Origin of the sequence: Sphingobium cupriresistens (genome assembly GCF_004152865.1) — a bacterium.
GTDB lineage: Bacteria > Pseudomonadota > Alphaproteobacteria > Sphingomonadales > Sphingomonadaceae > Sphingobium > Sphingobium cupriresistens.
This window is the reverse complement of record NZ_SEOO01000021.1, coordinates 1-54,789: the sequence shown is the minus strand read 5'-3', so window position 1 is coordinate 54,789 and position 54,789 is coordinate 1. Positions and strand designations below refer to the sequence as shown.

Annotated in this window: 62 protein-coding genes and 1 tRNA gene (1 of these 63 only partly in view); 20 read left to right on the top strand and 43 right to left on the bottom strand. The window is 65.1% G+C overall.

The genetic code is table 11. The annotated features are described in order from the left end of the window. Window positions 1–733, top strand: the 3' portion of a protein-coding gene (locus EWH12_RS13510; protein ID WP_129926913.1) for a class II 3-deoxy-7-phosphoheptulonate synthase. Its footprint begins 638 nt before the window's first position; only the last 733 of its 1,371 coding nucleotides appear in the window; the start codon falls outside the window, past its left edge; the stop codon is at window positions 731–733. A gap of 116 nt (window positions 734–849) precedes the next feature. On the opposite strand, the gene EWH12_RS13505 is transcribed toward EWH12_RS13510, so the two are convergent. Further along, window positions 850–1,191, bottom strand: a complete 342-nt coding sequence (locus EWH12_RS13505; RefSeq protein WP_066604899.1) for a DUF2322 family protein — start codon at window positions 1,189–1,191, stop codon at window positions 850–852. Window positions 1,192–1,439: 248 nt separating this feature from the next. Continuing rightward, complete coding sequence (locus tag EWH12_RS13500) at window positions 1,440–2,225, bottom strand: TerC family protein (RefSeq protein WP_129926912.1); 786 nt, start codon at window positions 2,223–2,225, stop codon at window positions 1,440–1,442. Window positions 2,226–2,432: 207 nt separating this feature from the next. Here EWH12_RS13500 and EWH12_RS13495 point away from each other — a divergent pair, with 207 nt between their 5' ends. Continuing rightward, window positions 2,433–3,449 carry a class 1 fructose-bisphosphatase gene (locus EWH12_RS13495; RefSeq protein ID WP_066600176.1) on the top strand — a complete coding sequence of 339 codons (1,017 nt, stop codon included), beginning with the start codon at window positions 2,433–2,435 and terminating at the stop codon, window positions 3,447–3,449. A 394-nt stretch (window positions 3,450–3,843) separates the two neighbouring features. Then, on the top strand, window positions 3,844–5,751 hold the full coding sequence (locus tag EWH12_RS13490; RefSeq protein WP_129926911.1) for an acyltransferase family protein: 1,908 nt from the start codon (window positions 3,844–3,846) through the stop codon (window positions 5,749–5,751). Between the two features lies 1 nt (window position 5,752). On the opposite strand, the gene EWH12_RS13485 is transcribed toward EWH12_RS13490, so the two are convergent. Then, a complete protein-coding gene (locus EWH12_RS13485; RefSeq protein ID WP_129926910.1) occupies window positions 5,753–6,646 on the bottom strand; it encodes an N-formylglutamate amidohydrolase in 894 nt (297 codons plus the stop codon). A 142-nt stretch (window positions 6,647–6,788) separates the two neighbouring features. Here EWH12_RS13485 and cpdR point away from each other — a divergent pair, with 142 nt between their 5' ends. Then, complete coding sequence (gene cpdR, locus EWH12_RS13480) at window positions 6,789–7,175, top strand: cell cycle two-component system response regulator CpdR (protein ID WP_066600174.1); 387 nt, start codon at window positions 6,789–6,791, stop codon at window positions 7,173–7,175. Between the two features lie 24 nt (window positions 7,176–7,199). On the opposite strand, the gene EWH12_RS13475 is transcribed toward cpdR, so the two are convergent. Then, the gene (locus tag EWH12_RS13475) at window positions 7,200–8,531 is read right to left on the bottom strand and encodes a dicarboxylate/amino acid:cation symporter (RefSeq protein ID WP_129926930.1); all 1,332 of its coding nucleotides are present in this window, start codon (window positions 8,529–8,531) and stop codon (window positions 7,200–7,202) included. A 128-nt stretch (window positions 8,532–8,659) separates the two neighbouring features. Here EWH12_RS13475 and EWH12_RS13470 point away from each other — a divergent pair. Next, window positions 8,660–8,734, top strand: a tRNA-Val gene (locus tag EWH12_RS13470). A gap of 66 nt (window positions 8,735–8,800) precedes the next feature. On the opposite strand, the gene EWH12_RS22240 is transcribed toward EWH12_RS13470, so the two are convergent. After that, window positions 8,801–8,953: a hypothetical protein gene (locus EWH12_RS22240; protein WP_165363627.1), complete on the bottom strand. Its 153-nt coding sequence runs from the start codon at window positions 8,951–8,953 to the stop codon at window positions 8,801–8,803. 104 nt (window positions 8,954–9,057) lie between these two features. Here EWH12_RS22240 and EWH12_RS13465 point away from each other — a divergent pair, with 104 nt between their 5' ends. After that, entirely contained in the window at window positions 9,058–9,684 is a 627-nt protein-coding gene (locus tag EWH12_RS13465) for a 5'-methylthioadenosine/S-adenosylhomocysteine nucleosidase (RefSeq protein WP_066600106.1), read from the top strand. A 6-nt stretch (window positions 9,685–9,690) separates the two neighbouring features. Here EWH12_RS13465 and EWH12_RS13460 read toward each other — a convergent pair whose 3' ends face one another. From EWH12_RS13460 to petA, 4 genes are all read right to left on the bottom strand, one after another. After that, on the bottom strand, window positions 9,691–10,227 hold the full coding sequence (locus tag EWH12_RS13460; protein WP_129926909.1) for an adenine phosphoribosyltransferase: 537 nt from the start codon (window positions 10,225–10,227) through the stop codon (window positions 9,691–9,693). Between the two features lie 80 nt (window positions 10,228–10,307). After that, window positions 10,308–11,156 carry a cytochrome c1 gene (locus tag EWH12_RS13455; RefSeq protein ID WP_129926908.1) on the bottom strand — a complete coding sequence of 283 codons (849 nt, stop codon included), beginning with the start codon at window positions 11,154–11,156 and terminating at the stop codon, window positions 10,308–10,310. Between the two features lie 15 nt (window positions 11,157–11,171). Beyond that, window positions 11,172–12,464 carry a cytochrome b gene (locus EWH12_RS13450; RefSeq protein WP_129926907.1) on the bottom strand — a complete coding sequence of 431 codons (1,293 nt, stop codon included), beginning with the start codon at window positions 12,462–12,464 and terminating at the stop codon, window positions 11,172–11,174. A gap of 11 nt (window positions 12,465–12,475) precedes the next feature. Further along, on the bottom strand, window positions 12,476–13,042 hold the full coding sequence (gene petA / locus EWH12_RS13445) for a ubiquinol-cytochrome c reductase iron-sulfur subunit (RefSeq protein ID WP_066600092.1): 567 nt from the start codon (window positions 13,040–13,042) through the stop codon (window positions 12,476–12,478). A gap of 196 nt (window positions 13,043–13,238) precedes the next feature. Between petA and EWH12_RS13440 the strand changes: the two genes are divergently transcribed. Genes EWH12_RS13440 through EWH12_RS13430 form a run of 3 tightly spaced genes read left to right on the top strand, consistent with a single transcriptional unit; the run spans window position 13,239 to window position 15,191 of the window. Beyond that, window positions 13,239–13,709 carry a tRNA (cytidine(34)-2'-O)-methyltransferase gene (locus tag EWH12_RS13440; protein WP_082678953.1) on the top strand — a complete coding sequence of 157 codons (471 nt, stop codon included), beginning with the start codon at window positions 13,239–13,241 and terminating at the stop codon, window positions 13,707–13,709. Further along, a complete protein-coding gene (gene hemF, locus EWH12_RS13435) occupies window positions 13,706–14,596 on the top strand; it encodes an oxygen-dependent coproporphyrinogen oxidase (protein ID WP_129926906.1) in 891 nt (296 codons plus the stop codon). The genes EWH12_RS13440 and hemF overlap by 4 nt, the downstream gene beginning before the upstream one ends. 4 nt (window positions 14,597–14,600) lie before the next feature. Further along, window positions 14,601–15,191 carry a GNAT family N-acetyltransferase gene (locus EWH12_RS13430; protein ID WP_129926905.1) on the top strand — a complete coding sequence of 197 codons (591 nt, stop codon included), beginning with the start codon at window positions 14,601–14,603 and terminating at the stop codon, window positions 15,189–15,191. 7 nt (window positions 15,192–15,198) lie between these two features. On the opposite strand, the gene EWH12_RS13425 is transcribed toward EWH12_RS13430, so the two are convergent. After that, window positions 15,199–16,014, bottom strand: coding sequence for a DUF7847 domain-containing protein (locus EWH12_RS13425; protein WP_129926904.1), 816 nt, complete (start codon window positions 16,012–16,014; stop codon window positions 15,199–15,201). Between the two features lie 96 nt (window positions 16,015–16,110). Between EWH12_RS13425 and lipB the strand changes: the two genes are divergently transcribed. From lipB to EWH12_RS13410, 3 genes are all read left to right on the top strand, one after another. Continuing rightward, a complete protein-coding gene (lipB, locus tag EWH12_RS13420) occupies window positions 16,111–16,827 on the top strand; it encodes a lipoyl(octanoyl) transferase LipB (RefSeq protein WP_129926903.1) in 717 nt (238 codons plus the stop codon). A 60-nt stretch (window positions 16,828–16,887) separates the two neighbouring features. Then, entirely contained in the window at window positions 16,888–17,175 is a 288-nt protein-coding gene (locus EWH12_RS13415) for a hypothetical protein (protein ID WP_129926902.1), read from the top strand. A gap of 85 nt (window positions 17,176–17,260) precedes the next feature. Continuing rightward, window positions 17,261–17,953, top strand: a complete 693-nt coding sequence (locus tag EWH12_RS13410) for a hypothetical protein (protein ID WP_129926901.1) — start codon at window positions 17,261–17,263, stop codon at window positions 17,951–17,953. Between the two features lie 11 nt (window positions 17,954–17,964). Here EWH12_RS13410 and queE read toward each other — a convergent pair whose 3' ends face one another. From queE to EWH12_RS13285, 25 genes are all read right to left on the bottom strand, one after another. Next, window positions 17,965–18,612: a 7-carboxy-7-deazaguanine synthase gene (gene queE, locus EWH12_RS13405; protein WP_129926900.1), complete on the bottom strand. Its 648-nt coding sequence runs from the start codon at window positions 18,610–18,612 to the stop codon at window positions 17,965–17,967. 3 nt (window positions 18,613–18,615) lie between these two features. Next, on the bottom strand, window positions 18,616–19,308 hold the full coding sequence (gene queC / locus EWH12_RS13400) for a 7-cyano-7-deazaguanine synthase QueC (RefSeq protein ID WP_066600067.1): 693 nt from the start codon (window positions 19,306–19,308) through the stop codon (window positions 18,616–18,618). Window positions 19,309–19,367: 59 nt separating this feature from the next. Continuing rightward, entirely contained in the window at window positions 19,368–19,805 is a 438-nt protein-coding gene (locus EWH12_RS13395; protein WP_066600065.1) for a DUF3617 domain-containing protein, read from the bottom strand. 148 nt (window positions 19,806–19,953) lie between these two features. Then, window positions 19,954–20,859 carry an Hsp33 family molecular chaperone HslO gene (gene hslO / locus EWH12_RS13390; RefSeq protein WP_066600063.1) on the bottom strand — a complete coding sequence of 302 codons (906 nt, stop codon included), beginning with the start codon at window positions 20,857–20,859 and terminating at the stop codon, window positions 19,954–19,956. 124 nt (window positions 20,860–20,983) lie between these two features. Then, window positions 20,984–21,910 (bottom strand): ornithine carbamoyltransferase, encoded by a 927-nt coding sequence (gene argF, locus EWH12_RS13385; protein WP_129926899.1) that lies wholly within the window; start codon window positions 21,908–21,910, stop codon window positions 20,984–20,986. Between the two features lie 180 nt (window positions 21,911–22,090). Beyond that, window positions 22,091–23,287, bottom strand: coding sequence for an aspartate aminotransferase family protein (locus EWH12_RS13380; RefSeq protein WP_129926898.1), 1,197 nt, complete (start codon window positions 23,285–23,287; stop codon window positions 22,091–22,093). Between the two features lie 156 nt (window positions 23,288–23,443). Continuing rightward, on the bottom strand, window positions 23,444–23,842 hold the full coding sequence (locus EWH12_RS13375) for a flagellar export chaperone FliS (protein ID WP_066600056.1): 399 nt from the start codon (window positions 23,840–23,842) through the stop codon (window positions 23,444–23,446). 15 nt (window positions 23,843–23,857) lie between these two features. Next, the gene (gene fliD / locus EWH12_RS13370; RefSeq protein WP_066600055.1) at window positions 23,858–25,249 is read right to left on the bottom strand and encodes a flagellar filament capping protein FliD; all 1,392 of its coding nucleotides are present in this window, start codon (window positions 25,247–25,249) and stop codon (window positions 23,858–23,860) included. Window positions 25,250–25,330: 81 nt separating this feature from the next. Next, window positions 25,331–25,786: a hypothetical protein gene (locus EWH12_RS13365; protein ID WP_129926897.1), complete on the bottom strand. Its 456-nt coding sequence runs from the start codon at window positions 25,784–25,786 to the stop codon at window positions 25,331–25,333. Between the two features lie 146 nt (window positions 25,787–25,932). Beyond that, complete coding sequence (gene flhB / locus EWH12_RS13360; protein WP_066600052.1) at window positions 25,933–27,069, bottom strand: flagellar type III secretion system protein FlhB; 1,137 nt, start codon at window positions 27,067–27,069, stop codon at window positions 25,933–25,935. 3 nt (window positions 27,070–27,072) lie between these two features. Next, window positions 27,073–27,855, bottom strand: a complete 783-nt coding sequence (fliR, locus tag EWH12_RS13355; protein WP_066600050.1) for a flagellar biosynthetic protein FliR — start codon at window positions 27,853–27,855, stop codon at window positions 27,073–27,075. A gap of 10 nt (window positions 27,856–27,865) precedes the next feature. Beyond that, window positions 27,866–28,138, bottom strand: a complete 273-nt coding sequence (fliQ, locus tag EWH12_RS13350; RefSeq protein WP_066600048.1) for a flagellar biosynthesis protein FliQ — start codon at window positions 28,136–28,138, stop codon at window positions 27,866–27,868. A 38-nt stretch (window positions 28,139–28,176) separates the two neighbouring features. Further along, the gene (gene fliP / locus EWH12_RS13345; RefSeq protein WP_066600045.1) at window positions 28,177–28,935 is read right to left on the bottom strand and encodes a flagellar type III secretion system pore protein FliP; all 759 of its coding nucleotides are present in this window, start codon (window positions 28,933–28,935) and stop codon (window positions 28,177–28,179) included. Between the two features lie 40 nt (window positions 28,936–28,975). Then, entirely contained in the window at window positions 28,976–29,239 is a 264-nt protein-coding gene (locus EWH12_RS13340; protein WP_066600044.1) for a FliO/MopB family protein, read from the bottom strand. Between the two features lie 87 nt (window positions 29,240–29,326). After that, window positions 29,327–29,662, bottom strand: coding sequence for a flagellar motor switch protein FliN (gene fliN / locus EWH12_RS13335; protein WP_066600042.1), 336 nt, complete (start codon window positions 29,660–29,662; stop codon window positions 29,327–29,329). Next, window positions 29,659–30,543 (bottom strand): flagellar motor switch protein FliM, encoded by an 885-nt coding sequence (locus tag EWH12_RS13330; protein WP_129926896.1) that lies wholly within the window; start codon window positions 30,541–30,543, stop codon window positions 29,659–29,661. The genes fliN and EWH12_RS13330 overlap by 4 nt, the downstream gene beginning before the upstream one ends. Window positions 30,544–30,678: 135 nt before the next feature. Beyond that, complete coding sequence (locus EWH12_RS13325) at window positions 30,679–31,347, bottom strand: flagellar basal body-associated FliL family protein (RefSeq protein ID WP_129926895.1); 669 nt, start codon at window positions 31,345–31,347, stop codon at window positions 30,679–30,681. Between the two features lie 28 nt (window positions 31,348–31,375). Next, window positions 31,376–34,072, bottom strand: a complete 2,697-nt coding sequence (locus tag EWH12_RS22670) for a flagellar hook-length control protein FliK (RefSeq protein ID WP_242496054.1) — start codon at window positions 34,070–34,072, stop codon at window positions 31,376–31,378. 2 nt (window positions 34,073–34,074) lie between these two features. Then, window positions 34,075–34,500 (bottom strand): hypothetical protein, encoded by a 426-nt coding sequence (locus EWH12_RS13315; RefSeq protein WP_066600034.1) that lies wholly within the window; start codon window positions 34,498–34,500, stop codon window positions 34,075–34,077. Then, entirely contained in the window at window positions 34,497–35,825 is a 1,329-nt protein-coding gene (locus EWH12_RS13310) for a FliI/YscN family ATPase (protein ID WP_066600031.1), read from the bottom strand. The genes EWH12_RS13315 and EWH12_RS13310 overlap by 4 nt, the downstream gene beginning before the upstream one ends. Next, the gene (locus EWH12_RS13305; protein WP_422917734.1) at window positions 35,822–36,460 is read right to left on the bottom strand and encodes a FliH/SctL family protein; all 639 of its coding nucleotides are present in this window, start codon (window positions 36,458–36,460) and stop codon (window positions 35,822–35,824) included. Before EWH12_RS13305 ends, EWH12_RS13310 begins: the two co-directional genes overlap by 4 nt. After that, complete coding sequence (gene fliG / locus EWH12_RS13300; RefSeq protein WP_066600030.1) at window positions 36,453–37,469, bottom strand: flagellar motor switch protein FliG; 1,017 nt, start codon at window positions 37,467–37,469, stop codon at window positions 36,453–36,455. The genes EWH12_RS13305 and fliG overlap by 8 nt, the downstream gene beginning before the upstream one ends. Then, on the bottom strand, window positions 37,462–39,213 hold the full coding sequence (gene fliF / locus EWH12_RS13295) for a flagellar basal-body MS-ring/collar protein FliF (RefSeq protein WP_129926894.1): 1,752 nt from the start codon (window positions 39,211–39,213) through the stop codon (window positions 37,462–37,464). The genes fliG and fliF overlap by 8 nt, the downstream gene beginning before the upstream one ends. Before the next feature lie 3 nt (window positions 39,214–39,216). After that, a complete protein-coding gene (fliE, locus tag EWH12_RS13290) occupies window positions 39,217–39,579 on the bottom strand; it encodes a flagellar hook-basal body complex protein FliE (protein WP_129926893.1) in 363 nt (120 codons plus the stop codon). 14 nt (window positions 39,580–39,593) lie between these two features. Next, window positions 39,594–40,865, bottom strand: a complete 1,272-nt coding sequence (locus tag EWH12_RS13285) for a sigma-54 interaction domain-containing protein (protein ID WP_066600024.1) — start codon at window positions 40,863–40,865, stop codon at window positions 39,594–39,596. Between the two features lie 344 nt (window positions 40,866–41,209). On the opposite strand from EWH12_RS13285, the gene EWH12_RS13280 reads away from it, so the two are divergent. The 3 genes from EWH12_RS13280 to mdoH all read left to right on the top strand — a co-directional run bounded on the left by EWH12_RS13280 (window position 41,210) and on the right by mdoH (window position 45,657). Beyond that, a complete protein-coding gene (locus tag EWH12_RS13280; RefSeq protein ID WP_066600021.1) occupies window positions 41,210–42,010 on the top strand; it encodes a flagellin N-terminal helical domain-containing protein in 801 nt (266 codons plus the stop codon). A 210-nt stretch (window positions 42,011–42,220) separates the two neighbouring features. Further along, window positions 42,221–43,705, top strand: a complete 1,485-nt coding sequence (locus EWH12_RS13275; RefSeq protein ID WP_129926892.1) for an OpgD/OpgG family glucan biosynthesis protein — start codon at window positions 42,221–42,223, stop codon at window positions 43,703–43,705. Between the two features lie 62 nt (window positions 43,706–43,767). Further along, window positions 43,768–45,657: a glucans biosynthesis glucosyltransferase MdoH gene (mdoH, locus tag EWH12_RS13270; RefSeq protein WP_082678952.1), complete on the top strand. Its 1,890-nt coding sequence runs from the start codon at window positions 43,768–43,770 to the stop codon at window positions 45,655–45,657. A gap of 75 nt (window positions 45,658–45,732) precedes the next feature. Here mdoH and EWH12_RS13265 read toward each other — a convergent pair whose 3' ends face one another. From EWH12_RS13265 to EWH12_RS13230, 8 genes are all read right to left on the bottom strand, one after another. After that, entirely contained in the window at window positions 45,733–46,464 is a 732-nt protein-coding gene (locus EWH12_RS13265) for a sigma-70 family RNA polymerase sigma factor (protein ID WP_066600016.1), read from the bottom strand. A 14-nt stretch (window positions 46,465–46,478) separates the two neighbouring features. Continuing rightward, window positions 46,479–48,611 (bottom strand): flagellar biosynthesis protein FlhA, encoded by a 2,133-nt coding sequence (flhA, locus tag EWH12_RS13260; RefSeq protein WP_129926891.1) that lies wholly within the window; start codon window positions 48,609–48,611, stop codon window positions 46,479–46,481. A 9-nt stretch (window positions 48,612–48,620) separates the two neighbouring features. After that, window positions 48,621–49,436 (bottom strand): lysozyme family protein, encoded by an 816-nt coding sequence (locus tag EWH12_RS13255; protein ID WP_129926890.1) that lies wholly within the window; start codon window positions 49,434–49,436, stop codon window positions 48,621–48,623. 153 nt (window positions 49,437–49,589) lie between these two features. Then, on the bottom strand, window positions 49,590–49,898 hold the full coding sequence (locus tag EWH12_RS13250) for a hypothetical protein (RefSeq protein ID WP_066600009.1): 309 nt from the start codon (window positions 49,896–49,898) through the stop codon (window positions 49,590–49,592). Window positions 49,899–49,913: 15 nt separating this feature from the next. Then, window positions 49,914–50,189, bottom strand: coding sequence for a flagellar biosynthesis anti-sigma factor FlgM (gene flgM / locus EWH12_RS13245; protein WP_066600005.1), 276 nt, complete (start codon window positions 50,187–50,189; stop codon window positions 49,914–49,916). A gap of 45 nt (window positions 50,190–50,234) precedes the next feature. Then, window positions 50,235–50,825 carry a flagella basal body P-ring formation protein FlgA gene (locus EWH12_RS13240; protein WP_066600002.1) on the bottom strand — a complete coding sequence of 197 codons (591 nt, stop codon included), beginning with the start codon at window positions 50,823–50,825 and terminating at the stop codon, window positions 50,235–50,237. Window positions 50,826–50,889: 64 nt separating this feature from the next. After that, window positions 50,890–51,399, bottom strand: coding sequence for a flagellar motor protein MotB (locus tag EWH12_RS13235; protein WP_129926889.1), 510 nt, complete (start codon window positions 51,397–51,399; stop codon window positions 50,890–50,892). Continuing rightward, entirely contained in the window at window positions 51,396–52,064 is a 669-nt protein-coding gene (locus EWH12_RS13230; protein WP_066599998.1) for a MotA/TolQ/ExbB proton channel family protein, read from the bottom strand. Before EWH12_RS13230 ends, EWH12_RS13235 begins: the two co-directional genes overlap by 4 nt. Between EWH12_RS13230 and EWH12_RS13225 the strand changes: the two genes are divergently transcribed. Genes EWH12_RS13225 through EWH12_RS13205 form a run of 5 tightly spaced genes read left to right on the top strand, consistent with a single transcriptional unit; the run spans window position 52,044 to window position 54,630 of the window. Further along, complete coding sequence (locus EWH12_RS13225; protein WP_129926888.1) at window positions 52,044–52,304, top strand: hypothetical protein; 261 nt, start codon at window positions 52,044–52,046, stop codon at window positions 52,302–52,304. The two genes, EWH12_RS13230 and EWH12_RS13225, sit on opposite strands and share 21 nt — an antisense overlap. 2 nt (window positions 52,305–52,306) lie before the next feature. Then, on the top strand, window positions 52,307–52,675 hold the full coding sequence (gene flgB / locus EWH12_RS13220) for a flagellar basal body rod protein FlgB (protein WP_066599997.1): 369 nt from the start codon (window positions 52,307–52,309) through the stop codon (window positions 52,673–52,675). 2 nt (window positions 52,676–52,677) lie between these two features. Next, the gene (flgC, locus tag EWH12_RS13215) at window positions 52,678–53,088 is read left to right on the top strand and encodes a flagellar basal body rod protein FlgC (RefSeq protein WP_129926887.1); all 411 of its coding nucleotides are present in this window, start codon (window positions 52,678–52,680) and stop codon (window positions 53,086–53,088) included. Next, window positions 53,085–53,744, top strand: coding sequence for a flagellar hook assembly protein FlgD (locus tag EWH12_RS13210; RefSeq protein WP_129926886.1), 660 nt, complete (start codon window positions 53,085–53,087; stop codon window positions 53,742–53,744). Before flgC ends, EWH12_RS13210 begins: the two co-directional genes overlap by 4 nt. A 43-nt stretch (window positions 53,745–53,787) precedes the next feature. Continuing rightward, window positions 53,788–54,630 carry a flagellar hook-basal body complex protein gene (locus tag EWH12_RS13205; protein WP_129926885.1) on the top strand — a complete coding sequence of 281 codons (843 nt, stop codon included), beginning with the start codon at window positions 53,788–53,790 and terminating at the stop codon, window positions 54,628–54,630. Window positions 54,631–54,789 lie beyond the last annotated feature (159 nt).

Here is a 54,789-nt window from a genome sequence, read left to right as displayed (position 1 = left end):
GCGCGCCTGCGGCCTGTCGGCGGAAACCGTGCCGCAGCTTGGCGGGACCAGCTTCTACACCAGCCATGAAGCGCTGCTGCTGCCGTTCGAACAGGCGATGACGCGGCAGGACAGCCTGACCGGCGACTGGTACGACACATCCGCCCACATGCTGTGGATCGGCGATCGCACCCGGTTCGAAGGGTCCGCCCATGTCGAATATCTGCGCGGCATCGGCAATCCGATCGGCCTGAAATGCGGTCCCACCCTGGAGCCGGACGCGCTGCTGCGCCTGCTCGATGTTTTGAACCCGCAACGAGAAGCCGGGCGCATCACGCTCATCACCCGCTATGGTCATGACAAGATCGAGGCCGGCCTGCCCAAGCTGGTGCGCGCGGTCCTGCGCGAAGGTCATCCAGTCATCTGGTCCTGCGACCCGATGCACGGCAATGTCATCAAGGCGGCGAACGGCTACAAGACGCGCCCGTTCGAGCGTATCCTGGCCGAAGTGCGCGGCTTCTTCGCCGTCCACCGCGCCGAGGGCAGCTTTGGCGGCGGCATCCATGCCGAAATGACCGGGCAGAATGTGACGGAATGCACTGGCGGCGCCATCGCCATCACCGACGAAGGCCTGGCCGACCGTTACCACACCCATTGCGACCCGCGTTTGAACGCGGCGCAGAGTCTGGAGCTGGCTTTCCTGCTGGCCGAAATGCTCAACGAGGAATTGAAGGAGCGGCGCGCCGCGGCGTGACGCAAGAAGGGCGGGATCGCATGATCCCGCCCTTTTTCCATCCGGGCATCACCCTCTCAACCCGTTCGGGCTGAGCCTGTCCAAGCCCCGGTCTTCTGAAATAATCGACGGCCCGATCAGCCCTCAGCCACCACCACGATGGTCAGCGCTTCGCCGCCCTCCGCGATTCCGATCAACCGATCGACATTGGGATGCGCGCCCGGCCGGTTGCGGGCGTCGGCAGTATGTTCGGCGAACACCGCCAGGCCATGGTCGGCCGCCGCCGTATCCAGCCCGCCGAAACATTGTTTCAGATAATGATAGACCGCCAGCGACCCCTGCTTGCCCGGCTGGTTTTCAATTGTCGCGATCACCACGCCGTTGGCGTCGACCAGATCTATCCGTTGCACGCCGTCGATCGGCGGCAATAACGGCAGATTATCCTTGAAGATTGCGCCCGGTTCGATCGTCGCCAGCATATATTCCCGATCCTGCATTGTTGGTCGGGGCGGCCTGTCGCATCTTCCGCCGCACCGCGCAATCGCGTGAATTTCCATGCTCATGTGGTGGATTTGAAATACGCCACATCGTTGCGGCTTGGTCCGGAGCCTATTTCAAATCCGTCAACCACACGAGAATCAAATATTTGCTAATGGCCCTGATGAATCTGAAGTTCGTTCAGCCCTGGCCCAATAATATGACGAACTTCATAATCGGGCCACCAGACCTATTTCGCCACCTTCCGCGCCTGCGCCCGGCGGGCGAAGATGTTCAGACACTCCACCAGCGTCGAAAAGGCCATCGCAGCGTAGATATAACCCTTGGGCACATGCACCCCAAAACCGTCGGCGATCAGCACCGCGCCGATCATCAGCAGGAAGCCGAGCGCCAGCATCACCACGGTCGGGTTGCGGGCGATGAAGTTGGCGAGCGGATCGGCCGCGATCAGCATCACCGTCACCGCCACGATCACGGCGATATACATGACCGCCAGATTGTCCGTCATGCCGACCGCCGTCAGGATCGAATCGAGCGAGAAGATCATGTCGAGCAGGATGATCTGCGTGATCGCCGCGCCGAAGGTGATGGTCGCCACGCTTTTCTTGTCGAGCACATCGTCGCCGCCCGCGGGATCGACCGTGTGATGGATTTCCTTGGTCGCCTTCCAGATCAGGAACAGGCCGCCTGCAATCAGGATCAGGTCGCGCCAGGAAAAATCGGTTTCGAAGGTCGGCGCGCCATGCTGGTCCAGCGGGCCGCTCAGCCCCAAGTCGAACACTGGCGCGGTCAGCCCGACGATCCAGGCGATCATCGACAGCAGGACGAGGCGCATCGCCAGCGCCAGCCCTATGCCGATCTTGCGCGCTTTGGGCCGTTGCGCTTCGGGCAATTTGTTGGTCAGGATGGAGATGAAGACAAGATTGTCGATGCCCAGCACCACTTCCATCACCACCAGCGCGACAAGCGCCGCCAGAGCCGTGGGGTCGGTAAAGGCGGTAATCAGGCTGTCCATATCGGTCCTTGCTTTATGCTGATCGGCACGCCTCCGAAACCAAAATGCGTTGGGCCGGGTTCCCTCATACATGCTTTGTAACATGACAACGCTAACAGCCGGTTTTGAAGGGGGACGATGGCTGGACTAGGTTGGCCGTCTGTCCTAGCGAAGAGCGCGTTTCTTCTTTCCTGCCCGGCGTCCCATATTATTTGCGAAAGGCGGCCTATGTCCCGAACCACCCTGACCCGTTTCCTGATCGAACAGCAACGCAACGCCAATGTCCTTCCCGGCGAACTGCGCCTGCTGATCGAAACCGTCGCGCGCGCGTGCAAGACGATCAGCCATGCGGTCAGCAAGGGCGCGCTGGGCGAAGTGCTGGGCAGCCTGGACAGCGAGAATGTGCAGGGCGAAGTGCAAAAGAAACTGGACGTGATCGCCAACGAACTGCTGCTCGACGCCAATGAATGGGGCGGGCATCTGGCCGCGATGGCGTCGGAGGAGATGGAGACGATCCACCTCATCCCCAATCGCTATCCCAAGGGCGAATATCTGCTGCTGTTCGATCCGATCGACGGGTCCAGCAATATCGACGTCGACCTGTCGGTCGGCACCATCTTTTCGGTGCTCAAGGCCCCCGACGCCTGCGCCGGACGGCAGGTGACCGAAGAGGATTTCCTTCAGGACGGCCGTCAACAGGTCGCCGCAGGCTACGCCATTTACGGACCGCAAACGCTGCTGGTGTTGAGCGTCGGCACCGGCGTCTATGAATTCACGCTGGACCGGGAAGTCGGCAGCTGGGTCATGACCGACCCGGACATGCAGATGCCCCAGGGCAAGTGCGAATTCGCGATCAACATGTCCAACCGCCGCCAATGGTCGCCTGCGGTGGCCCGCTATGTCGAAGAGCGCGTGATGGGCGGCGCCGGCCCGTGCGGCAAGGATTACAACATGCGATGGACCGCCTCCATGGTGGCGGACGTCCACCGCATACTCAAGCGCGGCGGCATCTTCCTATATCCCTATGACCATCGCAATCCTGGCAAGGCCAAGCTGCGCCTGATGTATGAAGCCAATCCGATGAGCTATCTGATCGAACAGGCGGGCGGCGCATCGAGCGACGGCTTCGTGCCCATCATGGACGTACCCGCCACTGGCCTGCACCAGCGCGTCGGCGTGGTGTTGGGCGACAAGGCGGAAGTCGAAGCGGTCGTCGCTTATGGCGCGGAAATGGCGAGCGCGTAAGCCGGGCAAGAAAAAGGGGGAGAGCGCGATTAGCGCTCGATCCCCCTGATGCTTCGGCTCGCCTTGCCGGTCTTACCGGCGGCTCCTCTCCAGAAACTTTTTATAGTGGCGCGCCGAGCAGCAGCGATGCTCTAGACCAATGGCGTGACAAAAAAAAGGCCGATCACAAGATCGGCCCGAAAGTTTTAGGAGAGGATGCCTGAAAGGCACAGTCTTTTTGTCCCGCCAACCGGATTTTCGCAAATGCGAAGGACGACAGGGCAGTTGCAAAATCCGCAATCGCTTGCCGACCCCTCCCCCACGATGATGGGCCGCCCCCCAATAGCCGCGTGTTTCCGAGTCGCGCTCATCGACATAAAGCAAATATCAGGGCTTGGCGGTTAAGCCCGGCACCATGCACGGACGAGCGCCAACTTCGGGTCCGGCGGATGGGGCCGCCAACGCCCCTCATGCCGCCGGGCGATATCGCCGCGACATAGACGGATTGCGCGCGCTGGCGATCCTCCCAGTGCTGCTGTTCCACGCCCATGCGCCAGGTTTTTCGGGCGGCTATGTCGGGGTCGATATTTTCTTCGTCATATCAGGCTATCTGATTACCGGCATCATCGCTCGCGAAGTCGATGACGGTCATTTTTCGCTCGCCCAATTCTACGAACGCCGTTTCCGCCGGATCATGCCCGCTCTGGCGCTGATGATCCTGGCCGTGCTCGGTGCGGCGGCCTGGCTCTATCTGCCCGGCGACCTGGAAGGCGTGCCGCGATCGGCGCTGGCGGCGACTTTGTTCGCTTCCAACCTCTGGTTCTTCACCGACACCGGTTATTTTTCCGGCGGCGCGGACGTGAAGCCGCTGCTCCACACATGGTCGCTGGCGGTCGAGGAGCAATATTATATCGGCTTCCCGATCCTGCTGATGCTGCTGGCGCGCACCGCGCCGCGCTGGCGCACCGGCGTCGTCGCGGCCATCACGGCGGGATCGCTGGCGATCGCCATCGTCATGCAACGCGACACCAGCGGCTTCACCTTCTACCTGTTGCCGACGCGGGCATGGGAATTGTTCGCTGGGGCTTTGCTGGCGCTGGGCGCGGTTCCAGTGATCCCGGCTCGCTGGCTGCGCGAGGCGATTGCGGGGTGCGGCCTGATCGCGATCGCGCTGGCGGTCGGCTTTTACGATCGCACCACGATCTTCCCCGGCATCACCGCCCTCGCCCCGGTGCTGGGCGCCGCGGCGCTGATCCATGCCGCGCCGGGTACGCGGATCGGCCGGTTGCTGGGCTGGGGGCCGCTGGTCGGCGTGGGCCTCATCTCTTACTCGCTCTATCTGTGGCACTGGCCGTTGATCGTTTTCACCGAATATGCGACCGATTTGCCGCTGGCGGGGGGCAGGCAGATGGCGATCATCGGCGCATCGCTGCTGGCGGGCACGCTGTCCTGGCGCTTTGTCGAGCGCCCCTTCCGCGATTCGCGGCGCGTGCCGGGGCGGGCGATCTTTCTGTTCACCTGCGCGGCGATGGGCCTGCTCTGCATCCTGGCGCTGGCGCTGCTGGCGAAGGGCGGCTGGCCGTCGCGCTTCCCGCCGAAGGTGCTGGCGCAGATGGCAGGGCAACAGGATTTCGCACCCACGCGCAAGTCATGCCACGACACATTCATGCGTCACGCGACGCCCTGCGTCCTCGGCGCGGCGGCGGCGCCCGACGCGATGCTGTGGGGGGACAGCCATGGCGTCGAACTGACCTATGCCTTGTCGCTGGAGGCAAAGGCGCAGAATCGATCGCTGATCGAACGCACCACGTCCAGTTGCCCGCCGGTGCTGGGTTATCAGGCCAAGGATGCGCGCTGCGCCGCCGCCAACCAGGCGGCGTTCGATGCGATACGCGCCGATCCAGGGATCAGCCGCGTCTATCTCGCCGCTTTCTGGGCCAATGGCGATTTCGACGATCCCGCCTTTGTGGGCAAGCTGGACCGCACCATAGCCGCGATCCGGGCGCTAGAGCGACAGGTCGTTCTGATCGGCCCCGTGCCGCCCCAGCCGTTCGACGTGCCGCGGCGCTTGGCGCATCTGACGCAGACCGGACAGTTGGGGGAAGCACGGGGCGTCGACCGCGCTCATGTCGAAGCGCGGACCGTGCATCTGCGCGCGCTCTTCATTCGCTGGAAGGCGCGCGGCGTCTCGCTGATCGATCCTGTAGCGGCGCTGTGCCCGACCGGCCGCTGCGCCATCGAACGCGACGGCAAGCCGCTCTATTTCGATTCGCATCATCTCAGCACCGCGGGCGCTCGGTTGGTGATCGCAGCTAATCGCTGACCTATTCGGCGGCGAGCGCATAGCCCGCGCGCGGCAATTCGGCCGCCAATGCCTGCGCCATGTGCGTCACAACCGCCTGCATCCGCGCCACGCCCGGCCCCGGCCGGTCCAGCGTCGCGTCCAGATACAGCACCCGGTCGATTTCGACCTGCAGCGCGTGCAATCCATGCTCAGGGCGCCCATGCCGGTCGATCAGATGATCGCCAGCATAGGGGTGGTTTTGCGCCACGGTCAGGCCATGGCTCGCCGCGACATCGGCCGCCAGCATGATCAGTCGCCCCGATGCGCTGCGGCCGAACCGATCCCCCAGCACCATGCCCGGCGCAGGCTGCCCCGCACCGGTCGGCGCCAGCGGCGGCATGGAATGCATGTCGATCAGGATCGCATGGCCATGCGCGTCGCGCGCGGCCGCCATCATCTGGCCGAGCGCCGCGTGATAGGGCCGGTGGAGCGTCTCGATCCGGCGGCGCGCCTCCGCCCAGCGCATCGGGCCGCGCCACAATTCATGCGCGCCCGGCAGGCGACGCGGGAAAAGGCCCAGGCCCCCGCGCAGCTTCGCGCTGCTCTGAAGCGGGGCGTCGCGCGGCAGGTCGGCGATCATGCCGGGGTCGATCTCGCGCTCGTGCCGGTTGAGGTCGATCAATGCGCGCGGCGCGCGGGCGACGATGACGGTGAAACCCTGCGCGATCAGCGGATGGACCAAAAGATCGGCCCAACGATCCTCCAGCCGATGCAGGATCGACGAGGACACGCGCGCCGCGGCCAGCAGATCCTTATCATAGGCGCGCGCCGCATGGGGGACGGAAATCAGGACGGGGCGATCGGGAATCGCAGGACCATAAAGGTCGAAAGCGGTTTCGCTATGGGTCGGGGCGCGCGGCGCGGAATAATCCAATGCGGCTCCTTTCGCCAGCGCGCCGAAAAATCTTGTCCGGCTGGATAATATTTACACCTTGTCGCATATAGTGCGGCTTCGCGCCACCCCGTCGGGTATGCGCCAGGGGCTGCGGGGCGGCCGGATGAGAGTGTTGGGGGCGATGGTTCGCATTTTATTGGCCGAAGATGACGAGAGTATGCGGACCTATCTGGCCCGTGCGCTGGAACGGTCGGGTTATGAAGTCGTGTCGGTGGAGAATGGCCGCGACGCGCTGCCCCACATCGACACGGACCGGTTCGACCTGTTGCTGACCGATATCGTGATGCCCGAAATGGACGGCATCGAACTGGCGCAACATGCAGCGTCCGTGGCGCCGGACATGCGCATCATGTTCATCACCGGCTTTGCCGCCGTCACGCTGAAGGCCGGCAAGGCGGTGCCGCAGGCCAAGGTGCTGTCCAAGCCCTTCCACCTGCGCGACCTGGTGCTGGAGGTCGAGAGGATGTTCGGCGCCCAAAGCGTGCCGGCGTCGACCGACAGCCCGTAAAAGCGGCAACCGCGATGCCCGAACTTAATCGGGCACCACTTCTTCCATGTCGGGCGTCGGATCGAGCGGGATTCCCGCCATGGCGGCGTTGAACCGTTCGCGATCCAGCCCCTTTTCCCAGACCGACACCACCACCGTCGCCACCGCGTTGCCGATGAAGTTGGTGAGCGCCCGCACTTCGCTCATGAAGCGGTCGACGCCCAGGATCAGCGTCATCCCCGCCACCGGCACGGACGGCACGATGGATAGCGTCGCAGCCAGCGTGATGAAGCCCGCGCCGGTTACGCCGGCCGCGCCCTTGGACGAGATCATCGCGACCAGCAGCAGCAATATCTGTTGCTCCAGGCTGATATCGACGTTGCAGGCCTGCGCAATGAACAAGGCCGCCAGCGTCATGTAGATATTGGTGCCGTCCAGATTGAAGCTGTAACCGGTCGGCACGACCAGCCCCACGACCGACTTGCGGCACCCGGCACGCTCCATCTTCTCGATCAGGCTGGGCAGCGCGGCTTCGGACGAGGAAGTGCCCAGCACCAGCAGCAGTTCGGCCTTCAGATAGCGGATGAGGTGCAGGATGTTGAAGCCGGCGAACCATGCCACCGTCCCCAGCACCAGCAGCACAAACAGCAGCGCGGTGAGATAGAAGGTCGCCACCAGCCCGGCGAGATTGGCGAGCGTGCCGACGCCATATTCGCCGATGGTGAAGGCCATCGCCCCGAAAGCGCCGATCGGCGCCGCCTTCATGAGGAAGGACACGAGCTTGAACACCGCATGGCTGGCCGATTCGAGCACCGTCATCAGCGGCTGCGCCTTGTCGCCGATCATGGTCAGCGCGATGCCGAACAGGATCGCCACGAACAATACCTGAAGGATATTGCCGTCCGCCACCGCCGACACCATGGTCGACGGAATGATGTTCATCAGAAAGCCGGTCAGGCTGCTTTCATGCGCCTTGTGCGCATAATCCGCGACCTTGCCCGCATCCAGCGTGGCCGGATCGATATTGAGCCCCGCGCCGGGCTGCACCACATTGGCGACAATCAGGCCGACGATCAGCGCCAGCGTCGAAAAGGTCAGGAAATAGGCGAAGGCCTTCGCCGCCACCCGGCCGATCGCGCCCAGTTCCTTCATGCCCGCAATGCCGGTGACGATGGTCAGGAAGATGACCGGCGCGATGATCATCTTCACCAGCTTGATGAAGGCCTCGCCCAGCGGTTTGAGCTGCTTGCCCGCATCGGGCCAGAAATGCCCGATCAGGACGCCCAGCGCGATCGCGACCAGCACCTGAACATAGAGCTGACGATACAAGGGCAGCCGGGGCGCCGTTTGAATCGGCGAGGATGGCGATGGCAGCATATGTCTTGGCGTCCCCTGTTTGGCTCGCAGCATATGGGCCGCCCTTGCCCTGTCCAGAAGAATATCGGCGCGTTTCAATTTCCTGCTTGCGCCCTAGCCCCGCCCCCGTTATTGGCCCCCTCCACGGCGGGCGTGTAGCTCAGTGGTAGAGCACTGTGTTGACATCGCAGGGGTCGCAAGTTCAATCCTTGCCACGCCCACCATGACAAAGCCCGTCGCTTCTGATGAAGCGGCGGGCTTTCTCTTTTCCAGTTTTTGGTTGATCCGGTTCAGCGCGCCGCGGCATGTCCCTGGCGCAGCTTGTGACAAGCATCGCGCTTGCCCGCCAGAGCGCGTTCGACCTTCGCCCAGGCCTCTATGTCGGCAGCGGTGATCGTTTCCGCATCGGAAAATCGGACGGGGAAGGGAATGGGAACGGGCATATCGATGGTCAACTCATGAGGAAACATGATCTCGACTATAGTCTGTGCGGCTGTCAGGGGGATGTCCCGAACATTACAGACAGGCAATGAGGGCAGGACCGGCCATGACGATCGGATGCGAAACCATAAGTGCGCGGCGCGTGCTGTTCGTGATGGCGGTCGATGCGGAATATGGGCCGCATCTGCGCGCGCGCTTCACCCCGCTGCTGACCGGCGTCGGGCCGGTCGAAGCGGCGCTGGCCACCGGCATGGCGCTACAGGAACTGGCGCGGCAAGGGGCCTTGCCCGACCTTGTGGTCTGTCTGGGGTCGGCGGGATCGCGCCTGTGCCCGCTGGGCGACATATTTCAGGTGGCGAGCGTGTCCTGGCGCGACATGGATGCGTCGCGGCTGGGCTTCACAAAGGGGGTGACGCCGTTCATCGATCATCCCGTCGACCTGCCGCTGGCGACGCCGCTGGCCCTGCCCCTGGCCCGCCTATCGACCGGCGCGAATATCGTGGGCGGCGAGGATTATGCCGCGATCAACGCCGATATGGTCGATATGGAGACATTTGCGGTGGCGCGGGCCTGCGCACGCTTCAACGTGCCGCTGATGGGCCTGCGCGGCATATCGGATGGGCCGGGCGAACTGGACCATATCAACAGCTGGACGGCATTGCTGGGCCTGCTCGACGAGCGACTGGCGGCGGCGGTGGACCTGCTGCCCGACGCGCTGGCGCGCGCCGCCTGAAGCCCGCTAGTCGCCGTCGAAGGCGATAATCGCCTGCGCCGCGACGCCGTCCGCCGCCAGCGCGGCCATGCCGCCCAGATCGGGCAGGTCGATGGCGAACAGGGCCATCAGCACGATCGCGCCCTGCTCGCGCAGCAGTTGCGCCGCGGCCAGCGCCGTGCCGCCGGTGGCGATCAGGTCGTCGACCAGCAGCACGCGCGCGCCGGGCGGCACCTGCCCTTCATGCATTTCCAGCCGATCGGCGCCATATTCCAGGCAATAGTCGATGCCCACGGTCTTGCCGGGCAGTTTGCCCTTTTTTCGCACGGGCACAAACCCCTTGCCCAGCGCCAGCGCGAGGGCCGCCCCCAGGATGAAGCCGCGCGCTTCTATCCCAACGATCAGGTCCGGGTCGAGCGGCTGGGCGACAGCGGCCATGCGATTCATCAGGTCACGCAGGCCGTCCCCATCGGCCAGCAATGTGGTGACGTCGCGGAACAATATGCCCGGCTTGGGAAAATCGGGGATCGTGCGGACCAGCGCGGTCAGGCTGTCGGTGCTCATGGCCGTTCCCATAAAGAAAGGGCGCGGTTCCCACAAGGAACCGCGCCCCAATCTCTACCACCGTCCGTGACGGACTGGGGTCAGGCCGTCTTCTTCTTGTCCGCCCAGATATTCTGGTAGGACATATAGGCTAGGCCCGTGGCGATCAGCAGGAAGAAGATGGTCGCAAGCCCCGCACGGCGACGATTTTCCAGCTTCGGTTCGGCGGTCCAGGTCAGGAACGCGGCGACGTCCTGCGCCATCTGGTCCACCGTCGGCTTGGTACCGTCGCCATAGGTCACCTGGCCTTCGGCGGTCAGCGGCGGCGCCATGGCGAGGTTCAGGTTGGCGAAATAGGGGTTGTAGTGCAGCCCCTCAGGCGTCTTGGAGTCCGGGAACGCCTTGAGCAATTCGGCCGGTTGCGCCTGATAGCCGGTGATCAGCGAATAGACATAGGCGCTGCCATGATGGCGGGCCTTGGTCATCAGCGACAGGTCTGGCGGGATGGCATTATTGTTCGCCGCGGCCGCCGCGACATTGTTCGCGAAGGGCTTGGGGAAATAATCCGACGGCACCGGCTCGCGGGTGGAGGCTTCGCCCGTGGCCGGATCGACCGACGGGGTCTTGATCGCCCATTGCTTGGCGATCGCCTTCACTTCGGCTTCGTTATAGCCGAGCGCCGCGAGGTCGCGGAACGCCACGAACTTGAGGCTGTGGCAGGCCGAGCAGACTTCCTTGAACACCTGGAAGCCGCGCTGGAGCTGCGCCCGGTCATAATGGCCGAGCGGTCCGTCGAACGAAAAGGACACATGCTTGGGCGCCTTGTGGAACTCATGCTCCACGGTGGGCACCGGCGGCTCGGAGACATAAGCCACCGCGCCGATCAGGAAGGAAATGAACAGCCAGCCTGCAAAGAAGAGGCCGACGAGGAATGCGCCAATGCGAACCATGGTCTTATCTACCCCTTATTCGGCCGGGACCGCGACGGTTGCGCCGTCGGTCTTGCCATATTTCGCGAGCACGGCCTCGGTGATCGAGCCGGGCAGCGGCAGCGGCTTTTCAAAGCGCGAGATCAGCGGAAGGATGATCAGGAAGTGGGCGAAATAATAGGCCGCCGCGACCTGGCTCATCATCACATAGGGTTCTTCCGCCGGCGCGCCGCCCAACCAGCCCAGGATCAGCACGTCGATGACGAGAATCCAGAAGAACTTGTTGAAGGTCGGCCGATATTTGCCCGACCGCACCGGCGAGGTGTCGAGCCAGGGCAGGAAGAACAGCAGCAGGATCGACGCGAACATCGCCAGCACGCCCAGCAGCTTGGCGGGGACGAAGAAGAAGTCCACCGTGAAGGCGCGCAGGATCGCGTAGAAGGGCCAGAAATACCATTCCGGCACGATGTGCGCGGGGGTCGAGAGCGGGTTCGCCTCGATATAGTTATCCGGATGGCCCAGGAAGTTGGGGGCGAAGAACAGCAGGATGGAGAAGGCGATCAGGAAGATGCCCGCGCCGAAGCCATCCTTGGCGGTATAATAGGGGTGGAAGGGCACAGTGTCCTGCGGCCCTTTCACCTCCACGCCAGTCGGGTTCGATGAACCCGGAATATGCAGCGCCCAGATGTGCAGGATGATGACGCCTGCAATCACGAACGGCAGCAGGAAGTGCAGCGAGAAGAAGCGGTTGAGCGAAGCGTTGCCGGGGGCAAAGCCGCCCAGCAGCCAGGTCTGGATCGGCTCGCCCACGACCGGGATCGCGCCGAACAGGCCGGTGATGACCTTCGCGCCCCAATAGGACATCTGCCCCCAGGGCAGCACATAGCCCATGAAGGCGGTCGCCATCATCAGCAGGAAGATGACGAGGCCGAGCAGCCACACCATTTCGCGGGGCGCCTTGTAGGAGCCGAAATAGAGGCCGCGGAAGATGTGGAGATAAACCACGATGAAGAAGAAGCTGGCGCCGTTCGCATGGGCATAGCGCATCAGCCAGCCCGCATTGACGTCGCGCATCGTCTGTTCGACGGTGCTGAACGCAACCAGATCGTTCGCGCCATAGTGCATCGCCATGATGACGCCAGTGACGATCTGGATCACCAGCGCCAGACCGGCCAGCACGCCGAAGTTCCAGAAATAGTTGAGGTTGCGCGGCACGGGATAGCCCGCGCCCACGGCGTTATAGGCGAGACGCGGAAGCGGCAGCTTCTCGTCGATCCACACCATCACCGGATTTTTCGGCGTATATTGCTCAGCCCAGGGAAAGCTCATGGTTTCTTACCTCAGCCTACGAGAATGGCGGTGTCGGAAGTGAAGCTGAACTTCGGCACTTCCAGGTTCTTGGGCGCGGGGCCTTTGCGGATGCGCGCGGCGGTGTCGTAGGACGAGCCATGGCATGGGCAAAAATAGCCGCCATATTCGCCGCGATTTTCGCCCTCGCCCGCGCCCAGCGGCACGCAGCCCAGATGGGTGCAGACACCCATCGTCACCAGCCACTGCTTCTTGCCATCGACGGTGCGCTCTTCCAGCGTCTGCGGATCGCGCAGCGTGGAGGCGTCCACCTTGTCGGCCTCGGCGATTTCCTTTTCCGTCAACTGGCGCACGAAGAGCGGCTGGCTGCGGAAGGTGGTCTTGATCGCCTGTCCTGGCTGGATCGCGGAAAGATCGACTTCCGTCGATGCAAGCGCCAGCACGTCGGCGCTGGGGTTCATCTGGTCGATGAGCGGCAGCACGACGGCGACAGCCCCGACCCCCGCAAAGCTGACCGCGGCGATGTTGATGAAATCGCGGCGGCGCACGCCATCTTCGCCGGATGGACCCGTGCCGTCTATATGTTCAACGCTCGCCATGCACCTCTACCCTTGCAATAACGTCCCTGACCCCGCCGCAATGCCGTGACCGACTCTGTTTATCAAGGGATTTAGGGCGCCGTGCACATACGGTCCCCGCCTACCCCCCGGCGTGGTTTGCGCGCCTGATAACCGGACTGCGCGCTCTTTGCCAACAGCAAAGTCGCCCCCCTATGACAATTTGCCGCAGTGCATTATGGCGCGGGCCATGCGTATCGCCCTTTACCAACCAGAGATCGCCGGCAATGTCGGCGCGATCCTGCGCCTCGCCGCCTGTTTCGCCGTGCCCGTGGACATCATCATGCCGACCGGATTCGCCTTTTCCGACACCCGCCTGAAGCGCGCGGCGATGGATTATGGCGAGGCCGCGGACGTCACCCGCCACGCCAATTTCAGCGCCTTCGACGCGGTGCGTCGCGCGGAAGGCCGCCGCCTGCTGCTGATGAGCGCCCATGCGTCGCAGACATTGCCCGACGTGCAGTTCCACCCCGACGACGTGCTGATGATGGGATCGGAAAGCGCCGGCGTGCCGATCGAGGTGCGCGACCTGGCCGACATTCGTGTCCGCATCCCCATGGCGCCGGGCTTTCGATCCTTGAACATCGCCGTTTCCACGGGCATCGCCGTCGCCGAAGCCCTTCGCCAGACCGGAAAGTTTCCCCAATGACTGCCATCAACCCGATTCCCGCCGTGCCCTTCGCCCTCGATGCCCGGCAACAGGCGGCGCGCAGCTGGTTCGAATCGCTGCGCGACCGCATCTGCGCCGCGTTCGAGGCGATCGAGCGGGAGGCCGGCAGCGAAGCGCGCTTCGACTATGCCGCCTGGGACCGGGAGGCCGAGGGCCAGACGCCGGGCGAAGGTGGGGGCGGCGTGCGCGGCGTGATGAAGGGCAAGGTCTTCGAGAAGGTCGGCGTCAATGTCTCGACCGTCGGCGGCGAATTTGCCCCCGGTTTCGCCCAGACCATCCATGGCGCAGCCGAAAACCCCGCCTTCTTCGCCACCGGCATCAGCCTGGTCGCGCATATGGCCAACCCGCATGTGCCCGCCGTGCATATGAATACGCGCTATCTGGTCACGACCAAAAGCTGGTTCGGCGGCGGTGCGGACCTCAATCCGCCGCTGCCCCGCGACGAGGATACGGACGATTTTCATGGCGTGTTCCGGGCCGCCTGCGAGGCGCATGACCCGGACCATTATCCGCGCTTCAAGGCGTGGGCCGACGAATATTTCTTCATCCCGCATCGCGGCGTGCATCGCGGCGTGGGCGGCATCTTCTACGATCATCTGGAATGTGTGGACGACGCCGCGTTCGACGCCCATTTCGCCTTCACCCGCGCCGTGGGCGACGCCTTCCTGAACGCCTTCCCGCCGATCGTGCGGCGGCGCATGAATGATGCCTGGAGCGAGGCGGATTATCGCACCATGCTGGAATGGCGCGGGCGCTATGCGGAGTTCAATCTGGTGCATGATCGCGGCACTCTGTTCGGGCTCAAGACCGGCGGCAATATCGACGCGATCCTGATGAGCCTGCCGCCGATGGCAAGCTGGAGCTGACCCCATGGCGCTGACGCCGGTCGAACCGGGCATGGTGGCGACGATCGTCACCCATCTGGAGATGCGGGACCGGCCACGGCCCGCGCCGGTCCCGGTGGCCCCGCTGCGGCTGACGCCGTGGCAGACGCCCGATCTGGATGCCTACCGCACGCTGTTTCGCCGCGTCGGAACGCCATGGCTGTGGTTTTCGCGACTGGTGATGGCCGATTCGGCGTTGGCGGCGATTCTCCAGGATCCGGCCGTGGAGGTCTATGCCGTCACCGATCCGCGCGGCGCCGCGATCGGCCTGCTGGAACTGGATTTCCGATCCCTGCCCGATTGCGAACTGAGCTTTTTCGGGCTGGTGCCGGAACTGGGTGGCCAGGGGATGGGCCGCTGGCTGATGGCGCAGGCCAAATCGCTGGCCTGGCGCAAGGGGGTGACGCGATTCTGGGTCCACACCTGCACGCTCGACAGTCCGGCGGCGCTGCCCTTCTACATCCGGTCGGGCTTTGCGCCCTATCGGCGGGAGGTCGAGACGTTCGCCGATCCGCGACTGGCCGGCGTGCTGCCGCGCGACGCCGCACCGCATATGCCGCTGCTGGACACGCCATAGGCGGCGATCAGCGAAACACGTCCGCAATATCCTGCGGCTCCGCCTGACGGTACAGCCGCGCCAGCATCACCAGCATATAGACCTGCACGATGCTCGACACCGCCGCCCCGGCCAGGCCACCGGCCAGTCGTGCGCCTTCCGCCCCGGCGACCAGCCCGCCGAGCAGGCCGATAATGACCTGCGCCGCCGATCCGGCGATGGTGGACAGCAGCATCACGATGATGAGAAAGCCAAACAGCCGCCAGAAATAGCCGCGCGTCAGCGCCCAGGCCCGCCGCAGCGAGTCCATCACCCCCGCCTTGCTGTCGATCACCACAGGATTGAGCAGCGCCAGCCGGATGCTGGCGAAGAAGATGAGAGCGACGGCGCCAAAGCCCAGCAGCAGCCCGATCGTCGCCGCCAGTTGCTTTGACGCGAGCGATAGGACGACGCCAACCAACGCAGCGCCGACAACGACCGCCGCCACCGCGCCGACCACCACCAGCGCCGTGCCGATCAGCACCGGCAGGCGTGCGAAGCTGAGGCGCAACGCCTCCCCCACGCTGATGCCGGGGCGCAGCGCCAGCGCGAACAGCGCCAGCGACCCGAACCAGATCAGGATGATGGTCAGCAACATGGCGAGGCCGAAGCCGGGCGGCATGGCGGGAATCGTGTCCGCCTTGGGCGCGGCGAACCAGGCCTGCAATTGCGGCGGCGTCATTTCCTGCAGGATGAGTCCGGGCAGCGCCACGAACAACAGCGCCACCGGGAACAGCAGGGTCGCTTCGCGCGCGACGAAAGCCACCGCTTCCTCCCACGCCTTGCCGATCGACATCGTCGCCATATCTATGCTGCCTACCCTGCCATGATGAAATGCGTCATGCTGAAAATCCGGCGCGAGACTTGATCGCTCGGCCCCGCCAAGTCAAGGAAGCGCCCCATGTCTGACCTTCCGCCCGATCATCCTGCGCCCCTCCCCTTTCCCGACCATGTCGAATGGCGAATCGCCGCCGCGCCGGTCGATTATCCTACAGCGCTGGCCGATATGGAGGCGCGCGCCGCCGCCATCCATGAGGGGCAGGCGCAGGAGCGCGTCTGGCTGCTGGAGCATCCGCCGCTCTATACCGCCGGGACCAGCGCCGATCCGGCCGAACTCCTGTCCCCGCGCTTTCCGGTCTATGACGCCGGGCGCGGCGGACGCTATACCTATCATGGGCCGGGTCAGCGGATCGGTTATCTCAACATCGACTTGCGGGAACGCGGCAAGGATGTCCGCAATTTCGTCCATCATCTCGAAGGCTGGATGATCGCGGCGCTGAGCGACCTGGGCATCGCCGCGCGCCGGGCGGAAGGGCGGATCGGCATCTGGACCGACGATCCCGATGGCCGGGAGGCGAAGATCGGGGCGCTCGGCATCCGCGTGCGACGCTGGGTCACGCTGCATGGCTTTTCGATCAACGTCGATCCCGACCTGTCCCATTTCGGGGGCATCATACCCTGCGGCATCAGCGAATTTCCGGTGACCAGCGTCGCCGCCCTGGGCGGCAATGCGTCCATGGCGGCGCTCGACAGCGCGCTTCGCGATCATTTCCCGCTTTTTCTCAGTTGCTTGGCCCGTTGCGGCACAGGGGTTGAGCAATGCGAAGCGGGCGGCTAGGTTCGCGCCTTATTTCGCCGGGCGGGGACCGGGCCTGAACCCTCTATCAAGGAGACCCGGATGCGCCGGACGACCAAGACTGGATTTACCGCCGCGTTGTTGGCCGGTTGCATCGCGCTCGCGGCGTGTGGCGACAAGGAGCAGGGCGGGAACAAGGTGCAGATGAAGGATATGGAAGTGGTGGACGGCACCGCGACCGACGCCATGACCGACCTGGACGGCGTGCAGAGCGAAGGCACCGCCATCGCCCTGCCCAGCGGCAACACCGCCGACAACAGCAGCGCGCCGGCCAAGCCTGCGACGGACAAAGCGCCCGCCGAGGAGGCGAAAGTGCTTTCCGACCAGTAAGCTGGCGCAATCGTTCAGGACTGATATGATAAGCGCATAATATCAAGGCGCTGGTCCCCACGCGCTTCCCAAGAGGCAGATTCGAATGACATTGCGTTCCCCGTTGAGCCGCGTGCTGGCCGGTTTTACCCTAGCGATCGCGCCCATGATCGCGCAGCCAGCATCGGCCCAGTTCTTCTGGTCGCCCCCCGACATGAGCGCACCGCCGTTGACCGACGACGCCGCCGCGGCCGCGATGGGCCTGCCGGGCGCCACGGCGGCGGAGGTCAAGGCCGGGCTGGCGTGGAATCTGCGAGCCGCGCTCAATGTCGCGGCGCTGCAATGCCAATTCGAACCGACCCTGCTGGCGATCAGCAATTATAATGCGATGATCGCCCATCATGATGCGGAACTGGACACGGCGCAGACCGTGCTGCTCGGTTATTTCCAGCGCACCGTGGGCAGGGGCAAGCCGGGACAGTCGGCGTCGGACATGTATAATACCCGCATCTATTCGGGCTATTCGACGGTACAGGCGCAAAAGGGCTTCTGCCAGGCCACGGCGGAAGTCGGACGGCAGGCGATCTTCGCCGAACGTGGCACGCTTAACGAAGTGGGGCGCGTCGGCCTTGGCTCGATCAAGAAGTCGCTGGTCGCGGCGGGCGAGCAATTTTACGGCACGCCGGGCTATGATTATGTCGTCGCCCTGCCCTCCTTCGCTCCCAAATGCTGGAAGAAGGGCGTTTTGCGGCCGGTCTGTCATCAGGCGTGGAACGACCGGACCGGCGTGCAGCCCTGATCGACTGACGTTTAACGCAGGCCCAGATATTTATGGGCCTGCACGGTCAGCCGCCATTGCGGCCGGTCCATCACCAGGGCGATCGCGGCGCGGGCATTGTCGGTCGCATGGGGATCGTCCAGCGGTTGCAGCAGATAGTGGTCGAACGCCCATCCCTCCATCGCGGCCACATCGGCCAGGCTATGTCCGCCACCGGGCTGCGGCCAGACCAGCTTCAGTTCATGGCCGGACCGCTGCACGACGTCGCTGCCCGCCTTGGGGCTGATGCAGATCCAGTCGATGCCGGCATGGGCGGCGATGGTGCCGTTGCTTTCGATCGCGATGATGAAGCTGCGCGCATGGAGCGCATCGACCAGCGCATCATCGACCTGCAACATCGGTTCGCCGCCGGTCAGGACGATATAACGGCCCTCGCCGCCCGTGCCCCAGAAAGCCAGCGCGGCATCGGCCAATGCATCGGCGTCGGCGAATTTGCCGCCGCCCAGCCCATCGGTGCCGACGAAATCGGTGTCGCAGAAGCGGCAGACGGCATCGCGCCTGTCCTGCTCGCGCCCGCTCCAGAGATTGCAGCCGGCAAAGCGCAGGAACACCGCGCGCCGCCCGGCCTGAACCCCTTCACCCTGGAGGGTCAGGAACATTTCCTTGACCGCATAACTCATCGTTCAGGGCTGCACGGCATAGATGGTGGGATCGGGCAGGCCCGCTTCCTGATAACCCTTCGACCGCAGGCGGCAGCTGTCGCACAGGCCGCAATGCTTGCCGTCGGGCGTGGGATCATAGCAGGACCAACTGATGCCCGCATCCAGCCCCAGACGGTCGGCTTCGCGGGCGATGTCGGCCTTGCTCATATATTGCAGCGGCGTCTGGATGCGGATCGGATGGCCTTCCACCCCCGCCTTGGTCGCCAGCGTCGCCATCTTCTGGAAGGCGTCGATAAATTCCGGCCGGCAATCGGGATAGCCCGAATAGTCGAGCGCGTTGACGCCGATGAAGATGTCGCTCGCTCCAGCGACTTCGGCCAGGCCCAGCGTCAGCGACAGGAAGATGGCGTTGCGCGCGGGGACATAGGTGACGGGAATCTGGTCGCCCACCCCGCTCTTGGGCACGGCGATGTCGGCGGTCAGCGCCGATCCGCCGAACGCGGTCAGGTCCAGCGGCAGGACGATATGCCGGATCGCGTTGAGCGCTTCGGCCACGCGGGACGCGGCGCGCAGTTCGACCCGGTGCCGCTGATTATAGTCGATCGACAAAGCCAGGATACGATAGCCCTGCTCGCGCGCCAGCCCGCCGGCGACCATCGAATCGAGACCGCCCGACAGCAGCACGACGGCGAATTTTCCATTATTGGCAACCATGATTCCGCGCTACCGCCCGAAACGTCGCAGCGCAAGCGCAGCACGATCAGGCGTCACGATCAGGAACAGGCGCCGATGCGCCGCGCTTCCGCAGCGAAGGCGAAGGGCGCGCCCTGCGCCACCCCCTGCGACCGGATCTGGACCAATTTATTGGTTTCCACGCGCAGGTCGGTGCGGCCATTGCCCGCCGCCGCGCAATCATAGGTGATCGTGATCGCATGCGCTTCGTCGCTGATGATGAAGCTGCGGCAGAGCGCCTTGCCATGCTGAACTTGCAGTAACTGGCGCAGGTCGCTGACGCACAGCTTGCGCGTCTCCGCGCCTTCGCCACGGCCGCGCAATTCCCATTCGCCGGTTTCCAGCGTGCGCAAAGCCTGATGCGCGATCGGCGGCGTCGGGACGTTCGCCGCAGCCGCCATGGGGCCGATCCACGCTGCGGTCATCGCCGCCATCATCACCGCAACCGCGCCGAGCGCGTGCCGTTCCGCCCTCTTCATGATTCCGCTCTATCCTGTAGCCGGCCCTAAAGCCTCTTGCGGCCCATGGCCGCACACGCTGTCCATGCCGTCCAATTGCGGCATTTTCATAGCGCAAGCGGCCATGCCTGCCCCAATTACAAATAGCGTTAGCGAAACGATTGCCGGATCAATGGGCGACGAAACTGTCGAGCGCGAGCGGAAACAGGCGCGAGCAGAAAGCGCAATCCACGCCGATGATGCCCTGTTCGTCGGCCATGTCGATCCGTTCGCTGGCGGGAAATCGGCCGATCACGTCGCGAATATGATCAATGTCGCAGCGGCACCCCTTGGCGAGCGACGTGGGATCGGTCGCCCGCACCTCATCCTCCTCATGGAACAGTCGCCACACGATATCGCTCAGCGGAAGAGCCTCGTCGGTCAACTCGTCCGGCTTCAGCGTCTGGGCCAGCGCCTGCACATGCTCCCATTCCGGGTGATCGTGGCGCACATGCAGCCGCTCGCGCCCTACTTCGCCCTCCGGCAGATGCTGGAGCAGCATACCGGCCGCGACGCAGCCCGCGCCCTTGTCATGCCGGGTCGCGATCTGGATCACGCTGGGGATCTGTTCGGACTGGAAGAAATAATGTTCGGCGGCCTGCGCCAGCGACTGGCCCTCCAGCGGGACGATGCCCTGATAGCGCTCGCCGCTCACCGCCTGGTCGAAGGTGATCGCCAGATAGCCCTTGCCGAACAAGCCGAACAGAGTCGGATCGGCGCCCTGCTCGGCGAGGCGATCGGCATCGAATTTGGCGTAGCCGCGCAGGTCGCCATCCTTGTAATCGGCGACCAGCAGGCTGACGACGCCATTTTCGGTCTGCGCCTGCAAGGTCAGTTGGCCGTTCGCCTGTTTGAGCGTGCTGCCCAGCAGCGCCGCCAGCACCAGCGCGGAGGCGAGCAGCCGCTCGATCGCGGGCGGATAGGCATGGGCGGCCAGCACCTGGTCCAGCACCGGCCCCAGCCGTACAAGGCGACCACGCGCATGACGCGAGGGGATGGTGAAGCCAAGGGCCTGGTCGAGATGGGAACTGGTCACGCTATTTCCTTCCGATCCCTCCGTCCCCCGAAAGCCGCGAAAGCCCGCCCTTCGCTCTTCAGCGCAGGACAGGCCCCGACGACTTCGAGGGATAACGGAAATTTAGCCCGAATATAAGGTCCGCCTACAGCTTTCCAAGCGCCCAGAGCAGCACCGATTTCTGAGCATGGATGCGATTTTCCGCTTCGTCCCAGATCAGCGACTGCGCACCATCGATCACCGCGCCAACCACTTCCTCGCCGCGATGGGCCGGCAGGCAATGGAGGAATTTGGCCTGCGGCTTGGCGCTGGCCATCAGTGCGGGCGTCACCTGATAGGGCATCATCGCCGCCAGCTTTTCTTCGGCGTGGGACTGGCCCATGGAGATCCAGGTGTCGGTGACGACGACGTCCGCGCCCGCCACCGCCGCTGCCGCATCGCGGGTCAGGCTGATGGTCGATCCTGCCGCGCGCGCCGCTTCGGCAAAGTCCGGATCGGGATCATAGCCTTCGGGAATGCCCATGCGCACATCGAATTTGAGCAGGCCCGCCGCCTCCACGATCGAATGGAGGACGTTGTTGCCATCGCCCAGCCAGGCCCATTGGCTGCCGGGCAGCGCCAGCCCATGTTCGACCACGGTCAACAGGTCCGCGACGATCTGGCAGGGATGCGACAGGTCAGTGAGGCCGTTGATGACCGGGACGGTAGCGTAATGGGCCATCTCCTCGATCTTGGCATGTTCGTCGGTGCGGATCATGATCGCGTCGGCCATGCGCGACAGGACGCGCGCGGTGTCGGCGATCGTCTCGCCCCGGCCGATCTGGCTGGTCGCGCCCTCCAGGATGAGGGACGAGCCGCCCAATTGGCGGATCGCCATGTCGAAGCTGACGCGGGTACGGGTGCTGTTTTTTTCAAAGATCATCGCCAGCGTGTGGCCGGCGAGCGGCGCGTCGGCATCGGCCGCGCCCTTGGGCTTGCCCGCCCGCGCGGCCTTCCGGTCGATGGCGTCGGCGATCATCGCGGCGATGGCGTCGCCACCCGCATCGGAGAGATTCAGGAAATGCTTGGTCATTGGAAGTTTTCTCCGCTTCCAACCACCGTTCGTCCTGAGTAGCCCCTTCGACTGCCTGCAAAGGCAGTCGCTCAGGACAGGCATTGAGCGAAGTCGAAATGGCGTATCGAAGGATCAATGCTTCGATACGGGTCTTCGACTTCGCTCAGCCCCTACTCAGCACGAACGGGGCAGTATCAATCAGGCCGCCTGCGCCTCGGCGAAGGTCCGCGCGCCGGCGGAGATCTTCTCGATGCATTCGGCGATATGGCTTTCCTCGATGACGAGGGGTGGCAGGATGCGCAGCACGTTCTGGCCGGCCGATACCGCCAGCAGGCCGTGATGGTCGCGCAGATGACCGACGAAGGCGCGCGCGTCATGCGCGTCCTTCAGCTTGACCCCCAGCATCAGGCCCATGCCGCGCACATCCTCGAACATGCCGTCATGATTGGGGATGAGCTGTTCCAGCGCGGACCGCAGGCGCGCGCCCATGGCGGTGACACGATCCAGGAAGCCATCGGCCAGCACTTCTTCCAGCACGGCGATGCCCACCGCCATGGCGAGGGGGTTGCCACCATAGGTTGAGCCATGGGTGCCGAAGACCATGCCCTTGGCCGCTTCCTCGGTTGCGAGGCAGGCGCCGAGCGGGAAGCCCGCGCCGATCCCCTTGGCCACCGCCATGATGTCCGGCGTGACGCCATATTGTTCGTGCGCGAAGAAAGTGCCGGTACGGGCATAGCCGCACTGAACCTCATCCAGGATCAGCAGCAGGCCATGCGCGTCGCACGCCTCGCGCAGGCCTTTGAGAAATGCCTGCGTCGCGGGGGTCACGCCGCCTTCGCCCTGAACCGGTTCCAGCAGGAAGCCTGCCGTATTGTCGTCGATCTGCGCCAGCGCGGCGTCGAGATCGTTGAACGGCACGACGGTAAAGCCGGGCAACAGCGGTTCGAAGCCGTCACGCATCTTGGGCTGGCTGGTCGCCGAAATGGTCCCCAGCGTCCGGCCGTGAAAGGCGTTGTCGAAGCTGATGATCTTGTGCCGGTGCGCTTGCCCGTTCGCATAATGATAGCGACGGGCGGTCTTGATCGCGCACTCGACCGCTTCGGCGCCCGAATTGGTGAAGAAGACGGTGTCGGCGAAACTGTTGTCCACCAGCTTCTGCGCGAACGCCTCCCCCAGCGGCGAGCCGTAGAGGTTCGATATGTGCATCAGCGTCGCAGCCTGATCCGCGATCGCCTTGACCAGCCTGGGATGGCCATGGCCCAGCAGATTGACCGCGATGCCGCTGGCGAAGTCGAGATAACGCTCGCCGCGCTCGCCGATCAGATAGCAGCCCTCGCCTCGCACCGGACGGACATCGCACCGGGGGTAAACGGGCATGAGCGGCGTAATCGACATGAGCCTTCCCTTTCTGGGTTGATGCTGCGCGTCCTGCGCGCGTTGAATATAACGCAAAAAGGCGGCCCCCGCCGGGCCGCCCTTGTGCGAGTGCCGCCTATACAGGGGGCATGTTTGGGGCGCAACCCCGCCCGGACGGGCGGCGTCGCACGACGATCAACGGCCGATCTGGTTCCAGGCGTCGGCGATTTCCGCAACGATGGCGTAGGCCTGATCGACCGGCTCGGCCGACCGTTCCTTGGCGCCGACCAGCAGCAACCGGCGCGCTTCGCGATAGATTTGCGCCAGACCGACCGAAATGTCGCCGCCCTTGTCGAAGTCCAGGCTCGATTCGAGCGCGAAGAGGATCGACATCGCCCGCGCCTGCTTGTCCGACACCTTTACCCGGTCGCCATTGCGTTCGGCCAGCGCCGCCGCTTCGAGCGCCTGGAGCAGTTCGTCGAACAGGATTTTCACCAATGCGTGCGGCGTCGCGCCTTCGGTGCGGCTGCCCGAATGGATGGCGGCATAACGGCGCGCCGCGCTGGCGCCTGCATAACCCTGATTATAGAACATCGTCTGCGTCCCCGATTAACTATCGCTGTTGTTCCAGACCTCGATCTGCTGTTCGAGGTAGCTTTGTGTCGCCTTGAGCGCGCTGAGGCGCGTTTCCATCGCCGCGTAGATCTTGGTCAGATGCTCCTCATAATTGGTCATCTTCTCATCCAGATCTTCAAGCTGCTTGGTGAATTCCTCGGCCTGCGCGTCGTAGCGCGCCTGCGCCGTCTTGAGCGGACCATCCTCCTGCTCGATATTGTCGCGCACCGTGTCCATCAGGGCGGACAGGCCAGGGCTGGCCGTAGTCGACACCTTGGGGTTCACCATGTTGGTGACGCCTTCCGGGTCCGCCTCCATCGCCGATGCCAGCCGGGCCGTGTCGAGCGTCAACGTCCCGTCGCGATTGGTCGACACGCCAATGTCGGCCAGCGTTTTGTAGGTGCCGGTCGCCGCCAGCTGGGTCGATGTGATCGCCGCCAGCTGGCGCTTCATGTCGCGCACGCCGGCCACGCCGTTCAACACACCCGCGCTGGACGAATCCGCGCCGGTCGCCGTTGCGGTGTTCAGTGCCTTCATCAACGTATTGTAGGCGTCGACAAATTCCTTGAGCAGATCGGACAGGCCGGCCGTGGGCTGGCTCATCGACAGGGTCACGGTGGTGCCGGGCGACGCCTTGTTCAGGTCGATCCGCAGATAGGGGATCGCATCGTCGATCGTGTTGCTGGCATATTCATAGGCGACGCCATCCAGCGTCACCTTGGCATTCAAGGGAGCGGACGAGCTGGTGAAGCTCATGCCGCCCAGGATGCTGCCGCTGTCGTCGGCGCTGGCGCTGATCGTGAAATCATTGTCGGCGCCGGTTTCGCCCTTGAAGACCAGGCGGGCGCCCTGCGTGTCGATGACGACGCGCGCGGTGACGCCGGTATTGGCGGCATTGATGGCGGCGGCCAGGCCGGCGAAACTATTGTTGCTCGAATCGAGCGTGATGACGGTGTCTTCGCCCGCCGCATTGGTGAGGGTGAAGCTGCCCGTGCCAATCACGGTGCTGCCGGTCGCGCCGCTGGTCGCGCCGGTCGAATAGACACGGGCGGACGCCAGTTGATCGACGGTCAGTTGGGCGGGCAGGCCGGCGGGGCTGCCGCCGCTCAGCAAGCTGACCGATGCGATGCTGGCGTCATTGGAGGCGACGGCGCCGGTATAATCGGCGCCGGACAAGACTTCGGTCAGCGCGTCGGCAAAGGTATCGAGCGAACTGATGGCGGAGGCCAGCGCGGAAATGCGCGAACTGTTGAGCGACTGCTGACTCGTGATCGCGGTCTGCTTGGGCTCGCGGGTCGCGCTCACCAGACTGGTCACCAACGCGGAGGTGTCGATCCCCGACCCTGCGTTGAGCGCCGTCAAAATGCTGCTGCCTACCGAAGTCATGCGCCGTCCTTTCAAGGGGATAGAACGGCGGTAGCGGCCAGACCTTTAGGAATGATTTGCGCTGCGCCGGAACGAGCGGAATCAGCCCGCGGACGTGGTGACCTGCTCGACCGTGGCGCGCGACACATGGGCGTGCGCCCCGTGGGCATAGGAGGCCCGCTCGACGATGCGCTTGGCCAGGACGGCGGCATGTTCCACCGCTTCCTTGCTGGCGGGCGGCAGCGGCACCAGCACCATGGGGCGCGGGATCATCGACTGGATCGCATCGACCGCATCATCGACGCCGCCGACGCCCGACTGAAGGTCCGCCAATATGTCGGCGATCCTGGCGTGCACCTCTACATATTCGGCGATGCTGGCGAGGTCATCGTCCACGACGACGCCGTCGCCCTGCGGGGACGCCTTTGTTGCCTGATTTGCGGGGATCTGGGTCGAACGACCGGGCGCCACAGGCTGAACAGCCTGGACGGGTATGGGCGGACGCGAAACGGCCCTGTCGACGGGCGTCAGTTCGCTTCTGGAAACATAATCGTTCATGACGCACCATCCTAATGCGTCCCCAATGAAGAGAATACGGACGAGCGCGGTTAAACTTTAATGCATCATGCGGATTTTTTTCCGCAGCAGATAAAGGGCGACCGCAATGGAGATAAGGCCGGGTTTGGGCCGGTCCGCCATGCCGCCTATTGCTTCTGTCCATCCGCGTTGAACCGCAGATCTTCGGGCACGGTGATGAACGGCCGGTCCATCTCGGTCGCCATCTTGTTTTCCACGCGGAAGACGAAGGCGAGGACGGTCGCGACCGCCATATACAAACCTTCGTTGACGATCTGTCCCGCGCGCGACGTGAAATAGACGGCGCGCGCCAGTTCGGGATATTGCAGGACGGTCACGCCATTCTGGTCCGCCAGTTCGCGGATCGCCGCGGCGATCGCATCGCAGCCGCGCGCGACCACGACCGGGGCGGCATCGACGCCCGGCTTGTAGCGCAGGGCGACTGCGAAATGGGTCGGGTTGGTGATGATGACGCTGGCCTCCGCCACGGCCTGGCGCGTGGAGCCGTTCAGCACCTCGAACTGGCGGCGGCGCAATTGCCCTTTCATTTCGGGCGAGCCTTCGCTTTCCTTATGCTCGTCCTTGATCTCCTGCTTGCTCATGCCCAGCCGCTTGGCGCGCTGCATGATCTGGGCGGGGACGTCGATGCCCGCGATCAGGAACAGCCCGCCCGCCATCACCAGACAGGTCAGAATGAAGAGGTTACCCAGGTCCGCCATGGCGGGCGCGACGCCCATCTTGCCCAGCGCGGTGATCTGCGTCAGCCGATCCCATATGAACCAGATGCCGATGCTGCCGAGCAGGCCGATCTTGGCGATGGATTTCACCAATTCGATCAGGCCCTGCGTCCCGAAAATCTTCTTGAGGCCTGCACCGGGATTCATCTTCGACGCCTTGGGCGCGAAGGCGCCGGGGCGGAAGCCGAGTGAGCCGAGCAAGGCGGGCGCGGCGATCGCGGCGATGAAGGTCGCGAGCATCACACCGGCGGCCGGCAGGGCGATGGTGCCGAGCAGTTCGGCCCCGCGCGCGGCCGGCGAAAAATCGACGATATCCTCGCGGCGGAAGCGCAGCGCGTCGGTGAGCATGTCCGACAGGGCATCGATCAGCGACGGACCAGTGATCGCCAGCCACGCGATGCCCGCCATCACCACCAGCGCCGTGCCCAACTCGCGCGACTGGAGGATGTCGCCCTTCTTGGCGGCATCGTCCAGTTTCTTCTGGGTTGGTTTCTCGGTCTTTTCGCCGCCGCCGGGACTGTCCGCCATGGCTTAGCGTCCTTCCGCGATCGACTGGGCTTCTTCCAGCCCCGCCTTGAGCGAGGCGGTCATGCCTTCGGCCATGATCGGCGTGGCGATGGCCAGCAGGATCAGGCCCGCCATCATCGCCACCGGCATCCCGACCGCGAACAGGTTGAGCGAAGGCGCGGCGCGGGCCAGCATCCCCATCACCACCTGCACCAGCACCAGCGCGAAGGCGACCGGCAGCGCGACGGTGACGCCCGCCCCCAGCAGCGCGCCGCCAAAGGAGATCAGGCGCCAGACCGTGTCGTTGGACAATATGCCCGCGCCCGGCGGGATCGCCTGATAGCTTTGGACGACGAAGCTGGCGAGCAGCAGATGGCCGTCCATGCCAAGCAGCAGGAAGGTGGCGAGGATCGAGAGGAAGGTGCCCAGCACCTGGGTCGACTGGCCCGACGAGGGATCGACCATCGCCGCGAAGTTCAGGCCCATGGCGTTGCCGATCGTCTCCCCCGCGACGAAGGCGGCGGCATAGCCGATCTGGACCGCGAACCCCAAGGCGAGGCCCGCCATGACTTCGCCCGCGACCATCATCACGCCTTCGAAGCTGGCGACGCCGTCCTGCGGCAGGGTGATGGTGACGCTGTTGAGCGCGGCGAGGCCCAGCGCCAGGCTGAGGATCAGGCGCAGTTGCAGCGGGACGGCGGGCGCGCCGAAGACCGGCGCAGCGATGAAGGCCGCGCCCGGCCGGATCATGGCGATCAGCCAGACCCAGAGCTGGTTTTCGACCCCGGCGAAGCCCGGCGCGATCATTGCCCGTTCCTCACTGGAGCAGGTCCGGGATGCGTTCGAAGATTTCGCGGGTGAAGTCGGCGATCAGCACCATGATCGACCCGCCGAACAGCGCCAGCATACCGCCGACGACGATGATCTTGGGAATGAAGCTCAACGTCTGTTCGTTGATCGAGGTCGCCGCCTGCACCATGCCGATGATGAGGCCCGCGATCAGCGCCGGAATCAGCACGGGCGCAGCCGCCAGCGCCGTGATCCACAGCGCCTGTTGGGCCAACCCCATGAAGAAATCGGCATTTTCCATGGCCTACCACACCAATGGATGGGGGAGAGGATGGCCGGTCATGTCGCGAAAGATCCCGCGAGCGACCCCATGGTCAGCGCCCAGCCATCGACCAGCACGAACAATAAGAGCTTGAACGGCATGGATATGATCGTGGGCGACAGCATCATCATGCCCAGCGCCATCAGCGTGGACGCGACCACCAGGTCGATGATGAGGAAGGGCAGGAAGATCATGAAGCCGATCTGGAACGCGGTCTTCAATTCGCTGGTGACGAAGGCGGGCAGCAGGATCGTGAAGGGGATGTCTTCGGGCGTGCGGAAGGCCGGCGCCTTGGCGAGATTCTGGAACAGCTTGAGGTCGCTCTCGCGGGTCTGCTTGGCCATGAAGCCGTGCAGCACCTTGCCTGAACGACCCACCGCTTCCTCGATGCTGATCTGACCCTTGCCATAGGGGTCGAAGGCCTGGGCGTTGATCGTGTCGATCGCGGGGCGCATCACGAACAGCGAGAGGAAGAGGGTGAGGCCCACCAGCACCTGGTTGGGCGGCGTCTGTTGCAGGCCGAGCGCCTGGCGCAGCAGCGACAGGACGATAATGATGCGGGTGAAGCTGGTCATCATGAGCACGAGCGACGGCAGCACCGTCAGCAGGCTCATCAGGACGAGGATTTGCAGGCTGAGCGAAAGCGAGCGGCCGTCGCCCGAAATCTGGCCCATGGCGCGGCTCAATGCGCCGCCATTGTCGACGGGCGGTGTGGCGGCGGGTGCGGCCTGGGCAAAGGCGGGGACGGTGAAAAGCAGGACCGCAACAAGGATCATGGCCGCAAGGGCGGGCAACCACCGCCTCCACGGTCCGGCCTCAGCGCAGGCGGACATGATCGCCTTCCGCGATCTTCTCGATCCGGCTGCGGGTGACGGACAGGAGTATCTTCTTGCCCTCGAACTCCACCACGGCGAGCTTGCCGAACGCGCCCATCGGCAGCGCTTCGAGCAGCTTCAAGGAACGGTCGCCCTGCCCCGCCATCATGCCGGGTTGATATTTGCGCCAGAGCCACAGCGCGCCAAAGGCCATGCCGCCCACCAGCGGCAGCAGGATCAGCAGTTTGACGAAATACCAGAACATGAAATGGCCTGCCTGCAGCTATGGTTAACAGCGCCTGCGATCCGCAGTTTCGCGACCGAAGGCAAGCGCAAAATCATGTAGTCGCGATCAGCCGCGCCGTTCGATGCCGGCGAGGCGATTTTCGGTCGCAGCAATGTCGACGATGCGGATGCCATAGCGGCCGTTGACCGTCACCACCTCGCCCTTGGCGATCAGCGCGCCGTTGACCATGATGTCGAGCAGGTCGTCGGCCTGGCGATCCAGTTCGACAATGCTGCCTTCTGCCAGGTCCATGACTTCGGCCAGGCGCAGCGAGGTGGAGCCGACCTCCACCGACATGCGGACCGGGATATCGGCCAGCAGCTTGAACTGGCGATTATTGGTCATTTTGCTCAGCGGATCTTCGCCCCGGTCCATGCGGGGGGCTTCGCTCATGTCGCTCATTGATCGGGTTCCTGTGCAAGCTTTTCAATCTGGAAGGCGGCGCGGCCGTCCTGTTCGCCGATCGTGCCATGGGCGACGATCCGGTTGCCGACGATCAACGGCAGCGATCGGCCGATGGTGACGGGAATGACGTCGCCGACCTTGAGCTGCATCAGTTCGGCCAGCGAGAGATTGGGACGCGCCAATACGGTGCGCGCGGGCATACGGATGTCGCGCATCCGCCGGGCGATGCGCGTCTGCCAGACGGGGTCGCGCTGTTCCTCGTCAGCGGGCAGGTTGCTGCCCATCAGCGCCTCTACCCCGCGCAGCGCGGACAGCGGAAAGACGATGTCGATCGGCCATTCCTGTTCGCGGGTGATGGAGATGACGAAGCGTTGCAGCACCATCTGGTCGCCGGGCTGCGCCGACGCGGCATAGCCGACCGCGCTTTCGCGCAGGATCAGCCCCTGTTCCAGTGGCAGGATGTCGGCCCAGGTTTCGACCAGGCGGGTGACGATGCTGTCGGAAAGCCGGGCGATCAGCCGGTCTTCGGTCGGCGTGAATTCGCCGCGCGCGGGCAAGGCCCGGTTGCCGATGCCGCCGTAGAAACAATCGACCATGGTGGAGATCATCGCCGCGTCCATCCGCAGCAGCATCTGCCCCTTCAGCGGCAGCAGGCGATAGATGGACAGGCTGCAAAAGGCGGGCACATCGACCGTCCAGGCAGCGAAATCGAGCACGCGGGTATCCTGCGCCACGATGTGCGGGCGCACGCCCGCGATCGGCTCGATCAGGGCGCGCATCCGCCGGCCGAGCTTTTCGCCCAGCCGGTCCAGCCCCGACAGCATGATAGGCGCCTGCGAATCCCCGCGCCCGAAGGCGTAGGTCTGTACGTCGTCCATCTTGGTCCCCTGCCCCATGGCGGATCAGGGCACGTCCCCGATCCTTTGGCGCAGCGCCATTAATAACGAAAATGGTAAAATTGGAGTTAACAGGGCGACGAGCGGCGCCGGCAGCAGGGCGCCAATGCAGCGGTCTTACTGGATCACGAAATTGGTGAAATAGACGTTATCGACGCCGCCATAGCCGGTCTTCTGCTTTAGCACATCGTTGATGATGACCTTGATCTTGCCCTGGAGCGCCTGCTTGCCTTGCGGCGTGTCGAGCACCTCCTGCGGCTGTTCCGCCAGCATCATCAGCATCTCGCTGCGGATCGGCATTTCATGCTGCTTGATCGCCGCGATCACGCGATAGTCATAATAGGTCGAAACGGCGACGGAGATCTGGGCGAAGGCGTCGGTGTCCGACATGTTCGACGTGAAGGGCGCCTGAAGCTGGAAATAGGTGGCCTGATAGGCGGCCGGATTGGCTGGCGTCGGCAGGTCGACGCCCTTGCCCGGCGCATGGCCCGTAGACACGACATGGCTTTCGCCGCCGGATTTGCCGCCGCCTTCGCCGCCACCGCCGCCGCCCGCTTCGCCAGCCCAGCCATGGGCGGTCGCGATCGCCTGCGCATCCTCACCGGCCAGCACCAACACGGGCTTGTTGGGATCTTCCTTCGGCCCCTCCGCCTTCGGGCTGAAGAAACCGGCGGCATAAAGTCCACCGGCGGCGCCCGCGCCACCCACGACGACGCCCACGACCAGCAGCAGGATCATCTTCATGCTCCCGCCCTTCTTTTTCTTGGCCTTTGGCTCGTCGCTCATATATCTGGTCCCCTACGAAAAGCGCTGGTCACGCATAGCGCGCGCGAACGGCACCGCCGGCGCTTTCGCCGACGTCCGTATGGTTAAGAACGGCAGCGTCACTTCCCGCTTTATGCCCCAGGGCGATATTTTCGCGTTGCTGGCCGTGGCCCTGCATATGCGACTGAGCGGACGATTGGCCGGGATTTTGGCCCATGCCCTGGCCTGCGCCCTGCCCCATGGATTGACTTGGATTTTGGCCCTGGCCGCCGGATTGCTGCTGCGACGAATTTTGGTTGCCGCTGCTGTCCGCACGCGCGGTTTCGGCGACATGGGGGGCGCGCTCTATCTTCACTTCGCTGATGCGCATGGCGGACAGGCCCGCGTCCAGCCTTAGCCGGTCGCTCTCCTGCCGCAAGGCCTGTTCGGCCGCCTCGGTCGCGACGGTCAGGTTGATGGCGGCGCCATCAGCGCCCTGTCGGATATCGACCTGGATCGGGCCGAGCTGGTCGGCGTTGATCTGAAACCGGCCCTGCGCCCCATTGGCCGACAGGCCGGCGACATCGCGCGCCAGCCCGTCGATCCACTGGCCCGAAACGCCCATATCGACAATCTGCGCGCCAAGACTGGCGGACAGGTCGATGGTCGGGATGACCGGCGCGGTGGGCGCGGTGGGCGCGAGCGGCTGGACGGTCGGCTGGACCAGCGGCGCCAGCGACGGGCTATCGTCGCTGATGGTTGTCGGCAGGATCGCTGACCCGACGTCGGGCGCCATGTCGCGGGCCGGCGCGGCGGTTTCAGGTCGGCGCGACGCGCGCAGGCTCATATGATCGCGCACCAACTGGAGCAGCGATACGGCTTCCGCGCGCGGCTTGACGGGAGCGGTCGGGATAGGGGCCTGTGCGACATCGGCGGGCAAATCCAGGGCTTCGGCGGTGGCGGGCGTGGCTGGCGTGGCGGGCGCGACCAAAGAGGCTGGCAGGCTTTCCGGGGTCGGTGCGACTAGAACCGCGACGGGCGGCGCAGCGGATACAGAGCCGGCCGTCGGCATCGACGCTGCCGAAGCGGGCTGGCCGGTCGGACGCAGGGCGTCCGGCGCAGGCGCAGCGGCGGGATGATCGGCGGCCATCATCGGCGCTTCGTCCGGCAATGTCGGCGCGACGCCTGGCGGAACGATTGTCGGAGCAGGCGACGCCGCCACTGCTGGAACAGCTAAGGCTGCGACTGGTGGCGTCGCGATCTGGGGGACCAGCGGCGCAGCGGATGCGGAGGCGGCTATCGGCATCGGGGTCGCCGGCGCGGGCGCGGGCGCGGTGACGGGATGGTCGGTGCCCCTGGCCCGCGCGTCGTCCGGCAGGCCCGGCGCCTCGCCTTGCGGAGCGATCGTCGGGACGGGCGACGCCACCGTTAGCGGGGCGGCCATGGCCGCGACTGGCGGCGTCGCGACCTGCGGGACCAGCGGCGCAGCCGATGCGGAGGCGGCTATAGGCTTCGAGGTTGTCCGCGCGGTAGCGGGATCGTCGATGGTCCTAGCCCGCGCGTCGTCCGGCAGCCTCGGCGCTTCGCCTTGCGGAACGATCGTCGCGACGGGCGACGCCGCCGCTGCCGGGACGGCCACGGCCGCGACTGGCGGTGTCGCGATCTGCGGGACCAGCGGCGCAGCGGATGTCGAGCGGGCCGTCGATATGGGGTTTGCCGAAGTGAGCGGGCTGGTCGGACGCGCGGCGTTGGACGCGGCGGCCGACTGATCAGCAGCGGGCATCCACGCTTCGGCCGTCAGCAGGGGCGCGGAGTCGTGCAGCGCGGCTATCGGCGCCGGTGAAGCCACCGTCTGGGCAGCAGGCGTTGCCGCGACAGCCGGGCCAGGGATGCTGGCGCTATCGAGGGGGGCGACCGGAGTTGGTTGCGCCATCCGCGCCGGGGCGCCGATCGAGGGCGCGCGGCGCGGCGCGGGCTTTACCTGTTCGGTCGGGGTCTGTTCAACTGGGGCGACGAAGAGCGGAAGGGCCGAAGCCGGTGGCGCCATGACCATGACGATCGGCGGGGATGAAGACTGGCCATCATCTTGCGCGACGGCGTTCGCTTCGTCGCTGGGAAGCTCCTCGGCTTCTGGCGTGTCAGCCATGTCGATTGGCGGCGCGGGGTGGCGCGGCGCAGCGGGATGCGCCGTGAGCGACGCGGGCGCAGGGGCAGCCGGTTCGACCGGCGGCGTGGCGGGCGTGGCGGAGGATGCTGCTGCAGGCGATATAGGCTCTGCCGCCTGTTCCGGCGTCGGGGCGTCGGTCCCTGGCATGGGGGTGTCGGCCATTGTATCGACCTGCGCCGGAATCAGCGCGATCGACGCATCGACCTCTGCGAGCGACGCCGGGACGAGCGCAGCGCCGGCGAGGGGCCGCGCCTCTTCAGGCTTTTGAAATGAAACAGCGAGTTGGACAGGTAAATGGAGGTTTGCTGTCTGCGGTTCGGGTGCGACAGAGATTAAGGGAGGGGTCGCATCGGCGACGACAGGATGCCATCCTTTTCCATCATGGTCCTGATATTCAAGCATTTTTTTGGATGCCGCGACGGCATCCGCAACGATGAAGGGCGCGATGGTCGGCCGCGCGGTTGCCGTTGAGGCTACACCGACGCTGTTCAACATTTGCGCAAAGTCGCCGCCGCCCTCAGTCGGGATGGCGTCCGTCTTCACGCCCGACGACGCGGACGTAGCGAACAAAAGCGCCTTGAGGCTGGTCAGCATCGTCATCGTCAAACATCCCCCTCACGCTGCATCCGGCGATAGCGCGGCAGCGCGGCAAGCTTGGTCTCGCGCCATGCCTCCAGATCCGCGCGGGCGCGGTCCTTGAGGCGGGTGGCGATTTCCTTCTCGCGGTTCGCTGCAAGAGTCATGCCTTCTTTGGCCTCGACCTTGCGCTTCGCATCATAAAGCGCGCCGTCAAGCTGTCGCCCGGCCTGTTCCAGCCGGGTCGCGAGTTCCTGCATCGCGGCGAAGGACGCGCCGGTCGCCATCCCCTGCGTCTCGAACAATTCGCTGCGCACCTTGGTCAGCCGTTCGATATTGCGGGCGAGGCCATCCGCCTCGTCGCGGGCGCGCGCGGTTTCCGCCACCGCCATGGCGTGCTGAACGTGGCGCACGCGCAACACGCGCTGGCGGCGACCGACTAGCCCCCTCATGCGCTAAAGCCCGCGACCAGCGCATCGGCGCTGGTGTCGAGATCGATGCGGCTCTTCTGGTCCTGGCGGATGAAGTCGAGGATTTCCTGGCGGCGCTTGACCGCTTCGTCGATGACCGGGTCGTTGCCGGGGCGATAGGCGCCCATCAGGATGAGGTCGCGATTTTCCTCATAGGCGGCCCAGAGGCGGCGATAATTGGCGGCGGCCATGCGATGTTCGTCATCCACCACGTCGGCCATGACGCGCGACAGCGACTTGCCGATATCGATGGCGGGAAAGATGGATTGTTCGGACAGGTGCCGCGACAGGACGAAATGCCCGTCGACAATGGCGCGGGCGGCGTCCACGATCGGATCGTCGGTATCGTCGCCATCGGCCAGCACGGTATAGAGCGCGGTGATCGAGCCGCCGGTGCGGGCGTCCACCCCGGCCCGCTCCACCAGACGCGGAATGAGCGCGAGGGCCGAGGGCGGATAGCCCTTCATCGCGGGCGGTTCGCCCAGCGCCAGGCCGATTTCGCGCTGGGCGTGGGCGCAGCGGGTCAGGCTGTCGATGAGGAGCAGCACTTTCTTGCCGCGGGCGCGATAATATTCGGCGATCGCGGTGGCGCGCGAGGCGGCGCGCAGGCGCAGTACCGGGGGATGATCGGCCGGCACGGCTACGACGATGCTCTTGTGCATCGTGTGCTTGAGCTTGGTTTCGAGGAAATCGCTGACTTCGCGGCCGCGTTCGCCGATCAGGCCGACGACGACGATATCGGCTTCGGCGCCGGCGATCATCTGGCCCATCAGCACGGATTTACCGACGCCAGAGCCAGCGATGATGGCGATACGCTGACCGCGTCCGGCGGTGAGCAGCGCGTTGACGGCGCGAACGCCCAGATCAAAGGCTTCGGTGACGCGGCCACGGTCGAGGACATTGCCCTTCACGCCGTTGAGCGGCCAGGTGCCGCCCGCGATGATCGGCCCCTTGCGGTCGAGCGGCTGGCCCATCGCGTCGATGACGCGACCGATCAGGCCGTCGCCCACCTGCACCATATTGGCCTGGCTGTCGGGTTCGACGCGGATGCCGTTTTCCAGCGGCGCGTCGGCGTCGAGCGGGACCAGCAGCGTGCGGTCGCCGCGAAAGCCCACGACTTCGGCGCGGCAGACGGAGCCATCGCTGGCCATGACGCGCGCGCCAGAGCCGATCGGACGACGAAAGCCGGTAACTTCCAACATGCCCGCATCATGGCTGACCAGACGGCCGATCCGGCGGGGCGCGCGGTTTTGCACCTGGAGATGGTCGAACAGGCTTTCGGCCTGGGCCAGCGCGGCGCGGATCATGCTTTCCCTTCCATATCGTCCATCAGCGCGCGCAGGCGGGCCAGACGGACGTCCGGTCCGTCCTCGACCCAGCCATCGGCGGTTTCGAGCCGCACGCAGCCGCGATGCATGGCCTTGTCGCCGACCAGCTTGACGCCGATCGTCTCGCCTTCCAGCAGCGTGATGTCGTCGGGATGGAGATGCAGGGCGCTCTTGCCCTCATTATCCTCAATGAAGGCGGCAACGGTGTCGCAGCGCTGCACCAGCCGTTCGATGTCGATCTCCACTTCGCCGACAATCTGTTCGACCAGGCGGACGACCGTGGCCGACAACATGGTGGACAACATGCCGCTGGGCGCGGGCGCGAGGGTTTCGAGCGCTTCGGTGAGGCGGGTGCGGGCTTCGCTTTCCTCCCCATGGGTCTGGGCGGTGACGCGGCAACCTTCATCGAAGCCCATGGTGAAGGCCTCCATCCGGGCCTCTTCCATCAGGTCGACTTCCGGTTCCGCCTCAATCACGCCGTTGCGCATCGTGCCGGCCTGCGGCATCTGCGGCGAGGTGTAGAGGCTGCGGAAGCCGCCTTCGACCGGGCGGAAGCCCGCGACCGCGACGGGTGCGGCCTCCTGGATCGCCTGCGCACCCCAGAAATTAGACAAAGTCGTTCCCCTTGCCGCCCAGCATGATGGTGCCGGCGTCGGCCATGCGGCGCGCGGTGGCGATGATGAGTTTCTGCGAATCCATGACCTCGGCCAGGCGGATCGGCCCGCGTTCCTCGATCTCGTCGGCGATGGCCTGCGCGGCGCGCGCCGACATGCAACTGAAGATCTTGGCCTTGAGCAGGTCGTTCACGCCCTTCAAGGCGACGACCAGCGCGGCACTGTCGACGGTGCGCATCAGCGTGCCCAGATTCTTGTCGTCCATGTCGATGAGGTTGTCGAAGACGAACATCTCCTCCTCGATCGTCTGGGCGATCATCTTGTCGCGTTTGGCGACGGCCTTCATGATCCGCTGCTCATTATCCTTGCGGACATTGTTCATGATCGCGGCCGCTTCGATGGTGCCGCCGCGCTGGGAGGCTGCGCCCTGCTTCTTGACCGGACCGCGCAGCAGCAGCTGTTCCAGATCGTCCAGCGCCTCGTTCGACACGGGGCCGAGCGTGGCGATGCGATAGACGATCTCTTCCTGATATTCGGCCGGCAGCAGTTGCAGCACGTCGGCCGCGACCGGCGCTTCCAGATGGGCCAGCACGATCGCCATGATCTGCGGATGCTCCATCTCGATCAACGTGCCGATTTCCTTGGCGTCCATCCATTTGAGCATTTCCAGCTGGGTGGAGCGGGTCGGCGGGGTGATGCGGGCCAGGATGGTTTCCGCGCGCTCCTCGCCCAGCGCCTTGGTCATGGCGCCGCGGATATGGCGGGTGGCGCCATAGCCGATGGTGGTGCGCTTCTTCGCCTTGGTGACGAAATGGTCGAGCGCTTCATTGACCTCTTCGGGATCGACGTCCGCCACATCATACATGGCGTAGCCTAGTTGGCGCACTTCGTCCGGCTCCAGGCGCGACAGGATCTGGGCGGCTTCATCCTCGTCAAAGAGCATGAGCAAGACGGCGGCGGCGGCGCTGCCTTTCAGCGCTTCGGGACGACCGGGAACGATCTCAGGCATTTTCCTTCTTCCCTTCCTTCAGAAGGTCACGGACGACGAGCGCGGCCCGATCGGGATCCTGCTTGACGAAATTGCGGATGAGGTCCGCGCGCTGGGCATAGTCGTAAGTGGAGGAGATCATGTCGAGCGTGACCTTGGGCTCCGCGCCGTCCGGCCCGGCGACGACGGCCTGCTTGGTGATTTCGCTGGAAATCTCGCGACCGATGCGCTGGCCTTCCTCCGGGGTCGGGGCCGCCAGAGCGTCGGGCGCTGCGGCGCGGCGCTTCAGGAGCGGGCGACCGATGCCGAAGATGACCAGCAGCGCGACCAGCAGCGCCGACACGTTGCGCACCAACGGCGACATCCAGTCGGCTTCATACCAGGGCGCTTCGGGCGTGGTTTCCTTGAGGAAGCTGCGCGAGGACAGGGCGACCACGTCGCCACGCCCCTGGTCGAAACCGACCGCGCCCTTGACCAGCGCTTCAAGCGCGGCGATTTCCTGGGGCGTGCGCGCCTTGCCGTCCGGCGCGGTGTCGAGCGCCACGGCGACCGACAGGCGCTTGACCGTGCCGATCGCGTCGCGGGTGACCGACACTTCACGGCCCAGTTCGAAACTGCGGTTGAAGGTTTCTTCGGTCTTCATCAGCGGGTTGGGCGGCGTGCCGGGGGTCGCTTGCGCGCCCTGCGCGGTCTGGCCCTGCGTCACGGCCTGGCCATTGGGGTTCGTCTGGGTCACGGTCGGGTTGACCGGGGCCTGATTGCTGAGCGCGCCGGGGATGCCCGACGCTTCGCCAGTCCCCTGGCCGCGCGGATCGGACGCCCAGGTGCCGGTTTCGTTGCGCAACCGCGCCTCATCCTGCGGGTAGGTTTCGCGGGTCGCCTGACGCTCGGCGAAATTCAGTTCGGCATGAACCTCGGTCGAGAAATTGCCGGCGCCCAGGATCGGCGTCAGCAGCGCGATCACCGACTGGCGATAGCGATCCTCGATCTTGCCCTGCACCGCCAGTTGACGATCGTCGGCGGCGTTGCCGTCATTATTGCTGAGCAGGCGGCCATTTTGATCGACCAGCGAGATATCGTCCGGGTTGAGTTCCGGTATCGAGGAGGCGACGAGGTGGACGATGGCGTTGACCTGCGCATCGGTCAGCGTCCGGCCGTTGGCCAGGCGCAGCATGACCGAGGCGGAGGGCTTGGACCGTTCGCGCAGGAACACGCTGGGCGGTTCGACGGCGAGATGCACCTTGGCGGTTTCGACGCTGTCGATCGCCTCGATCGTGCGGGCGAGGTCCATTTCGCGGGCGGAGCGCAGCTTTTCGCCCTCGACGGCGCGCGATGCGCCCATCGGCAGGCTGTCGATCATGCTGTTGCCGTCAGGCGCGCTCTTGGGCAGACCCTGGGCGGCGAGCATCATCTTCGCCTTGAAATAATCGTCTTCGCCAACGGTCATGCCGCCGCTGTTGTCGAAGTCATATTTGATGCCGCTCTGGTCCAAGACCTGCGCGACGGCGGACTTGTCGCTGTCAGGCAGGGCGCGGAACAGGTCGCGCTGCGGCGGTTCGCGCAGCGCCAGCCAGGCGGCGCCCGCCACCGCGACGGTGCCGAGCAGGCCGAGCAGCGGGAGGCTTTTCGCCACCGCCGGTTGTTTGATGAAGCCGGTGAAGCGCGCCTTGAGCGCGTCCATGCCCTTGGCGTTGCCGCCAAAGGCGGGAGCGAGAGCGGGAGCGGGCGTCGATGCGCCGACATTGGTGCTGAGTGCGTTTTCCATGGTTTAGACCGGCATGCTCATAATGTCCTTATAGGCGGACAGGAGTTTGTTGCGGACCTGGAGGGTCGCTTCGAAGCTGACCGACGCCTGCTGTTTGGCCAGCATGACGGCGGCGATATCGGTGGTTTCGCCACGTTCGAACGAGGCGGCGGCTTCGCCGGCCTGGGTCTGGAGGCCGTTGACCTGTTGCAGGGCGCTGTTGAGCGCCTCTGTAAAGCCGCCCGGCGCCGTGCCCTGGGCGCCGCCGACGCCAGGCGCGCCGACCGTTCCGGTCGAGGCGACATCGCGCAGGGCCGCGTTCTTTTGCAGGATGGCGTTGCGGATCGCCATGACGCTGTCAGTGGGTGAAACGCCGGTGACGGCCATGATTCAGCCCTCCTTCAAGCCGCTGCCAGCTCGCGCATCTCGGCGAGCCGATAGCGCAGCGTGCGTTCGGAAATGCCCAGCTTGCGGGCGGCGGCGGCGCGGTGACCATCGGTTTCGCGGAGGGCGGTGCGGATGGCTTCCAGCTTGCTGTGATGGGCGACGTCGCGCAGCCGGGTCGGTTCGACCGCGACGGACGCCGGCGCCGCGATCGGCGCGACCACGCGCAAAGGCTGCGGCGCGCCGGTCAGGTGCAGGTCATCCGCCTCGATCATCGCGCCGTCGCGCAGCACAAGCGCGCGCTGCAGCACATTGCCCAGTTCGCGGGCGTTGCCGCGCCAGAGATGGGCGGTCAGTTTATCCATCGCAGCGGCGCTAGGCCATACGAACGACGCCTTGGCCATGTCCTGATGACGCAGCAGCATCGCGGCGGCGATCGCGGCGACATCGCCGGGGCGTTCGGCCAGCGGACGCAGTTCCAGCGGCATGACGTTGAGACGCCAGTAAAGATCTTCGCGGAAGCGGCCCGCGGCGACTTCCTGCGCGAGGTTGCGGTTGCAGGCCGCGATGATGCGGACATTGACCGGAATGGGGTGGGTCGCGCCGACGGGCAGCACTTCGCCTTCCTGAAGCGCGCGCAGCAGCTTGGACTGGAGCGACAGCGGCAGTTCGGCGATTTCGTCGAGGAAGAGCGTACCGCCGTCCGCCGCGAGGAACAGACCTTCCGACGCATTGGATGCGCCGGTGAAGCTGCCCTTCTTATGACCGAACAGCATCGCTTCCATCATGGTTTCGGGCAGCGCTGCGCAGTTGACGGCGATGAAGTCATGGCCGGTGCGGCCCGACTGGGCGTGCAGGAAGCGCGCCATGCCTTCCTTGCCGGTGCCGGTGTCGCCCTGGATCAGAACGGTGGCGTCGCTGCGGGCGACACGGCCAGCTAGCGTCATCAGCCGGGCGCTGCCGCTGTCGCCGACCGCGGGGATGGCGGCGGGGCGGGCCAGTTCTGCGATCAGGGCGAAGGCGAAGCCCATATCCGCAATGCCAAAGGCGACCCGCGCCGGCAGGCCGTTGGCGGCGGACGCCAGCGACGGCGCGCCGTCACGCACGTTGATCAGGATATCGCGATAGGTGGCGTGACCGATTTCGGTCGCCAGCAGGATACGCCGGTCGTCCCTGTCACGGGGGTCGGCCGCATCGACGATGCGCACTTCATAGAAGGCATTTTCAAGCCAGTGCTGCAGCCCCGGAAGAAGCGCGCAGACGCCACGGCTCACGTCTAGTGTCGACATGAACAAAACCCCATCATTTGGCTGGCTTGTACCCCCGTACGCCCCAACCCCCTTCGATGGTTAACAAATAGCCCGTCTGTGGTTATCAGATAGTTAATGCCGTCTGCCGGCTTGCCGCAATGCGGCAGTTTTTTTCCGGCAAAAACGGCAATATCTCCGACTTCAGTCTAAGGCGCGCGCATTGCGCCCGCGTAAGGGCATTTTCGGGCCGCCCGAATCACGCCTTTTTCAAAAAAAACGACGTCGGCGCTAAAAGCCCGTGGCGCCCCGCCGTTATCCCCTTTCGAGGCCGCAAGCGCTCTAACGGATGGCAGCGACCTGATAGCGAAACGAAAGGGAACACCATGACTGTTATCGGAACCAACACTGCAGCGCTGCGCTCGGCCAATGCTTCGTCGATGGCCAGCAAGTCGCTGAGCACCGCAATGGAACGCCTGTCGACCGGCAAGCGCATCAACAGCGCCAAGGACGACGCCGCCGGCCTGGCCATCGCTTCCACCATGACCTCGCAGATCAAGGGCATGACCCAGGGCATCCGCAACGCCAATGACGGCATCAGCCTGGCGCAGACCGCGGAAGGCGCGCTGAACGAAGTCAGCAACATGCTGCAGCGTATGCGCGAACTGACCGTGCAGCGGAACAACGACACCAACAGCACCGAAGCGGTCGCCAACATCGACGCGGAAAAGGACCAGCTGGCTGTTCAGATCAACGACATCCTGACCAAGACCGAGTTCAACGGCAAGGCGCTCTTCCCGACCACCGATGACGTCGTGACGATCCAGGCCGGCGCCAACGACAGCGACACCGTGGAAATCACGTTGAGCGACATCGACGTGTCCGGCGTGGCCAGCGCCACCGAAGCGCTCGACACCGCCAATCTCGCCGCCTTCGACACCGCGTTGCAGACGGTCGCCACCGCCCGCGCCACGCTCGGCGCCGTGCAGAACCGCCTGGAATCGTCGGTCAACAACCTGACCAACAACATCACCAACCTGACGGACGCTCGCAGCCGCATTGAAGACGCCGACTTCTCGGCCGAAACGACGGCGCTCGCCAAGCAGCAGATCCTGAGCCAGGCGTCCACCGCGATGCTGGCCCAGGCCAACCAGAGCCAGCAGGGCGTGCTCAAGCTGATCGGCTAAGGCTTAACAAGATTGGTCGGCTGAGGTCTTGGTCACCGCCAGCCGCCCAAGTGGCCCCCGGCACATTAACAGTCCCCACCGTGCCGGGGGCGACACCTTCGATCGAACGACCAGCCTGTTTGAAGCCTCCGTCCCCCCGGACGGAGGCTTCTTCGCATGACCGCGGATACAGACTTGGCTTCGCCGGTTGTCCGCCCCATGATAAAAGCCATGAACGAGATTAATCGGCGCGCGATGATCGCCGCCTCCAGCGCCGCCCTCCTGCTGCCCGACATGCTTTTTGCCCAAACCGGCGGCGACGCCTTTTCCTGGGACAGGTTGGTTGGCCAGGCGCAGCGCCTCGCCCGCGCGCCGTTCAAGGAAACGCCGCCCCATCCCGGCGCAGCGGAGGTCGATTACGACGCCCTGCATCAGGCGCGGTTTCGCGACGCGCGCACTTTATGGGGCGACCTGCCCGGCGACACAGGGGTCCGTTTCTTTCCGTTGTCGGTGAACGCCGCCCAGCCCGTGTCGATCGCGATCGTCGAGAAAGGGCGCGCGAGCCAGCTGCGCTATGATCCCACCATGTTCGAAACGCCCGCGGGCAATGCCGTTGCCGCGCTGGGGCCGGATGCGGGCTTTGCCGGTTTTCGCATCATGAATGCGGCGCGCGACGGGGACTGGCTGTCCTTCCTGGGCGCGAGCTATTTTCGCGCGCCCAGCCCGCAAAAGCAGTTCGGCCTGTCGGCGCGCGCGATCGCGATCAACACCAGCCTGCCCGGCCAGGAGGAATTTCCCCGCTTCACCCATTTCTGGCTGGAGCGGACCGGCGCCAGCAGCGTCACCATCTATGCGCTGCTCGACGGCGCGTCGATCGCCGGCGCCTTCCGTTTCGTCAGCAGCCTGGGGCCGCAGGGTGTCCAGCAGGATATCAGCGCCGCCCTTTTCCCGCGCCGCGCCATTCCCGAACTGGGACTGATGCCGATGACCAGCATGTTCTGGTACGACCAAGCCAATCGCGTTCAGGGGACCGACTGGCGGCCGGAAATCCATGACAGCGACATGCTGTCGATCGCCAGCGCCGACGGCATCGCCCATGCCCGGCCGATCGTGAACCCGTCCGCGCCGCATTTCAGCGCGTTCAAGGAAGTCAGTCCGAAGGGCTTCGGGCTGCTCCAGCGCGACCGCGACTTCGACCATTATCAGGATGACGGCGTCTTCTACGATCGCCGCCCGTCGCTCTGGTCAACGCCGACCAGGCCGCTCGGCGCGGGCGCGGTGCGCCTCTACGCCTTTCCCACCGACAGCGAATATACCGACAATGTCGCCGCCTATTGGACGCCAGACGTCGCCCCGCGCGCGGGTGCGCGGATCGACCTGGCCTATCGGCTCGACTGGTCGGCGGCGCGCTCGCCCGCTTCGACCGGCATAGCCATCGTCGAAAATGTCTGGCGCGGACGCGGTGACGGCGATGCCGAACGACTGGTGATCGATTTCGCCGGCGTGGCGGCTGGCGGCAAGCCCGATATTTGGGCGGATGTGGCCAGCGGCACGCTCGTCAAGAAGGCCGGCTATCCGGTGTTGGGCCGCGACGGCCTGTTCCGCGCGGTGCTCGACATACAGCGCGCGCAGGGCAAGTCGGCCGATATTCGGATGCAGTTGCGGGCGGGCGATCGCGCGCTGAGCGAATATGTGCATTATCCGCTCGGTGTCTGAAGGGAACCGTCTATGCATCGGGCGGTTGTGACATATTGGGTCAATCGCGATGGGTCTGATGGATGATGGGGAATGGAGGCGCGCAGGCGCCGACCACCGATGCCGGGGGCAAGCCGCTGGCGCGGGCCTTTGAGCAGGTGCCGCCGGAAAGCGCGCTGGCGATGCCGGAACAGGATTTCGGCGTCAGGCCCGACCTGATCGCGCGCCGTCCGCTCAACATCGACATCTGGGCGCGGCGTTTGCTGGTGGTGCTCCTCGCCCTGCTCCCCGCCGCCATGGCCGCGCATGAGATGCGCCGGTCGATCGGGCTGGACGGGATTTCCGCGTGGGAGGGCGTCTATCTCGCGCTATTCATTCCGCTTTTCGCCTGGATCGCCTTTGGTTTCGCCACCGCGATGATCGGTTTCCTGCTGCTGACGGTCGGCAAGGGCCGCAGCGTGACCCCCCGCCCGCTCAACGCCGCCACCCCGCTCAAAGGCAAGACCGCCATCCTGCTGCCGGTCTGCAACGAGGATTTTCTGGGCGTGCTGGGCCGGCTGTCGATCATGGAGCGGTCGCTGGCCCAGGTGATGGGCGGCGAACGGTTCGAATTTTTCATCCTGTCGGATTCCAATCCCGAAAGTGGCGAAGTCGAGCGCCGCGCCTATCAGGAGATGCGCGCCTCCTTTTCCCGCCCCGTTCATTATCGGAGGCGGGCGCTCAATATCGGGCGCAAGCCGGGCAATATCGCCGAATGGGTGCAGCGTTTCGGCGGCGGTTACGATTATATGGTCGTGCTGGACGCCGACAGCGTGGTCAGCGGGCAGACGATGGCCCGGCTGGCTGCCGATATGGAGCGGCATCCCCATGTCGGTCTGATCCAGACCGTCCCCACCGTGATGGGCGCCGCCACTTTGTTCGCGCGCTGGCAGCAATTCGCCAGCCGCTTGTTCGGCCCGACCTCGGCCGCCGGCATGATCTGGTGGGCGGGATCGGAAGGCATGTTCTGGGGCCATAATGCGATCGTGCGGGTCAGCGCCTTCGCAGAAAGCTGCGGCCTGCCCGAATTGCCGGGCCGCGCGCCGTTCGGCGGGCATATATTGAGCCACGACATGCTGGAGGCCGCGCTGCTGCGCCGCCGCGGCTGGGACGTGCATATGGTCACGGCCGACGACAGTTTCGAGGAATTTCCGCCGTCGATGCCGGACCTGTTCACCCGCGACCGCCGCTGGTGCCAGGGCAATATCCAGCATGTGCCGTTGCTGGTGAAGATCAAGGGCCTGCATCCGGTCAGCCGGTTCCAGTTGCTGGTCGGCGCATCGGCCTATTGCACGTCGCCGCTCTGGCTGGCGCTGATGCTGGTGGTGCTGGGCGGCGCATTGGCCGGGGTGTGGCCGCCCGCCGCGATCCTGCCGTCGGGCGGATTGCTGGCGCTCACCGCGGTGCTGCTGTTCGGCCCCAAGATTTTGGCGATTCTGTGGGCGATGGCCGATCCGGCCCGGCGCATCGGCTTTGGCGGCGCGGCGCGGATGACGCGCGGCGTGCTGGTCGACATCATCCTGTCGATCCTGATGGCGCCGGTGGCGATGCTGACCCAGACGATCAATCTGTTCAGCATCTTGATGGGCCGCAAGGCGAGCTGGAACGGGCAGACCCGCGATCGCGACGGCATGGCGATGACCAGCGCGATCTGGCTGTTCAAATGGCATTTGCTGCTGGGCGCCGGGCTGACCGCGATGGCGGTGAAAGCCGGGAGCCTGGGCTGGATGTCGCCGGTGGTCGCCGGCCTGTTCGCCGCGCCGGTGCTGGCGGCGTTGACCGCGCGCAAGGATTTGGGGCGCAAGGCGGAGGAACATGGCCTGTTCCAGGTCGCCGATCCGTGGTGGCGCACGCAAAGCTATCGCCCGCTGCGCTTTCGCTGGCCGACGACGGATGGCCGGCGGGTCGGGCCGCTGGCGGCGAATGATGAGTGATGGATAGGTAATCAGCCGTTGTTGGGATCGCAGGACTGGGTTCCCGCCTTCGCGGGAACACCGCCAGCCTGAATGTCAGTCGTCCCAGTCGCGCAGTTTCTCGCGTAGCTTGTCGAGCGCCGCTTTCTTGATCTGGCACACCCGCGCTGCGCCGATATCCATGGTCTGGCCGATTTCCTCCAGATTGAGTTCCTCGACGAAATAGAGTTGCAGCACCAAAGCCTCGCGCTGGGGCAGTTCGCCGATGCAGGCGGCCAGCGCCTTTTTCAGCGATTCCCGCTCCATGACGTCGTCGGCGCGATCCTCGACATCCGCGAACCACATCGACTGGTCGGAATAGACCTCGTCCATGCTGGTATGTTGAACCATTTCGACGCTGTCGGCGATCTCGCGATAGGCGGCCGGCTCCAGCCCCATGTCGGCGGACATTTCGGCCTCGGTCGGCAAGCGGCCGAGCTTCTGCTCCAGCCGGTTGCGCACCCCGGCAAGTTCTTTCCGCCTGGCCATCGCCGACCGGCAAATCGTTGCCTGCCGCCGCAGATGGTCGATCATTGCGCCGCGCACGCGCAGTTGGGCATAGGCGGCGAAGCCCAGGCCGCGATCCTCGAAACTATTGGCGGACTCGACCAGTGCGACCATGCCGATCTGGAGCAAGTCCTCAATCTCTATCGCCGTCGATACGCGGCCATGGACGTGCCAGGCGATCTTGCGCACCAGCGGCATATATTGGCGGGCCAGCCGTTCGGGACTGTTGTCGCCGGGCTTGGCATAGGTATGGGCGCCGGCCGCAATCTTGTTCATATACATGGCTCAGCCTCCTTTCAGGCGACCCGCTCGCGCGCTTGTTCGCGCTGGGGCGCGGGGTCGTGGCGGGGCGTGGGGCGTTGTTCGTTGCCGACGACGGCCACGACTTCGACGCCCTTGCCATCGGGAATTTCGAGGAAGGACAGGATCGGCGTTTCGGGCAGATGCGGCTTGAACAGGCGGGCGAGCGCGCGGCGCGCGACCGGCGAGGTGACGATGGCGAAGTTGCGCGCCTGCCCCAGCAGCGGGCGGGCGGCGTGGATCACCGCCTCTACGATGCGGTTGGCGAGCGCCGGTTCGATCGGATGCTTGGCGTCGCCCGCGACGCGCATGGCCTGGGCCAGCAATCCTTCCAGATCGCCGTCCAGAGTGATGACCGGCAGCGGCATCTTCACCGGGACCAGACCCTGAATGATGAGCGCGCCGATGCGCTGGCGCACCGCCTCGACAAGCTGTTCGTGGCTCATGTCGGGGCGCGCGGCGTCGACCATGGCTTCGCAGATACGGCGGAAGTCCTTGAGCGCGATGCCTTCGGACAGGAGCGCGCGGCATAGCGCGCTGATCTGCGTCAGGCTGAGCGTGCCCGGCGTCAGGCCATCGACCAGTTGCGGCGCGGCGTCCTTGAGCGTGTCGAGCAGCTTGCGCGCTTCGTCCAGGCCGAACATTTCGGCCGCGTTCATGGCGATCAACTGGTTGAGGTGCGTGGCGACGACCGTCGGCGGATCGACCACGGTATAGCCCGCGACCACGGCTTCGCTGCGCTTGGCCTGCGAAATCCAGACGGCGTCGAGGCCGAAGGTCGGGTCTTTGGCCGGGCGACCGGCGACGGCGCCTTCCAGCGCGCCGCTGTCGAGCGCGAGCAGATCGTCGGGCCAGATCTCGTCTTCGCCGACGACCACGCCGGCGATGGTGATGCGATATTGGTTCGGCTCCAGCGCCAGATTGTCCTTCACGCGGACCATCGGCACGACGAAGCCCAGTTCCTTGGATAGCTGGCGGCGGATGCCGGTGATGCGGGCCATCAATGGGGCGCCCTTGCGCTCGTCGACCAGGGCGATGAGGCCATAGCCTATCTCCAGCCCCAGGATCGCCCCGTCCGACACATCGTCCCATTCGATGACGGCGGGATTAGGCGCGGGAGCGACCGGGGCAGGCTCGGCCGCCTTTTTCTGGACAGCCTTGCGCAATTGCCAGGCGATACCGCCGGCGATCGCCGCAGCGGACAGGATGATGAGGTGCGGCATACCAGGCAGGATGCCCAGAAAGCCCAGGATCGCGGCGACCGGCACCCAGGCGCGGCCCGACCCGAACTGGCCGGCGATCTGACCGCCCAGATCCTGCTCGCTCTTGACGCGGGTGACGATGGAGGCGGCGGCGATCGAGAGCAGCAGCGCGGGGATCTGCGCCACCAGCGCGTCGCCGATCGCCAGGACGATGTAAGTCTGCGCGGCTTCGCCGATGGCGAGGCCATGGCTGACCACGCCCAGGATGATGCCGCCGACGATGTTGATGACCAGGATCAGGATGCCCGCGACCGCGTCGCCCTTCACGAACTTGCTGGCGCCGTCCATCGACCCGTAGAAGTCCGCCTCGGTCGCGACTTCGACGCGGCGCAGCTTGGCTTCTTCCGGGGTCATGAGGCCCGCGTTGAGATCCGCGTCGATCGCCATCTGCTTGCCGGGCAAGGCGTCCAGGGTGAAACGCGCGCTGACTTCGGAGACGCGGCCCGCGCCCTTGGTGATGACGACCAGGTTGATGATCATCAGGATGGCGAAGACGAAGATGCCCACAACATAGTCGCCGCCGATCAGGAAGTGGCCGAACGCCTCGATCACCTGGCCTGCCGCGTCGGAGCCTTCATGGCCCGACACCAGCACGACGCGGGTGGAAGCGACGTTGAGCGCCAGACGCAGCAGCGTCGCGAACAGCAGCACCGTGGGGAAGCTGGAGAAATCGAGCGGCTTGCCCGCGTTCAGCGCCACCATCAGCACCGCCAAGGAAATCATGATGTTGGTGATGAATCCGATGTCCAGCATGACCGCCGGCACCGGGACCATCATGAACACAACGACCATCAACGTCGCGAACGGCAACACGGCGCCTTTGACGGCGCTCATCCAGATCTTCGCTTTGACTTGGGCGGGAGACATAAGGGGCCGTTACCTTCCGAGGGTGGCGAGCATGAGATAGGCGAGGCGCGCGGTCTGTGGCTGCGGGCGGATGGCGACATCCACCTGCTCGCTCAGCCGCTGGGTTTCGATCCGCACATAGTCGGCGGGCTGGACCGTCTTCGCGCCCGAAGGTAGCGCGGCGGCCGCATATTGGATGTCGGCGCCGAGACCATCGGAGCTTTTCAGAAGCTTCGAGGCGAAGCGATCGCGGATTTCGGCGAAGCTGCGGGCATTGCCGCTACGGTCGAAGAAGATCGAGCGGTTGGCGCGCGCCGCCGACGGAAACAGCGATGCCGCGCTCGCATCAGGCGCGCGGTCATGGACCGACAGGAATTTGGATGCGCCGCCTACGCCCAGGAAATGGGCGAGATAGAGATCGACCGGCTGCGCTTCGCGGCCCAGCTTCGATTCCAGATAGGCCTTGTTGTCGGCGGCATGTTCCGCCGCCATCACCGACGCGGTTTCGGGATGTTTGCGCAGGTCGAGTATTTGCTGGCGCAGTTCCGGGTCGGCCACATAGTAACGGCCACCGCTCTGCTGGATCGCATCGGACGCCCAGCCCAGCCCATATTCGCCGCCATGCTTGTCGACGACGGCGAGCCAGCTCTGGTCGATGAACTGATAGAGGCCGGTGGCGGACGATGTCGCCGCACGGGCCGTGGGGTTCAGGCTGGATTCGATCTTGGCCTGACCGAGCAAATAGGAGAAGTCGACACCAGTACGGCGGCTCGCCATCGCAATCGCGTTAGTGACGCGATTGCCTGTCGAAGTCCCGGTTGCTGATATGTCTGCGAAAGCCGACACGACTAAAATCCTCACTTGCTAGCGAGGACGTTAGAGCAAGGCTTGTGCCAAGATTTGGTTAACGCGGGCGAAGGAAATCGCGCCCACAACGAAAAACGGCGCCGTAGGGCGCCGCTTTAGTCGAAACCGAAATTTATTTGAGTGGCCGCCCGTTTACCGGCCGTAGGTCAGCGGCGCGGTCTGCGCGCCATGGGCGGCAAGGATGGCGAGTCGCTGTTGCGCATGATCGGCGAGCAGCTTGACGCGGATACGGGCGCTATCGAGCAACGGCACCATGACGGCCAGCCGTTCGATCACAGCCGGTTCGGAACGCCAGGCGCCGATCGCGCGGACGGAGGCAGCCGCGCGGCTGACGCGATTGCTGGCCAATTCGATGGCGGCGGCGTCGACGCCATCGAGCACGTCGCGAAGATCTTCGAAAGCGTCGAAAAGATCATCCAGCGCGGCAAGACCCAATGGCATGATCTATGTCCCTTATCAGGCCGCTGACAGGTCTAGGGCGACCATGCGCTCGGCGATGGCGTTGGCGTCCACCGGGTAGTTGCCCGATGCGATCGCGGCTTTGATCGCGGCGATGCGATCCATATCAACCGGCGCACCCTGCGCGGCCATGCGCGCGGCGGGACTGGCCGACGCGGCGCTGGCGGAGGACGTGGCCGAACCGGTGGCGGCGGACGCGCGCGTCTTGGCCCCTTCCCGCAGACGGGTCGCCTCTATGGCGGCGCTGATATTCTGGCCCACAGACTTGATCATTTGGGTAAATCCTTCACTCGTCCCTATGGCGTATAACGGACAAGTTCAAAAATCATTAAATCCCGGAATGCGCACAACGCCCATTTGTACGACCTGGGCGAAAATCGGCGCGCTTTTCTTGTCTTCGCGCACGCGGATCGTCTCGCCCATGGCGCCATCCTCATCCGCGACCATCATGCGCGACACGCTGAAGACGGCGTTGCCGGCCATCAACTGCACAGGATCGCCCTTGCGCACGACCGCCTCTTTCGCCGCGACCGGCGCGGCGCGGGTGAAACGGTTGGCGGCGCCATAGGCCGGAGCCGAACGGGGCACCGGCCCCGATGCCGCGGCGGATGCGCCCGCGATCAACGGCACGCGGATGCGCCAGCCCAGCGCCGCGCATTGCACCATCGCCGCGCCGAACACCGGGCCGTCGACGCTGGGCGTGGTCGGGCAGGCGGCCAGGCGAAGGCGGCGATCGACCGGTGCGGCGGGGCCGCCCGGTTCGCCCAGATTGGCGCCGACGGTCATCGCCACCAGGCTGTCGATGCGATCGAGATTCTCGAATTTCTGGTTTCCCTGCACCTGGGCCAGCGCGGGCGACACGCTGGTCAGCGCGGCGGCGGCGAGAAGGAGGGACGACAATCGAAACACGGCATGTCTCCTGACGGACGGACGGTCTTTGCCAGGATTTCAGCAATATCCGTGCCAATCATCCCTAACGGCCCGGCGCGATATGGATCACCTGCCCCTGCGGCTGCCCTGACCCTGGCCGGCCGTCGCCCTGATCGAGGCCGCGGATCAGCAGGCGATCCTGTGCGATGCCGTTCATGCGCAGCGCGCGCGCAACCGCACCCAGCCGCGCCGCCGCCAGATCCCAGTCGTCGAAGCGCTGCCGGCCCCGGTCCGACCCGTCGCTGCGGATTTCCAGCCCGCCCGGCTCCCGCGCAAAACGCTGCGCCACGATGGCGAGGCGCGCGCGACCGGCGTCGCTCAACAAGGCGTCGCCCGGCACGAACAGGTCGGCGGCGCGCAATTCCACGCCCTGCCGCATCGCCCGTCCGCCAAATTGCTGGCTGACCTGCGACAACATGGCGTCGCGGCGCGATCCGCTGGCTTGTAGCAGCACGAAGAAGGCGAGGAGGAGCAGGAGAAGATCGGCAAAACTGACCGCCCAGCGATTGCGCCGGGCAACGGTAACGGATGCCGTCGAAAGCGGCGCGCTCATGCGACTTCGCGAATCGCGGCGCGGCGCAGCGGCGCATTTTCGCGGCGCGCGATCGCCAGCATCCGGTCCGCCACTTCCCGCTGCCAGGCCAGTTCGCGTTCGGACAGGTCGGACAGGCGCGCGGCGATCGGCGCGGCGATGATGTTGGCGATGACGACGCCGTAGAAGGTGGTGAGGAGCGCCAGCGCCATGGCGGGGCCAAGCGCGGCGGGATCGTCCATGGCGGCGAACATGCCAATGAGGCCGATGATCGTGCCGGCCATGCCCAGCGCCGGCGCGGCGTCGGCGATCGACAGCCAGGCCTTGTGGACCGCGCCATGACGCTGCCCCCGGTCCGCCAGCGTCTGCGCTACCCACAGTTCGAACATGTCGGCGCGCTCGCTATTGGCCAGCTTGCGCGCAGCTTCGGTCAGGAAGATATTGTCGGTCTTCACCCGGTCGGTGCAGGACAGGCCGCGCAGTTGCGCCACCTGGTCGATCTTCAGCATCGCCGCCCGCGCAGCGTCGCGATCGCGTGCCGGATCGGCGGTCATGAGCGGATGCAGCGCCGCCACGGCACGCGCCATTTCCCCGCCGCCGTTCTGGAACAGCGCCACCAAGGCGATCCCGCCCAACATTGCCGCCAAGGTCCATGGATCGAACAAATGGCCGATAATCGCGATCATGAGCGCCTGTTCCTTGTCGTCTCGTCCGACAGCGGCAACGCCCTGCCGCCGCCCGGCAAAATTTTGCCGCCCTTGCCGCCTCTCCTGCAAAAAGCCCGGTTTTCCGCGATTGCCCGCGCTGCCGATACGTCACCCACGCAAATTGGCACGGCTCTTGCTCATCTCAGGCTGGATCACCCGCAGGAGACGCCATCAGGTGTCAGAACGGCGGGGGACGGCAAATATTTAGAGCGAATTTGACGATGGCAGTGGAAGACAATCTCTTCGGGATACATGGGAAGGCGCTGGCGCTGCGTTCGCAACGCCTGTCCCTGCTCGCGTCCAACATCGCCAATGCCTCCACGCCTGGCTACAAAGCGCGCGACATCGATTTCGAGGCCGCGCTAAAGGAAGCGACGACGCGGGCCGGCAGCAGCGCGACCGATGTTTTGCAGGCCGCAGACGATGCCATGGGTTATCGCGTGCCGCTACAGCCCAGCCTGGATGGCAACACCGTCGAGCTGAGCACCGAACAGACGCTGTTTGCCGAAAATGCGGTCAAATATCGCACGACCCTGTCCTTTCTGGAGGGTCGCATCAACACCATCAACCGCGCCCTGAAGGGAGAATGAGCATGAGCAATTCGCCGCCCATGAACGTCTTCGACATTGCCGGCCGCGCCATGAGCGCGCAGCTGGTGCGCCTGAATGCGACCGCGTCCAACATGGCGAACGCCGGCAACGTCACCGGCAGCGCCGCGGAAGCCTATCGCGCTATCAAGCCGGTGTTCGAATCCGTGACTGACACGCCCGGCGTATCGACCGTCAAGGTCAAGAATGTCGTCACTACCAGCGCCGAGCCGACCAAGCGCCACGATCCCAACCATCCGCTGGCGGACGCCAATGGCGATGTCTGGGAAGCGGCGGTGGATGGCAATGCCGAGCTGGTCGACATGATCGAGACCGCCCGCATGTACCAGAATAATGTGCAGGTGCTCAACACCGCCAAATCCCTGATGCTTGAGACCATAAGGATCGGCAAATGACGACGACCTCCACCGTCACCGACAGCGCGGGGCTTTCGGTCTATAATGCCAATGCCACGGTCGGCACGGGCAACGCGAATATGGACCAGTCGAGCTTCCTGACGCTGCTGACCGCGCAGATGCAGTATCAGGACCCGTTCGAGCCGGTCGATAACGCCCAGATGGTGTCGCAGATGGCGACCATCACCAATTCGTCCGGCATCGCGGAAATGAACGCGACGCTCAAGAGCCTGGCGAGCGAGATGACCGGCACGCGGCTGGGCGATGCGGCGAGCTGGATCGGCAAGTCGATGCTGGTGCAGAGCAATATCGCCGCGCCCGATGCGTCCGGCACCTATGCAGGCCAGATCACCCTGCCCGCCGCCACCGAAGGCGCGACCATCGACCTGGTCGACAGCAGCGGCAATGTGGTCAAGACCATCGACATGGGATCGCAGGCCGCCGGCGACGTCACCTTCTATTGGGACGGCAAGGATGACACGGGCGAAACCGTCTCAACCGCCGCCCTGCAGGTCAAGGTTAACGGCGCAACGCCCTCCAAGGTCGCGACCTGGGCCACCATCGCCGCCGTCCAGTCACCCGCCGACGGTTCATCCTCCAAACTCATCACCGCGCTCGGCAGCTACAGTCCGTCCGACGCGATCAGCCTGATGTAAACCCGCCTTATCCAACCATCCTTTTCACCCAAGGAGTAACGCCATGTCCTTCTATATCTCCCTGTCGGGCCTGAAAGCATCGCAGACCGACCTGTCGACCATCTCGAACAACGTCGCCAACGTCAGCAGCACCGCGTTCAAGAAGAGCAAGGCGCAGTTCGGCGACATCTTCGCCGCCGCGCCGATGCAGACCACGAGCCAGGTCGCCGGCCAGGGCGTGCGTGTGCAGGGCGTCGCCCAGCAATTCACGCAGGGCACGCTGGAAACCACCGACAAGACGCTCGACCTCGCCATCACCGGCGAAGGCTATTTCACGGTCAGGGGCGAAGATGGCACCATCAGCTACACCCGCAACGGCGCCTTCGCCGTTGACGACGACCGCTTCGCCGTCGATACGACCGGCGCGCGCATCCAGGTGTTCGCCGTTGATCCCGCCATCGGCGACACCACCGTCGATCCGATCGGCGCGACCCCGGCCGACCTGACCGATCTGCAGATCCCCAACACCTATGACGGCACGGCCGATGGTGCGCAGCTGACCAGCGTAGGCGTTGGCAAGGATGGCCTGGTTTCGGCGGTCTATGCCGACGGCAGCACCGTCTATCTGGGTCAGGTCGCCATGGCGTCCTTCAACAGCCAGGAAGGCCTGCGGCAGGAGGGCGACGCCCACTGGACGTCGACCGTGGCGAGCGGCGCGCCGATCCTGGGCACCGGCAATCAGGGCATGTTCGGCGCGGTGAACAGCGGCATGTTGGAACGCTCCAACGTCGATATCACCGACGAACTGGTGAACCTGATCGCGGCGCAGCGCAATTTCCAGGCGAACAGCAAGGCGATCGAGGCCGCCAACACGCTGACCACGACCATCGTCAACCTGCGCACCTAATTCAGCTTGGCGCCCTGATACTCCGTTCGCCCTGAGAGCCCGATCCGAAAGTTGTTGAGCAATACCAGCATGTTGTGATTCAGCCGTCTTTGCGACAAGATGGAGTGAATGGTGGCATGGACTGGTATTGCCCGGCGAGAGCATAGTCGGGAAGGTTTG

Coding starts and splice junctions, on each gene's coding strand:
- EWH12_RS13505 (WP_066604899.1), bottom strand. CDS start 1,191: ATGCTGGCGACGATCGAACCGGGCGCAATCTTCAAGGATAATCTGCCG.
- EWH12_RS13500 (WP_129926912.1), bottom strand. CDS start 2,225: ATGGACAGCCTGATTACCGCCTTTACCGACCCCACGGCTCTGGCGGCG.
- EWH12_RS13495 (WP_066600176.1), top strand. CDS start 2,433: ATGTCCCGAACCACCCTGACCCGTTTCCTGATCGAACAGCAACGCAAC.
- EWH12_RS13490 (WP_129926911.1), top strand. CDS start 3,844: ATGCACGGACGAGCGCCAACTTCGGGTCCGGCGGATGGGGCCGCCAAC.
- cpdR (WP_066600174.1), top strand. CDS start 6,789: ATGGTTCGCATTTTATTGGCCGAAGATGACGAGAGTATGCGGACCTAT.
- EWH12_RS13475 (WP_129926930.1), bottom strand. CDS start 8,531: ATGCTGCCATCGCCATCCTCGCCGATTCAAACGGCGCCCCGGCTGCCC.
- EWH12_RS22240 (WP_165363627.1), bottom strand. CDS start 8,953: ATGCCCGTTCCCATTCCCTTCCCCGTCCGATTTTCCGATGCGGAAACG.
- EWH12_RS13465 (WP_066600106.1), top strand. CDS start 9,058: ATGACGATCGGATGCGAAACCATAAGTGCGCGGCGCGTGCTGTTCGTG.
- EWH12_RS13460 (WP_129926909.1), bottom strand. CDS start 10,227: ATGAGCACCGACAGCCTGACCGCGCTGGTCCGCACGATCCCCGATTTT.
- EWH12_RS13455 (WP_129926908.1), bottom strand. CDS start 11,156: ATGGTTCGCATTGGCGCATTCCTCGTCGGCCTCTTCTTTGCAGGCTGG.
- EWH12_RS13450 (WP_129926907.1), bottom strand. CDS start 12,464: ATGAGCTTTCCCTGGGCTGAGCAATATACGCCGAAAAATCCGGTGATG.
- petA (WP_066600092.1), bottom strand. CDS start 13,042: ATGGCGAGCGTTGAACATATAGACGGCACGGGTCCATCCGGCGAAGAT.
- EWH12_RS13440 (WP_082678953.1), top strand. CDS start 13,239: ATGGCGCGGGCCATGCGTATCGCCCTTTACCAACCAGAGATCGCCGGC.
- hemF (WP_129926906.1), top strand. CDS start 13,706: ATGACTGCCATCAACCCGATTCCCGCCGTGCCCTTCGCCCTCGATGCC.
- EWH12_RS13430 (WP_129926905.1), top strand. CDS start 14,601: ATGGCGCTGACGCCGGTCGAACCGGGCATGGTGGCGACGATCGTCACC.
- EWH12_RS13425 (WP_129926904.1), bottom strand. CDS start 16,014: ATGGCGACGATGTCGATCGGCAAGGCGTGGGAGGAAGCGGTGGCTTTC.
- lipB (WP_129926903.1), top strand. CDS start 16,111: ATGTCTGACCTTCCGCCCGATCATCCTGCGCCCCTCCCCTTTCCCGAC.
- EWH12_RS13415 (WP_129926902.1), top strand. CDS start 16,888: ATGCGCCGGACGACCAAGACTGGATTTACCGCCGCGTTGTTGGCCGGT.
- EWH12_RS13410 (WP_129926901.1), top strand. CDS start 17,261: ATGACATTGCGTTCCCCGTTGAGCCGCGTGCTGGCCGGTTTTACCCTA.
- queE (WP_129926900.1), bottom strand. CDS start 18,612: ATGAGTTATGCGGTCAAGGAAATGTTCCTGACCCTCCAGGGTGAAGGG.
- queC (WP_066600067.1), bottom strand. CDS start 19,308: ATGGTTGCCAATAATGGAAAATTCGCCGTCGTGCTGCTGTCGGGCGGT.
- EWH12_RS13395 (WP_066600065.1), bottom strand. CDS start 19,805: ATGAAGAGGGCGGAACGGCACGCGCTCGGCGCGGTTGCGGTGATGATG.
- argF (WP_129926899.1), bottom strand. CDS start 21,910: ATGACCAAGCATTTCCTGAATCTCTCCGATGCGGGTGGCGACGCCATC.
- EWH12_RS13380 (WP_129926898.1), bottom strand. CDS start 23,287: ATGTCGATTACGCCGCTCATGCCCGTTTACCCCCGGTGCGATGTCCGT.
- EWH12_RS13375 (WP_066600056.1), bottom strand. CDS start 23,842: ATGTTCTATAATCAGGGTTATGCAGGCGCCAGCGCGGCGCGCCGTTAT.
- fliD (WP_066600055.1), bottom strand. CDS start 25,249: ATGACTTCGGTAGGCAGCAGCATTTTGACGGCGCTCAACGCAGGGTCG.
- EWH12_RS13365 (WP_129926897.1), bottom strand. CDS start 25,786: ATGAACGATTATGTTTCCAGAAGCGAACTGACGCCCGTCGACAGGGCC.
- flhB (WP_066600052.1), bottom strand. CDS start 27,069: ATGGCGGACAGTCCCGGCGGCGGCGAAAAGACCGAGAAACCAACCCAG.
- fliR (WP_066600050.1), bottom strand. CDS start 27,855: ATGATCGCGCCGGGCTTCGCCGGGGTCGAAAACCAGCTCTGGGTCTGG.
- fliQ (WP_066600048.1), bottom strand. CDS start 28,138: ATGGAAAATGCCGATTTCTTCATGGGGTTGGCCCAACAGGCGCTGTGG.
- fliP (WP_066600045.1), bottom strand. CDS start 28,935: ATGATCCTTGTTGCGGTCCTGCTTTTCACCGTCCCCGCCTTTGCCCAG.
- EWH12_RS13340 (WP_066600044.1), bottom strand. CDS start 29,239: ATGTTCTGGTATTTCGTCAAACTGCTGATCCTGCTGCCGCTGGTGGGC.
- fliN (WP_066600042.1), bottom strand. CDS start 29,662: ATGAGCGACATGAGCGAAGCCCCCCGCATGGACCGGGGCGAAGATCCG.
- EWH12_RS13330 (WP_129926896.1), bottom strand. CDS start 30,543: ATGGACGACGTACAGACCTACGCCTTCGGGCGCGGGGATTCGCAGGCG.
- EWH12_RS13325 (WP_129926895.1), bottom strand. CDS start 31,347: ATGAGCGACGAGCCAAAGGCCAAGAAAAAGAAGGGCGGGAGCATGAAG.
- EWH12_RS22670 (WP_242496054.1), bottom strand. CDS start 34,072: ATGACGATGCTGACCAGCCTCAAGGCGCTTTTGTTCGCTACGTCCGCG.
- EWH12_RS13315 (WP_066600034.1), bottom strand. CDS start 34,500: ATGAGGGGGCTAGTCGGTCGCCGCCAGCGCGTGTTGCGCGTGCGCCAC.
- EWH12_RS13310 (WP_066600031.1), bottom strand. CDS start 35,825: ATGATCCGCGCCGCGCTGGCCCAGGCCGAAAGCCTGTTCGACCATCTC.
- fliG (WP_066600030.1), bottom strand. CDS start 37,469: ATGCCTGAGATCGTTCCCGGTCGTCCCGAAGCGCTGAAAGGCAGCGCC.
- fliF (WP_129926894.1), bottom strand. CDS start 39,213: ATGGAAAACGCACTCAGCACCAATGTCGGCGCATCGACGCCCGCTCCC.
- fliE (WP_129926893.1), bottom strand. CDS start 39,579: ATGGCCGTCACCGGCGTTTCACCCACTGACAGCGTCATGGCGATCCGC.
- EWH12_RS13285 (WP_066600024.1), bottom strand. CDS start 40,865: ATGTCGACACTAGACGTGAGCCGTGGCGTCTGCGCGCTTCTTCCGGGG.
- EWH12_RS13280 (WP_066600021.1), top strand. CDS start 41,210: ATGACTGTTATCGGAACCAACACTGCAGCGCTGCGCTCGGCCAATGCT.
- EWH12_RS13275 (WP_129926892.1), top strand. CDS start 42,221: ATGAACGAGATTAATCGGCGCGCGATGATCGCCGCCTCCAGCGCCGCC.
- mdoH (WP_082678952.1), top strand. CDS start 43,768: ATGATGGGGAATGGAGGCGCGCAGGCGCCGACCACCGATGCCGGGGGC.
- EWH12_RS13265 (WP_066600016.1), bottom strand. CDS start 46,464: ATGTATATGAACAAGATTGCGGCCGGCGCCCATACCTATGCCAAGCCC.
- flhA (WP_129926891.1), bottom strand. CDS start 48,611: ATGTCTCCCGCCCAAGTCAAAGCGAAGATCTGGATGAGCGCCGTCAAA.
- EWH12_RS13250 (WP_066600009.1), bottom strand. CDS start 49,898: ATGCCATTGGGTCTTGCCGCGCTGGATGATCTTTTCGACGCTTTCGAA.
- flgM (WP_066600005.1), bottom strand. CDS start 50,189: ATGATCAAGTCTGTGGGCCAGAATATCAGCGCCGCCATAGAGGCGACC.
- EWH12_RS13235 (WP_129926889.1), bottom strand. CDS start 51,399: ATGAGCGCGCCGCTTTCGACGGCATCCGTTACCGTTGCCCGGCGCAAT.
- EWH12_RS13225 (WP_129926888.1), top strand. CDS start 52,044: ATGGCCGATAATCGCGATCATGAGCGCCTGTTCCTTGTCGTCTCGTCC.
- EWH12_RS13230 (WP_066599998.1), bottom strand. CDS start 52,064: ATGATCGCGATTATCGGCCATTTGTTCGATCCATGGACCTTGGCGGCA.
- flgB (WP_066599997.1), top strand. CDS start 52,307: ATGGCAGTGGAAGACAATCTCTTCGGGATACATGGGAAGGCGCTGGCG.
- flgC (WP_129926887.1), top strand. CDS start 52,678: ATGAGCAATTCGCCGCCCATGAACGTCTTCGACATTGCCGGCCGCGCC.
- EWH12_RS13210 (WP_129926886.1), top strand. CDS start 53,085: ATGACGACGACCTCCACCGTCACCGACAGCGCGGGGCTTTCGGTCTAT.
- EWH12_RS13205 (WP_129926885.1), top strand. CDS start 53,788: ATGTCCTTCTATATCTCCCTGTCGGGCCTGAAAGCATCGCAGACCGAC.